We start from the raw sequence: 54,854 nt of genomic DNA, 5'->3' as shown, positions 1-54,854 counted from the left end.
GGGCAACCTGGACGCGCCGCTGGAGGTGGGCACGACCTGGGGAGTCGGCCGGAACGTGCTCAACGCCGAGGACGCCACGGTCGCGTTCTTCCAGGACGTGCTGGACGAGGTGCTGGAGCTGTTCCCGAGCCCGTACGTGTGCGTCGGCGGTGACGAGGTGCGCAAGGACCAGTGGCGGGCCAGCCCGGCCGTCCGGCGGCGCCGCGCCGAGCTGGGGCTGCGTGACGAGGAGGAGCTGCAGAGCTGGTTCATCCACCAGTTCGACGCCTATCTCGCGGCGCGCGGCCGGCGGCTCGTCGGCTGGGACGAGATCCTCGAAGGCGGGCTCGCGCCCGGCGCGGTGGTCGCCTCCTGGCGGGGCGAGCTGGGCGCGGTGGCCGCCGCCAGGCGCGGCCACGACGTGATCAACTGCTCGAACACCAGCCTCTACCTGGACTACCGGCAGGGGCCGGGGGAGCAGGAGCCGGTGCCGTTCGGCACGGTGCTGACGCTGGAAGACGTCTACGCCTTCGAGCCGATTCCGGCCGACCTGCGCGGCGAACCCGCGGCGGCCCGCGTCCTGGGCGCCCAGTGCGGGGTCTGGACCGAGCTGATCGACTCCAGCCGGCACGTGGACTACATGGCCTTCCCCCGGCTGGCCGCGTTCGCCGAGACGGTGTGGAGCAGCGCCCGCCGTGACCTGGTGGACTTCCGCGAGCGGCTGGCCGCGCACCTGCCCCGGCTGGACGCGATCGGCGTGGAGTACAGGCGCGCGGAGGGGCCGCTGCCCTGGCAGACCAGGCCGGGGGTGCCGGGACGCCCGGAGGACCCCGAGCGCTGGCAGGCCAAGCTCGACGCCTGGACCAGCAACCTCCGCGCGACCTAGACCCCCGGGGACTCCGCCCTCATGGGCGGGTCCCCTCGCTCAAGGGCCCCTCGCTGAAGGACCCCTTGGCTAGACCTCGACGGGGCCGCCGCTGCGCCAGTAGACGTTGTCCTTCCTGGACAGCAGGCCCTCGTCGACCAGGTAGCGGCGCAGCGCCGCGTAGTCGTCGTGGAAGGCGCGCAGCGCCACGTTCACGTCCTTCTCCGGGTAACGCACCCCGGGCTCGAAGACCAGCACGATGTAGCGCAGCACCACCAGCCGCTTGTCGCGCCGCATCGCCATGGTCGTCAGCCGCCCGTCCACCAGGAACGTGCGCAGCACCCGCTCCTCCGCGCTCAGCTCCGCGGCCGGCTCGGCGCTCGCCCGCAGCAGCTCGCGGAAGCGCTCAGGGGTGGCCCGCCACTTGCCGTCCTCGTCGCAGGCCGCCAGGCCGCCGCTGGCCAGCCGCCGCAGCACCTTGGGGGAGAAGTCGCCGGTCTCGCCGAGCACCAGGCGGGCCAGCGTACGCAGCGTGTCCTCCTGGGAGAGCAGGCCGAGGACACGCCGGATTTCATCGTCGCTCACCCCCACCATTTTGTCCCATGATCGCCACACTGTTGCGCGTAGCCTCCTGGGAGCCCGGTGAGGACCGCACAGGCGCCGATCGCCGAATTCAGGAAATGTCTCGATCTTGGGACGTGATCATGACGGGAACCTGACGTAGTCCGGCCGACACTTAATCGACAGGCGTGTGCCGGGACGCCCTTGCCAGTCCGTTCCGGCACACGGCTTGTCGCCCCGGTCAGAGCCGGTTGAGGCCGATCACGTGCAGCACCGCGCGGCCCTCCTCGTCGGAGGCGGCCAGGTCCACCTGGGCGTCGATGCCCCAGTCGCCGTCACCGGCCGGATCCCGGACGGTCTGCCGCACCTTCCACAGCTCGCTCTCCTCCTCGATCCGCAGCAGCGCGGGCCCGCGCGCGTCTGCGTCGGTGAGGATCTCCTCGTGGTCGGCGTAGTAGGCGTCCAGCGCCGCGCCCCAGTCGACGTCGGGGGCGAGCTCCTCCAGCTCGTCCTCCTTCTCGATGGCGCACAGCTCGACCAGCCGGAACATCGCGTTGCGCACCAGCACCCGGAAGGCCCGCCGGTTGGCCGTGACCGGGCGCACCTTGGCCTCGAGCTGCTCCTGCTGCTCCAGCGCCGCGGCCGGGTTGGTCAGCTTTTCCCACTCGTCGATCAGCGAGGAGTCCACCTGCCGGACCAGCTCCCCGAGCCACTCGATCAGGTCGACCAGGTCGTCGGTCTTGAGGTGCTCCGGCACCGTACGCGACAGCGTGCGGTAGGCGTCGGCCAGGTAACGCAGCACCGTGCCCTCGGAGCGGGCCAGCTCGTAGAACTGGATGTACTCGCTGAACGTCATGGCCCGCTCGTACATGTCGCGCACCACCGACTTCGGGCTCACCGTGTAGTCGCCCACCCACGGGTGCCCGCGCCGGTAGGTCTCGTAGGCCCCGAGCAGCAGGTCCTCCAGCGGCATCGGGTACATCACCTCGGCGAGCTGCTCCATCCGCTCCTCGTACTCGATGCCGTCGGCCTTCATCTGCGCGACGGCCTCGCCCCTGACCTTCTTGAGCTGGGCCGACAGGATCTGGCGGGGGTCGTCGAGAATGGACTCCACGATGGAGACCATGTCCAGGGAGTAGGACGGGGACTCCCGGTCGAGCAGGTCGAACGCGGCCAGCGCGAACGTCGACAGCGCCTGGTTGAGCGCGAAGTCCTCCTGCAGATCGATCGTCAGCCGGGCCCGCCGGCCCTGCTCGTCGGGCTCGGCGAACTGCTCCACGATGCCCCCGGCCAGCAGGGACCGGTAGATCGCGATGGCCTGGCTGATGTGCCGCCGCTGCCACTTGCGGTCCTCGTGGTTGTCGGTCAGCAGGTGCTTCATCGCCTGGAAGCAGTCGCCGGGCCGGTTGATCACCGCGAGCAGCATGGCGTTGCTGACCTTGAAGCGCGAGTTGAGCGGCTCGGGCTCGGCCTCCTGCAGTTTCTGGAACGTGTCCTCGCTCCAGCCCACGAACCCCTCCGGCGGCTTCTTGCGCGCGTAGCCGCGCCGCCGCTTGGGGTCGTCGCCGATCTTGGCCAGCGCCTTGGCGTTCTCGATGTCGTGCTCGGGGGCCTGGCAGGCGACGTAGCCGATGGTGTCGAAGCCCGCCCGCCCGGCCCGGCCGGCGATCTGGTGGAACTCGCGGGCCCGCAGCCGCCGTACCTTGTTGCCGTCGTATTTGGACAGGGCCGTGAACAGCACCGTCCTGATCGGCACGTTGACGCCGACGCCGAGCGTGTCGGTGCCGCAGATGACCTTCAGCAGGCCCGCCTGGGCCAGCCGCTCCACCAGCCGCCGGTATTTCGGCAGCATCCCGGCGTGGTGCACGCCGATGCCGTGCCGGACGAGCCGGGACAGCGCCCGCCCGAACCTGGTGGTGAAGCGGAAACCGCCGATCATGGCGGCGATGGCCTCCTTCTCGGCCTTCGTCGCCATGTTGATGGACATCAGCGCCTGGGCCCGCTCCATAGCGGCGGCCTGCGTGAAGTGCACCACGTAGACCGGCGCCTGCCCGGTGCTGAGCATCTCCTCCAGCGTCTCGTGCAGCGGGGTCATCCGGTAGGAGTAGACCAGCGGCACGGGCCGCTCGGCGTGCTTGACCACGGACGTCGGCCGGCCGGTGCGCCTGGTCAGGTCGCGCTCGAACATCGACACGTCGCCGAGCGTGGCCGACATCAGCACGAACTGCACGTTGGGCAGCTCCAGCAGCGGCACCTGCCAGGCCCAGCCCCGGTCGGGCTCGGCGTAGAAGTGGAACTCGTCCATCACGACCTGGCCGATGTCGGCCGCCGCGCCGTCGCGCAGCGCCACGTTGGCCAGGATCTCGGCGGTGCAGCAGATGATCGGCGCACCGGGGTTGACGCTGGCGTCGCCGGTCATCATGCCGACGTTGTCGGTGCCGAAGACGGCGCACAGGTCGAAGAACTTCTCCGACACCAGCGCCTTGATCGGCGCGGTGTAGAACGTGCGCACGTCCCTGGTCAGGGCCGTGAAGTGGGCGCCGGCGGCCACCAGCGACTTGCCCGAGCCGGTCGGCGTGGCCAGGATCAGGTTGCTGCCGGAGACCACCTCGATGAGGGCCTCCTCCTGCGCCGGATAGAGGGTGAGCCCCCGCTCGGCGTTCCATGCGACGAACGCGTCGAAGATGGCGTCGGGATCAGCGTCGATCTCTTCGGGCAAACGGTCAACGAGTAGGCTCACGACATCTATCCTGCCGAAGTTTGCCGCGTGGTCGAACCGGATGCGGCCATCTCAGGTCAACCCGGCAGATCCCGTTGCAGCAGCAAGGTGTCGATCCAGCGCCCGTGCTTGAACCCGACGCCCCTCAGCCTGCCCGCCTCCTCGAACCCGCAGGCCCGGTGCAGCCGCGCCGAGGCCGGGTCGCCCGAGTCGGCGATCACCGCGACCAGCCGCCGGGCCGGCGTCCGGCCCGCCTGCGCGATCAGCTCGCCGAGCAGCAGCCGTCCGAGCCCGCGCCCGGTGAACGCGGGGGACAGGTAGATGGTGTCCTCCAGGGTGTGCCGGTAGGCCGGCTTGGGGCGGTACGGGGCGACGTAGGCGTACCCGGCGACCTCACCGTCCACCTCGGCCACCAGGAACGGCAGGCCCGCCCCGACGATGCCGTCCGCCTTGGCCCGCCACGTGCCGAGGTCCGGCGGCGTCTCGTCGAACGTGGCCAGGCTGGCGACGACGTAGTGGGCGTAGATCGCGGTCACGGCGGGCAGATCGGATTCGGACAGGGTGCGCAACTTCGTCATACTTCCGCATTCTCCGCAACCGCTGATGACAGCCGGGTTTCCGGCTCCTCACACCCGGGCCCGCGGAGCCGTCATGAGCAGCCCGCCGAGCAGCGCGACCAGCGCCAGGAACGGTCCGGCGCCGGGCGCGAACCCGCCCACGGTCAGGGTCAGCACCCCGCCGCCGACCAGCGCCGTCGCGCAGAGCATCGACCCCCAGCCGAGCTCACCGTACGGCAGCGCGGGCGGCGCCTCGAACCTGGCGAACACCTTCACCAGCGGCCACAGCACCAGGCACAGCAGCCCGAACCAGACCGGCCACCCGGCGAACCAGAACGCGCTGCCCGGCGCCGGCGTGTCGATCCCCAGCAGGACCACCGCCACGCCGGACACCACGATCAGGGCCGGCATGTGCCACAGGTACACCGTCATGATCCGCGGTCCGGCCCACGCCAGCAGCCGGTCCAGGGGCAGCCGCACCAGCCACGGCCGCAGCAGCATGGCCAGGCCCACCTGCCCGGCGCCGACGGCCAGCATGGCGAGGGTGGGCGGGGCCATGTTCGACACCTCGGCGCCCGGCAGGCCGATCATGCTGCCCGGGTAGGGGCCGAACGCCACTAGCAGCGCCGCCGTCCCGAACCCGCCCAGCGCCAGCAGCCAGGAACGCCTCATCCGGCCCTCGGCGTAGAAGAAGCCGAGCTGGTGCACGGCCAGCCAGACGAACACGACGTTCAGGTAGCCCGCGGCCTCGAACCCGGTAGAGAAGCGGACCACGTCCGTCAGCACCGCCCCGGCCGCCAGCGCGACGGGGACCAGGGCGCCGTACCGCTCGTGCAGGCGCAGCGCGTACGGGGTGACCGTGACGGCGATCAGGTAGACGGCGAGGAACCACAGGAGCTGGCCCGTCAGGCGGGCCCCGACCGTCAGCGGCTGCTCGGGCACTCCCAGCGTGAGCAGCAGTTGGGGGAGCGGGATCCACACCACGGCCAGCGGCAGCAGCGGCCAGGCCAGCCGCCGCAGCCTGGCCGCCAGCCAGCCCTGCGGCGACCCGCCCCGGCGGCCGAAGCTGATCGCGTTCGCCGCGCCGCCCGCGAAGAACACCAGCGGCATCACCTGGCTGATCCACGTCACCACCCACACGCCGGGCGTGGACAGCGCGTTGCCGGTGGTCAGCCGAGCGCCGTCGTAGGAGATGACCGGGATCGTCCAGTGCTGGAACACGATGAGCGCCATGCCGAACACGCGCAGCAGGTCGATGAACGGGTCCCGGGTCGCCGGGCGCGTACCGGCCGGGCGGCGCGGCTCCGCGGCTGGGGCGGTGGGACGGTCCAGCAGGACGGTCATGGAGGGCCTCGATTCACTGGGAACGGATGGCTCCCAGGGTTCCGCCCAGCGGATTCGCGCACATTGCCGTGAGCCGCCCTCTTGGGGGCTAGATCACACCACCGGCCCTGGTAGGGCTGGCCCTACCCCCGGACACCTGCGCACCCCGCTCGTCAGGCGCGGCTCGAGGCCCTAGCGTGATGGCCATGCGCTCCCTGACAAGGCGTGTCCTCCTCGACACCCGCTACACGCTGGTCGGCTTTCCCACGGCGGTCATCGGCTTCGTGCTCCTGGTCGCGGGCTTCGCCGCGGGCCTGGGCACCGCGGTCGTGTGGGTGGGCATACCGCTGCTGGCCGGCACGCTGATGATCGCGCGGGGGTTCGCGGACGCCGAACGGGGCTGGCTGTCCGACGTGCTGCAGCGCCCGCCGGTCCGCCCCCGGTACAAGCCCGCCCCGCCGGGAGCGGGCAGGTTCCGGCGGCTCGTCAACCCGATGACGAGCGGGCAGTCCTGGCTGGACCTGCTGCACGGCATCCTGGTCTTCCCGTTCGCCATTCTGTCGTTCGTGATCACCGTCGTGTTCTGGGCCATCCCCTTCCTCGGGCTGACCTATCCGCTCTACGGCCTGATCACCTCGCAGATCGAGGAGAACGGGCTGCCCGCGCTGCTCGGCCTCGGCAACGGTTATCTCGTCAACACGCTCTTCTACTTCTCCGTCGGCGTGCTCTTCACGGTGCTCATGCCGTTCATGGTGCGCGGGGGCGCGCTGCTCAGGGCCGGACTCGGCCGGGCGCTGCTGACCGGCGTGGCGGAGCTGCAGGAGCGCATCGACGACCTGGCCCAGGGCCGGGCCGCGGCCGTGTCCGCCGAGGCCAACGCGCTGCGCAAGCTGGAGCGCGACATCCACGACGGGCCGCAGCAGCGGCTGGTCTCGCTGGCCATGGAGCTGTCCAGGGCGCAGCGGCAGCTGGCCAAGGACCCCGAGGCGGCGCAGGCCACCATCAAGTCCGCGATCGACGCCACCCGCGAGACGCTCGACGAGCTGCGCGCGCTGTCGCGCGGCATCGCGCCGCCGATCCTGTCCGACCGCGGCCTCGCGCCCGCGCTCGCCGCGCTCGCCGGGCGCTGCACCGTCCCGGTGGACCTCGACGTGCAGACGGTCGACCGCTACCAGGCCGCCGTCGAGAACGCGATCTATTTCGTCTGCGCCGAGACCCTCACCAACGTGGCCAAGCACAGCCGCGCCACCGTCTGCACGATCCAGCTCGTCCGCATCGGAGATGTCCTCATGCTCACGATCGGGGATGATGGGGTCGGCGGCGCACACGTCGCCAAGGGACATGGTCTTGCCGGACTGGCCGACCGGCTCCGCGCCGTGGACGGGGAGCTGACCGTGCAGTCGCCGGACGGCGGGCCGACGATCATTGTGGCGGAGGTGCCGTGCGGGTAGTCGTGGCCGATGACGCGGTTCTGATCAGGGAGGGCCTGGTCAGGCTGCTTGAGGAGTTCGGCTGCGAGGTGGTCGCGACCGTCGGTGACGGTGACGGCCTCGTCAAGGCGATAGCCGAGCACAAGCCCGACGTGTCGGTGGTCGACGTGCGCATGCCGCCGTCGTTCACCGACGAGGGGCTCAGGGCGGCCGTGGAGGCGCGCCGCCGGGTGCCGGGGGCGCCCGTGCTCATCCTGTCGCAGTACGTCGAGGTCTCCTACGCCGACGACCTGCTCGCCGACGCCCGTGGCGCGGTGGGCTACCTGCTGAAGGACCGGGTGGTCGACGTGGAGGAGTTCCTGGAGGGCCTGCGGCGGGTGGCCGCGGGCGGCACCGTGTTCGATCCACAGGTGGTGTCCCAGTTGATGGTGCGCAGACGCAAGGACGACCCGCTGGCGCAGCTGACGCCGCGGGAGCGCGAGGTGCTCGGGCTGATGGCCGAGGGGAAGTCCAATCCGGCCATCGGGCGGCAGCTCGTGATCAGTGACGGGGCCGTGGAGAAGCACATCAGGAGCATCTTCAGCAAGCTCGGCCTCTACGCCGACGACGGCGACCAGCATCGCCGGGTGCTCGCCGTGCTGACCTACCTGCGTTCCTGACCCTGCTGCTCACCTACGTTTTCAACCCACTGCCTGCCCCGTCCCGCCTCGTCCGCCGGGCCCTCTCGACGGGCCTCGTTCACCGGTGAGAGCGGGGGCGGCTCCGCTCTCCGGTCCCTCGTCGGCCTGCTGAGGGTCGCTGGCCGGTCCGCGCGCCGTGCGCGCGGACCTGGCCGCTCGGGTCTAACCGAGCGCGTCGACCAGCTTCTTGCGCTGCTGGGCGCCCAGGCCGCCGAGACGGCGCTTCTCGTCGACGCCCGCCTCCTCCATCAGCGCGGTGGCCTTGGCCGGACCCACGCCCTTGACGGCGCGGAGCGCCTGGGAGACCTTGATCTTCTTCGCGATGTCGTCGTCGCGCTCAAGCAGCTGCGCGAACGTCAGCTCGCCGGCCTTGACCTTGGCCAGCAGGGCCGTGCGGGCGGCACGGGCCTCGGCTGCCTTGGCCAGAGCGGCTTGACGCTGCTCGGGGGTGAGAGTGGGAAGTGCCATTTCGGTTCTCTCCTCGGGGAGTTTACGTTCGGGTTCTGTACCCGTGGTGCAGTGGCTAATCATGGCGGATAGCAGCGGTACGTGTTGCGGAAAGCGCCCGCTCAACGTGTACGCCACACCGATGCGGCCGCTTCGGCGCACCTGACGTCCTGCCTGATCGTGCCTCCGCTGACCCCCACGCCCCCGACCACCCGCTCGCCCTCGCCGTAGCCGGCCCAGAGCGGGACACCCCCGCCGACGCTCAGGAATCGATCATCGGTCAGCCCGAACAGCTCCCCTCCCGGAGCGGTCAGCTCGGCCAGGTCCTCGGTGGTCCTGCGCAGGGCCACCGAGGTGTACGCCTTGCGCTGCGCGAGCACCGGCCCGGCGATCTCCGCACCCTCCATACGCTGGAAGGACACCAGATGCCCGCCCTCGTCCACGACCGCGACAGAGATCATCGCACCTTCGCGGGCCGCCTGCTTGAGGGCCGCCTCCGTCATGCGGAGCGCCAGCTCGAGATTCACGGGCCTTCCCTCGGCTTCAAGATTCTTTCGCCCCTTGGACCCTTCCATGCGTACAGGGCCTCGCGGGAGCCCGCAAGATCGCTTGCATGGCCGGGAAAGGATGTGGGTTATATCGGGTTTCGTCCCTTGAGCGTGGAATGCGTCACATTTTGCGGTTCGGGCGTGTCGGGGGCCTGGTCAGGGTGGCTTTCGCGCCACCGGTCGAGGCCCTCAGGAGTGAGGAACTCGTCGAAGACCGACTCCATGGCGCCGAGGAGCGAGCCGCGCCAGCCGAGGGCCGAGCCGGCGATCCGAGGCGGGCGGTCGCGGCGGATCGCCATGAGGCCGGGCTCGCAGGCGGCCAGCAGTTGCCCGCTCGCCCGCTCGTACAGCTCCACGCCGTGGCCCGACAGCGTCACGACCTCCGGGTCGAGGGCGTTCACCAGGGCGGCTATGCCACGGCCGAGGGCGGTGGCGTTGGCCGCGACCGCCTCCTCGCTGGTCGCCAGCACGTGCTCGGCCTGCTCGCGGCCCCGGCCGCCGCCGTAGGCGAGGCCGACCCGGCGCAGCAGGGCGTTCGCGCCGACGTCCATGCTCCAGCAGCCGGTGGCCCCGCACGGGCAGGGCCGGTCGCCGCCGGTGAGGGGCATGTGGCCGAACTCGGCGCCGGAGCCGCCCGCGCCGTCCAGCGGCCTGCCGTCCACCACCAGGACACCGCCCAGGTCGAAGTCCACGTGCAGGTGCAGGCCCACCCGTACGCCCCGCAGCCGCCCCCGCCGGGCCTCGGCCAGTGCCGCGAGCGCGGTGTCGTTCCCGACGAGCGGCCCGCCCGGCACCGGCGCGCCGGCCCCGCCCCGGTCCGGGGCGAGGAGGGCGGGGACGTCCACCGAGCGCCAGCCCAGGTGGGGGATGTCCACCAGGCCGCCGTGCCGTACCGGCCCCGGCAGGGCGACCCCGACGCCGACGGCGCGGGGGCCGAGGCGGGCCTGGTGCGCCCTGACGGCCTCGCCCAGGGGGCCGAGCGCGCCTTCGGGGGTGCCGTCGTGCGGGCGCACGTCGAGCACGGTGACCCGGCCGCCCAGCTCGCAGGCCGCCAGCTCCCAGGCGTCCTCGCGGACGTCCACGGCCAGCGCCAGCGGGCCGCGCGGGTGCGGCCCCGGCACGTGCGTGGGGCGGCCCCGGGCGGCTCCCGGGGCGGGCTCCTCGTGCAGCAGCCCGTCCTCGGCCAGGCCCGCGACGAGCACCGACGCGGTGCCCCTGGCCAGGTGCAGGTCGCGGGTCAGCTGCGACCTGGTACGGGTGGCCCCGCAGTCATGCACGGCCCGCAGCAGGCGGACCCGGTTGTGCGCCCGAAGCTCGACGCTGGTTGTGGCTCCATTCACGAATCACAGTTTATGCTCTGACCGTGAACAAAAGCCTCACAGATGCCAGACGTGCTCGTGTCGGAGTTTTCGGATTCTTCTTCCTTGCCGGATTCGTCATGGGTCTCTGGGCGGCCGGCCTGCCCTCGCTCAACGACCGGCTCGACCTCGGACCCGCCCGGCTGGGCAGCGTGCTGCTGCTGATCTCCGGCGGGGCGCTGGTGTCGATGACGGCGGCCGGGCCCCTGGTGGACCGGTTCTCCAGCCGGCGGGTGAGCTGGATCGCCGGGCCCGTGTCCGGGCTGGTGCTGCTCGGGCCCGCGCTCGCGCCCTCGTACTGGGCGCTGGCGGTCCTGGCGGTGGTGTTCGGGATGGGGCTGGGGGTGACCGAGATCGCCATGAACGCCCACTCCGTCGAGGTCGAGCGCCGCTACGGGCGGCCGATCATCTCGGCCTTCCACGGGACGTGGAGCCTGGGCGGGGCGGCCGGGGGCGGGCTCACCTCCCTCGTCCTGCAGACCGGGCTGGATCCCCAGGCGCTGCTGGTCGTGGCGGCGCTGGTGGTGCCGCTCCTGTACGTGCCGGCCGCGCGCCTGCTGCTGCCAGACCCGCCGGGGCACGACCCGGCCGCGTCGCCGGGCGGCGCGGCGGGGGGCTCGCTGGGGTGGTGGCTGATCGCGTTGCTCGGGGTGGCGGCGTTCGCCGGGCACCTGAGCGAGGGAGCGGCCATCGACTGGGCCGCGCTGCACGCCCGGTGGGTGCTGGCGACCGATCCGGCCGTGGCGCCGCTGGCGTACACGATCTTCTCGGTGGCGATGACGACCGTGCGGCTGCTCGGGGACCCGATCAGGGCCCGGCTCGGGTCGGTGCTCACCATCCGGCTGGCCGGGCTGTTCGCCACGGCCGGGTACGCGCTGGTGCTGCTCTCGCCGCTGGCCGGGGAGCCGCTGCGGGTGGTGTGCGCGTGGACGGGATGGGCGCTGGCGGGCGTGGGGCTGGCCACGGTGGTGCCGGTCCTGTTCAGCGCGGTGGGGGCGGCCGGCGGGCGGGTGGGGCGCGCGCTGGCCATGGTGACGGCGTTCGGCTACAGCGGGCTGCTGCTCGGCCCCGCCGTGCTGGGGTACGTCGCCGAGGCGTCCTCGCTCCCGGTGGCCCTGATCATCCCCGCGGTGCTGGCCGCCGTGGTGGCCCTGGCCGGTTCCCCGGCCATCCGCTCCCTCGGCCGGCACTCGGCCGCGCCGGCCACCTCCCTGCCCGAGCCCGCGCAGGCGCCCACCGCCCACGGCCCCGAGCCCGAACCGGCCCGCGACTGATCTCTGCGCCCCCTCCTGTCCCAGATGTTCACGCGCGGGCGGGAGGGGGTGCGTTACGGGATCGTGACTTGACCCGGAAGTTACGGGAGAGTTTCATGTCCCAAACAACGGTAAACGTTTACAGCTTCTTGACAGTAAACGTTTACGCTTCTGGAAGGACGACCTTGGCCGACGGACCCACGATCAACACGATCGCCGAGCGCGCCGGTGTCTCGATCGCCTCCGTGTCGCGGGTGCTGAACGGCCTGCCGACCAGGCAGGAGACCGTGCGCAAGGTGATGGCCGCCGCCGACGAGCTCGGCTACGTGCGCAACGCCGTGGCCAGGTCGCTCAAGTCGCGCCGCACCAACCAGGTGGCCTTCGCCATGGCCGACATCGGCAACCCCGCCTACCTGGCGATGCTGCGCCAGATCCAGCCGGTGCTCAAGGCCGCCGGATACCGGCTCGTGCTGCACTCCACCGACGCCGTCGTGGCCGACGAGATCGACGTCCTGCACGGCCTCGGCGAGCGATACGTGGACGGGCTGATCATGAGCCCGCTGCGGGTCACCGACGCCCATCTGGAGCTGCTGGCCGCCGCCCGCGCCCCGGTCGTGATCATCGGCTCGGTTCCCGAGGGCACGCGGGTGGACAACGTACGGGCCGACTCGCGCACGGGTGTCCGGCTGGCCGTCGATCACCTCTACTCGCTCGGCCGCCGCAGGATCGCCCTGGTCAACGGCCCGCTGGACACGGTGCCCGGCGCCGCGCGCGGGGCGGCGTACCGGGAGGCGCTGGAGGACCTCGGCCTGCCCTACGACGAGAACCTGGTGCAGGTCGGCGACTTCTACCGCCCGGAGGGCGGCCGGGCGGTGGCCGAGCTGCTCGCCCGCGTCCCCGACGTGGACGCGCTGATGTGCGCCAACGACCTGATCGCGCTCGGCGCGCTGGACGTGCTGCGGGCGGCCGGGCGGCGGGTGCCGGACGACGTGGCGGTGGTCGGCATGGACGACACCGACCTGGCCGCGGCCTCGTGGCCGTCGCTGTCCAGCGTCTCGCTCGGGTCGGCCGAGCGTGGCAAGGTCGCCGCCGAACTGCTGCTGGAACGGCTGAAGGGCGGCGAGCACGAGCCGCGGCGCGTCACCGTGCCGCCCCACCTGGTGGTGCGCGCCTCCACCGCGGGCGCCGGACCCGACGAGCGCGCGGCGCGGGGCGGAAGCCGGGAGGCCGGGGGAGCCGGGGAGAGGGGGGCCGGGTCGTGACGGCGACCGTGACGAGGGCGGCGCCGCCGGGGCGGCCGGGGACCAGGAGCCGCGGGATCTCCAGGCAGACGCGCGAGACCTGGCTGCTCATGCTGCCCGCGCTGGTCCCGGTGCTGCTGTTCAGCGTCGGACCCCTGCTGTACGGCATCGGCCTGGCGTTCACGGACGCCCGCAACACCCGCGTGCACGAGACGAGCTTCGTCGGCCTGGAGAACTTCACCCGGTTGCTGGGCGACGACGAGTTCTGGGCGTCGTTCAAGATCGGCGCGATCTGGTCCGTCTCGGTGACCGTGCTGCAGTTCCTGGCCGCGCTCGGCCTCGCGCTGCTGCTCAACGAGCGCCTGCGGTTCCGGGGCGTGGCCAGGGTGCTGGCGGTGGTGCCGTGGGCGATGCCGCCGGTGGTCATCGGGCTCATGTGGAAGCTCGTCTACCACCCCGACGCGGGCATCCTGAACGACCTGCTCGGCACGGACGTCAACTGGCTGGCCGACTTCTCCCTCGCGCTGCCCGCGATCATCGTGGTCGGCATCTGGACCGGCATGCCGCAGACCACGGTGGTGCTGCTGGCGGGCCTGCAGGGCGTGCCCAAGGAGCTCTACGAGGCCGGTCACATGGACGGCGCGGGAAGCTGGCGGCGGTTCTGGAACATCACGCTGCCTCAGCTCCGGCCGGTGATCGTGGCCATCACCTCGCTCGACTTCGTGTGGAACATCAACCAGTTCGGCCTGGTCTACGTGCTCACCCAGGGCGGTCCCGGCGGGCAGACGCGGCTGCCGATGCTGTTCGCCTACGAGGAGGCGTTCCGCTACCGGTTCGCCGGTTACGCCTCGATGCTCGGGCTGGCCATGGCGATCGTCGTGCTCGCCGTGCTCGGGCTCTACCTGTGGCGGCAGATGAGGGAGACCCGATGAGACGTGTCCCGCAGTACGTCGCGCTGGCCGCGTACGTCGTCTTCCTGGCCTTCCCGCTGGTGTGGCTGCTGTCCACGGCGCTGAAGACGCCACGGGAGATGGCGCTGGCGGATCCGACCTGGATCCCGCGCGAGCCGACGCTGGCCAACTTCGCCGACGCGTTCGGCGAGCAGGACCTGGTGGGCGCGGCGGTGAGGAGCCTGGTGGTGGCGCTGGCGAGCAGCGTGATCACGGTGCTGGTCTCGCTGCCCGCCTCCTACGCCATGGCCCGCTACCGCAGCCTGCTCAACCGGGTGGCGATCGGGTGGGTGCTGGTGAGCCAGGTGTTCCCGTTCATCCTGATCATCATCCCGCTGTTCATGATCCTGCGCGATCTGGATCTGGTGAACACGCTGCCGGGGCTGGTGGCGGTGCACGTGACGTTCACTCTGCCGTTCGCGCTGTGGATGTTGCAGGGCTACGTACGCGCCGTGCCGCGCGAGCTGGAGGAGGCCGCGGCGGTGGACGGGGCGGGCCGGTTGCGGTCGATCGTCAGCGTCGTCGCCCCGCTGCTGACACCGGGTGTGGTGGCCACGTTGCTGTTCTCGTTCATCTCGTCCTGGAACGAGTTCATGTTCGCGCTCGTGATCCTCCAGGACCCCGACGTCATGACACTCCCGCTGACGCTGGTGAGGTTCACCGGCCCCGAGGGGGTGGCCAGGCTCGGCCCGCTGGCCGCGGCGTCGCTCATGGCGACGATCCCGAGCCTGATCTTCTTCGCAATCATCCAGCGGCGACTGAAGTCCGGCCTGATGGCCGGCGCCGTCAAGGGCTAGGAGGCTCATATGCGTATCAGGTCAGCTCTGGCGGCTGCGGCGGTTCTCACGCTGGCCGCCGCGTGCGGCGGGGGCGGCGGGGGAGGCGGCGGGTCCTCCTCCGCCCCCGACGAGCCGGTCAAGCTCAACTTCCTCAGCCTGGCCTGGCAGAAGGAGTCCGTCGCCGCCAACAAGCAGATCGTCGAGGAGTGGAACAAGGCCAACCCGAACATCCAGGTCACCTACGTCCAGGGGAGCTGGGACAACGTCAACGACCAGCTCGTCACGCAGTTCGCCGGCGGCACCGCGCCCGACGTCATCCACAACGACTCGCCCGCGCTGTCCGGTTTCGCCAGCGACGGCTACCTGCTCGACCTGTCCGCCAAGCTGCCCGCCGAGCTGAAGAACGACATCCCGCAGGCCGCGTGGGACACCGTCACCTTCGACGGGGGGCAGGGCGAGCAGGGTATTTACGGGGTGCCGTTCCTGCAGGAGTCGCAGGTCATCATCGCCAACAAGAAGCTGCTCGACGCCGCCAAGGTGCGCGTGCCGACGGCGGACAAGCCGTGGACGTGGGACGAGTTCTCCGAGGCGGCCAAGAAGATGACCAAGGACGGCACGTACGGGGTGGCCTGGCCGATGAAGTCGCCGGTCAACAAGATCCTCAACCTGTCGCTCACCTACGGCGGCACCTTCTTCCAGACGGCCGGCGGCAAGACCACGGTCAAGGTCGGCCCGGAGGAGCGCGAGGTGCTCCAGCGCATCCACGACCAGCTCTACAAGGACAAGTCGGCCGACCCGGCCGCGCTCGGACAGGGCACCGCGGATCCGCTGCCCGCCTTCTACCAGGGCAAGTTCGCGCTCCTGCCGGCGGGCGTCTACCTGCGGCAGCAGGTCGTCGAGCAGGCTCCGGAGGGCTTCGAGTGGGTCACGCTGCCCGGGCCCGTGGGCACCAGCGCCCAGCAGGGCGCCGTCTCCCAGACGCTGTCGATCGCGCAGGACAGCGAGCACCCGGACGAGGCCCTGAAGTTCATCGCGTTCTTCCTGAACGGCGCCAACCAGGCCAAGCTCGCCAAGGGCGACTGGCTGCTGCCGACGTCGCGCACGGCCGCCGCCGATCCGTCGATGACCACCGGGGAGAACGGCTGGGACGTGGCCACCGCCTCCGCCAAGAACCTGGTCGTCGCGCCGTTCCTCAAGGTGAACGGGTTCGACGAGTGGGAGACCAAGGTCGCCGCGCCGGTCCTGCAGGAGTACCTGGCCAATAAGATCACCATCGACGAGGCCGCCACCAGGCTCGTCGAGGACGGGAACAAGGTGTTGGAGCGGTACCAGCGTTGACGAATCAGGACAGCGCGCATCGGGACAGCGCTCATCGGGACAGGGCCCGGGGGTGTCTGCTCGGCCTCGCGGCCGGCGACGCCCTGGGCGCCCCGGCCGAGAACCTGCCGCCGTCGGAGATCCGGCGGCGGTGGGGGCGGCTCACCGAGATCGAGGGCGGGGGCACCGACGACACGGAGTACGCCATCTTCGCGGCGTCCCTGCTGGTGCGGCACGGGCACGCGCTGACCCCCGCCGACGTGGCGGCCGCCTACCGCGAGCAGGTCATCCCGAAGGTGACAGGTCCGATGCGCGGGGCCGGGTTCTCCGAGCTGGGCACCGTCGAGGCGCTTCGCCGCGGGCTCGAACCGCCGCTGACCGGGCTGGCGCATTCGCACGGCTGGTCCGACGGGCTGGCCATGCGGGCCGCGCCCTACGGCGTCTTCTGCCCCGGGGACCCCGTCGAGGCGGCCCGGCTGGTGGAGCAGGACGGGCTGGTGAGCGCGTCAGGGGAGGGCATACTCGGCGGGCGGGCGGTCGCCGGTGCGGTGGCCGCCGCGATGGGCGGGGCGGCGGTGGGCGACGTGGTGTCGGCCGCGCTGTCGGTGATCCCCGCGGACTCGTGGACGGCCCGCAACATCGCCAGGGCCCGCGCGGTCGTCACGGGCGCCGCGGCCGAACCGGCGGCGGGCGAGTCCGGAGTGGTCGAGGCCCTGCAAGAGGCCCTGCAAGAGGCTTTGCACGAGGCCGTGGTCGTCAGGCACTACCCGTGGACCGACCTGGCTCCCGAGGCGGTGGCGCTGGCGCTGGCCGCGTTCCTGGTGGGCGAGGGTGACGTGGAGGCGGCGGTGACGTTCGGGGTGAGCCTGGGCAGGGACGCCGACACGATCGGGGCCATCGCAGGAGCCGTGGCCGGCGCCATGCGCGGGGAGGCCGGCGTGCCCGGCCGCTGGGTCGCGAGAATCGGACCGGTGAGCGGGAAGTGCCTGCCCGTCGTCGCCGGGAGACACGTACGGGACGTCGCCGACGAGTTGGCGGGAGGACGGTAGAACACGATGTCGGGGGACAGGATCAGGGGGGCCTTCGCCGGGCTCGCCGTCGGCGACGCCGCGGGCTGGCCCGCCGCCCGCCACCGGGCGGCCCTGCACGCGCCCTGGAGCAGACGCCTGCACCGGGAGCTGGACGCCTTCGCCGAGGAGCACGGGGTCACCACGTTGCCGGTGCCGTTCGCGCTCAACCAGCCCACGGCGCCGCTGCGGGTCGGCCCGTCCGACGACGCCGAATGGCTCGCCTGGACGGCGCTCACCATCGACCGCCCACGCGCCGAGGCGTTCGGGGAGCTCGTCGGCGGGCCCGTCCGGGCGCGTATCTCGGTGGCCACCGCGCTGGACAATCTGGCCAAGGGGGTCGAGCCGCCCGCGTCCGGGCACGACAATCCCCACCATTTCGATGACGCCGCCGCGGTCCGGGCGGTCGCGTTCGGCGCGCTGGGGCGCGACCCCACGCGGGACGCCCAGGTCACGAACGCCTACGACGGCCTGCTGGGCGCCCGCGCGATGGCCGCCGCCGTGGCCGAGGCCGTCGCCTCGGGCTCCGTGGCCGGGGCCGTCGAGGCGGCGCTGGCCGTACTGCCCGAGGACACCGCGATCGGGCACAACGCCCGGCGGGCACTGGCCGTCACCAGGCGGGCGGGAGACCCGTTCGCGGCCGTGCCCGCGCTGGACGGCGTGCTGGTCGACCACGTCTACAGCTACGGCGTGGGCGCCGCGCAGACCGTGCCCGCGGCGCTGGCGCTGGCCGAGGCGTCCGGCGGCGACCTCGGCCGGGCCGTGCCCGCGGCGGCGTGCCTGGCCGCGCTGGCCGACTCGGCGCCCGCGCTGGCCGGCGCGCTGGCGGGGGCGTGCGGCGGCTACGGGGCGATCCCGGAGGCGTGGATCGCGTCGAGCCGCACACTGGCCGGATGCTGCCTGCCCGACCTGGCGGGCCGGGACCTGATGGAAATCGTGAGCAATCTGACGGAGGAATCGCATGACGCCGCTTGAGGACCCGCTTGAGGACAAGGCCACTGGCTGCGTGGCGGGGGCGGCGGTCGGTGACGCCCTCGGCGGCGCCACCGAGGGCTGGACCCCCGAGCAGATCGTCGAGAGGTACGGCGGCCGCGTCGAGGGGATCGTCCCGCCGTTCAACGAGGACTGGCGCAACGCCCGGCCGATCGCCCCGTACCACAAGGGCGACGGCCACATCACCGACGACACGCTGATGACGCACGCCCTGATCCGGGTGTACGAGAAGGTGGGCGGGCACCTCGGCGCGTACGCGATGGCCGAGCACCTGGTGCCCGAGCTGATGGGCGAGCGGCGGTGGATCCCCGAGCTGGAGGCCGAGGCGCTGCCCCTGCACCGGATCTTCCTGGCCGAGAAGTGGATCGTGACCAGGCTGCACTACGCCCACGCGGACCCGCGCGAGGCCGGCGTCGGGAACATCGTGAACTGCGGCGCGGCCATGTACGTCGCCCCCGTCGGCATCGTGAACGCCGCCGACCCCGACGCCGCCTACGCCGAGGCCGTCGACCTGGCCGGGGCCCATCAGTCGAGCTACGGCCGCGAGGCCGCCGGGGTCATGGCCGCCGCCGTCGCCGAGGCCATGCGCGCGGAGGCCACCGCCGACTCCGTGGTCGCCACCTGCCTGCGCCTGGCCAAAGACGGCACCAGGGCCGCGATCGAGGCGGTCTGCGAGGCCGCGGCCGGGCTGGGGCACTGGGAGGGCTCGTTCGAGGCGCTGCGGGCGGCCGTACGGCCCTACGACACGGTCGCCGACACCTACCGCGACCAGGGCCTCGGAGCGCGGCGGCCGAGCCGGGTGCACAGCATCGAGGAGCTGCCGCTGGCGCTGGCGTTCCTGCTGATCGCCAAGGGCGACTACCGCGAGACGGTGCTGGGCGGGGTCAACTACGGGCGCGACGCCGACTCGATCGCCTCCATGGGCGGGGCCATCGCGGGCGCGCTCGGCGGGCTGGCGTCCGTGCCGGGGGAGTGGACCGAGCAGGTGGCCGCGGCCAGCCGTACGGACGTGGTGGCGCCCGGGATCGCCATCGCCGACGTGGCCCGCCGGGTGCACGCCGACGACGTGGCCCGGCGGCGCGCCCACGAGGCCGCCTTCGCCGAGCTCGCCCGCCGATGATTCGGCTCACCTGGGTCCAGCCCGAGGACCTCGTCGGCCACGAGCTGCGCCAGGCCATGGAGGACGGCCGGGGCGAGGGGGAGGGCGGCGCCCGCGTACGGGAGATCGCCGCCCGGTGGCACGCCGCCGGAGGGCACGACGCGCCGCCCCGGGCCGGGGCCTCCGCGCCGGAGGCCGCGCGGCTGCGCGGGCCGGCCGAGGAGTTGCTGGACGAGCTGGCCGCGATCCCGTCCCCGTGGGACGAGCCGTCGGACCTGGCCGGCATCATCGCGGCCTGCCCGTCCTGGCCCGGCTCGGTTCCCGCTGCCGGGCAGGTGGATCCGGCCCGGGTGCTCGGGGCGTGGCTGGGACGGGCGGCCGGGTGCGTGCTGGGCAAGCCCGTCGAGAAGATCCCCCGCGCGGGCATCAGGGAGATCGCCGAGGCCACCGGCAACTGGCCGATCCGCGGCTGGTTCACCGCGAACGGCCTGTCCGCTGACGTCGCGGCCCGCTGGCCGTGGAACCGCCGCAGCGCCGTCAACTCCCTGGCCGAGAACATCGACCGCGTGCCCGAGGACGACGACCTCAACTACCCGCTGCTCGCCCTGTCCGTGCTGGAGCGCCACGGCCGCGGCTTCACCACCGACGACGTGGCCCGGTTGTGGCTGGACGAGCTGCCCGCCGGCCGGACGTTCACCGCCGAGCGCGTGGCGTACCGCAACCTCCTGGACGGCGTCGAGCCCCCGGCGACGGCCACGTACCGCAACCCGTTCCGGGAGTGGATCGGCGCGATGATCAGGACGGACGTGTACGGCTGGGTCAACCCGGGCGATCCGGCCACGGCGGCGGAGTTCGCCTGGCGGGACGCCCGGCTCACGCACACCGCGAACGGGATCTACGGGGCGATGTTCGCGGCGGCGATGTGCGCCGCGTCACTGGTGACGACCTCGGCGGAGGAGGTCGTGCGGGCGGGGCTGTCCGTGGTGCCCGAGGGGTCCCGGCTGCACGAGGCGGTACGCCTGGCCGTCGCGGACGCCACCCGCGAGCACGACTTCGAGCGTGTCATCGACCACCTGCACGAACGCCATGGCAACCTGCACTGGGTGCACACCATCAACAACGCCGCCCTCGTCGCCGCCACGCTGGTGCACGGCCGGGGCGACTTCACCGCCACGATCGCGGGCGCCGTCGCCGGGGGCTGGGACACCGACTCGGCGGGCGCCACGGCCGGTTCGGTCGCGGGCGCGCTGAACGGCGGCGTTCCGGACCGCTGGCGCATGCGCGACAGCCTGGCCAGCAGCCTCACCGGGTTCGACGGGGTGGGCCTGGGCGAGCTCGCGGCACGTACACAGGAGATGATGAGGTCATGATCTCGGTTTTCGGCAGCGCCAACATGGATCTCGTCGCGTACGTGCCGGAAGCCCCGCGGCGGGGCGAGACCGTGACGGGCCACCGGTTCCGCACCGTGCCCGGCGGCAAGGGGGCCAACCAGGCGATCGCCGCCGCGCGGGCCGGGGCCGACGTGGCCTTCCTCGGGGCGGTGGGCGACGACGGGTTCGGCGCCGAGCTGCGCGCCACGCTGTCGGAGGCCGGGGTCGACGTACGCTGCCTGCGCCAGGTGCCTGGTCCCACCGGCATCGCGCACATCGTCGTGGACGACACCGGCGGCAACTCGATCATCGTGGTCCCCGGCGCGAACGGCACCGTCACCGGCCCCTCGGGCGACGACCTGGCCGCCATCGCCGCCTCGCAGGTGCTGCTGCTCCAGCTCGAACTGCCGATGGCGGCGGTCATGGCGGCGGCGCAGGCGGCCCGGGTCTCCGGCGTGCCCGTCATCCTCACCCCCGCCCCCGCCCAGCCGCTGCCGGACGAGCTGCTCGACACGGTCGCCCTGATCGTCCCGAACGAGCACGAGGCCGCCGCCATCACCGGCGTCACCGGCGCGGAGGCCGCCATGGACGCGCTGCTCGAACGCGTCGAGGAGGCCGTGATCACGCTGGGCTCCGCGGGCGCCCTGTACGGGTCCCGGCCGGGGGAGCGGCTGCTGGTGCCCGCCCCGAAGGTGAACGCGGTGGACACGACGGCGGCCGGCGACACGTTCGTGGGGGCGCTGGCCGTGGCGCGGTCGGAGGGGTACGGGGTCGAGGAGGCGCTGCGCTTCGCCTCGGCGGCGGCCGGGCTGTCGGTGCAGCGCGAGGGCGCCAGCACCTCGATGCCCACCCGCCTGGAGATCGAGGCCACGCTCAGCGACTGACAGTTCTCCGCGTCGCCCGGGAGAGCCTTCTTCTCAGGCCGCCGGGAACCAGGCGGCCAGTGCCTCCTCCAGGGAGGGGCCGCCGGTGCCCGCCCAGGCCACTACACCGTCCGGCCTGACCAGGAGCCCGCCGAGGTCCGGCCGGTCGGGGCAGGTGGTGGTGACCCGCCGTACCCTGCCGTCGCCGGCGCCGGCGGGCACCGCCCCCAGGTCGAGCAGCAGTCCCCGGCCGTCGTGCAGGTAGTCCGCCGGCCGCGAGCCGTCGGCGAGAGCGAGCTCCGGCACGGTCGTGCCCACCAGGGGATGCTCGCCCGGCAGGTCGTAGCGCTGCCAGAGACCCGAGATGCGCTTGACGAAGTAGGTGGTGCCCGCGGAGGTGTCGATCAGGTCGGACACGATCCCGCGCAGGGCCCGGGCCCGTGGCTCGGGCCGCATGAGCAGCACCTGGGCGCGCGTCCAGTCGAGCACCCAGGCGCCGATCGGGTGCCGTTCGGCGGTGTAGGTGTCGAGCAGCGACTCCGGAGCCCGCCCGCGCGCCACCGCCGCGAGCTTCCAGCCGAGGTTCACCGCGTCGCCGATGCCGAGGTTGAGTCCCTGCCCGCCGAAGGGGGAATGGACGTGGGCGGCGTCGCCGGCCAGCAGGACCCGGCCCAGGCGGTATGTCGTGGCCTGGCGGGCGTGGTCGGTGAACCGGGTGGCGGACACGACGCCGGTGATCGTGACGTCGACGCCCGAGACGTGGCGCAGGCTGGCCTGCAGCTCCGCAGCCGTGACGGGGGTGTCGCGGTCGTCCGGCGGGCCGCCGTACTCGACGGTCAGGATGCGCCCGGGGATCGGGCCGTTCACGTAGACGCCGGTGTCGGTGCGGGTCCAGCCGAAGGCGAGCCCCTCGGCGTCCTCCATCTCGACCATGGCCTGGTGGCCGGTGATCTCCGGCGGGGTGCCGGGGAATTCGAAGCCGGACAGCCGCCGTACGAGGCTGCGCCCGCCGTCGCAGCCCACCAGCCAGCCGCACTCGAACCGCCGCTCGCCGGCCAGCACGGTGACGCCGTCGGCGCGGGCCTCCAGCCCGGTCACCTCGACCCCGCGCATGACCTTGACGCCGAGCGCGGTCACCCGCTCCTCCAGCAGGGCCTCGATGTCCTGCTGCCGGACCCCGCCGAGCACGCCCTCGCCGCGCCCCGCGAAGTCCGGGTCGGACGCGTCGATCCGGTCGGCGAGCAGCCAGATGCCGGCGAAGTGCCCGGCGAACCTGGCCGCCGCGGGCGGCGGCGCGACGGCCCCGCCGGACCGCCGGCGCATGATCTCCAGGAACGCCTCCCGGTTGCGCTCCATCGCGGCCCGCAGGTCGGGAATCAGGCCGCGGCGGTCCAGCGCCTCGGCCGTCGGCACGTTGATCGCGCCGGCCTTGATCGTTTCGTCCACCTCGGTGAGCCGCTCCAGCACGGCCACGCTCACGCCGTGCAGGCCGAGCTCGTACGCGAGCATCAGGCCGACCGGCCCTCCACCGGAAATGATCACTTCGTAGTCCATGACTTCACTTTACTCGACTCAACTTTGAGTGCGATAAAGTGACCTTGTGGAGTCCTCATCACGGCGCGAGCGCAAGAAGGCCGAGACCCGCCGCCGCATCTCCGATCTCGGAACGCTGCTGTTCATGGAGCGCGGCTTCGACAACGTGACGATCGGCGAGATCGCCGAGGCCGCCGACGTGTCCAAGGTCACGGTGTTCAACCACTTCCCCCGCAAGGAGGACATCTTCTTCGACCGGCTGCCCGAGCTGGCCGAGCTGCTCACCGTGACCGTCCGGGACCGGCCCGGCGGGACGTCCGTGCTCGGGGCGCTGCGCGCGACGCTCCTGCGGCACATCGCCGAAGGGCACCCGCTGGGCGGGATGGACGACAGATTCCGGCTGTTCTGGGGGGTCATCCTCGACTCCCCGGCGCTGCGGGCGCGGCTGCGCGAGACGGTCGAGGAGGCGGAGGACCTGCTGGCGTCGTTGATCGCCGAGTGGGGCGACGATCCCGACCCGTGGCTGAGCGCGGCGTTGATCGTGGCCGGGTGCCGGGCGGCGTACGGGTCGATCGCGGCGCGGGTGCTGGCCGGGGAGGCGGCGGCCGGCCTTCAGGAGGAGTACGTCGCCCGGGTCAACCTGACGTTCGACGCCTTGGAACGCGCCCTCGCCCGCTGACCGGCCGCCTGCCGCATCGGACCCGTGACAAGCGGTTCGGATGGTGGCGTCGGGGCAGGTGCGTGAGTATGACCAGAAAGCCCGAAGAGCTGCCAGCGGCGGTAGGGCGGGTCAACGGGGAGAGCGACGTCGTCGCGGAACGTGCGGGTGTCGTGACACCGCGAACCCGCCGCCCGATCCCGGCCGACCCGCCGGAGGCCCTGGACGAGCCACAGCCGGAGGAAGAGCCCGAGGACGAGGAGGAGGACGTCATCCGCATCGACGCCGGGCCCACCGGCTGACCTCGTCCCACAGGCGCACCGCCGTCTGCCCGGCAGACCTGTGCCCGGTGGCCGGCGTGCGCCCGGGAGCACCCGCCGGCGGAACGCCTCAGGTGTCGGCGGACTGCAAGGTGAGAAGCGGGTTGTACGGCGCGCCCTTGCGCCGTTCGAGACGCACCTCGAAGCGGCTCAGATCGCCTCGGTGCGAGGCGACGAAGTATTCGACCGGCCGGCCGTCCGGCGCGTACGACGTGCTGGACAGCAGGAGGATCGGGCTGCCGCGGCGGATCTCCAGCGCCCGTGCCACCGCCGCGGGAGCGGGCACGGCCTCCACGCGCCGCCGGCCCCAGGAGATCTCGACCCCGTAACCGTCCTCCAGCAGCGCGTACAGCGACTGCTGGGTCAGATCCTCCTCCAGCAGCCGGGGGCACAACGCGTACGGCAGGTACGTCACCACCGTCACCCACGGGACCTCGTTCACGAACCTCAACCGGTCGAGGACGATGACCGGGTCGCCCGGGGCGATCCCCAGTTCGGCGGCGACCTCCGGCGTGGCGGGGACCCGCTCAAGGCGGCGCACGTCGCTGCGCATGGTGCCGCCGCGCGAGGTGACGTCCTCGTGGAGGCCGGTGAGCGACTGGACCAGGAGCTCGGAGGTCTTGGGCAGCGCCACGAACGACCCCTGCCCCTTCCTGCGCACGATGCGCCCGCTGATCTCCAGCTCGCGCAGCGCCTGCCTGACCACGGTCCTCGACACGCCGTACGAGTCGCAGAGCTCGCTCTCGCTGGGCAGGCGGTCGCCCGGGCGGTGCATTCCCGCGTCCATGTCCTGGATGAGGGCCTGCTGAAGCTGGTAGTACATCGGGACGAACGACTCCCGATCCAGTCGTTGTCGCGTCATGACTCCCCTGATGTGTGAGTGATCATGTCAAGCCGGGCGAACGACTCCTCGCCGATCGGGTTCCCGTGGACGCCGCACGACGGTCTCCCGGGGGAACGCGCGGTGTCGCCGACCGGCGAGCCCGGCCGATCGGGGGAGCGTTCCATCGCCGGCCCGGCGCCGCCGGCGGAGGCGGTGCTCCTGCGCAATGTAGCCGCGGCGCGGCGAGGACGTCGAACAGGGGCGTGGCCGCGTCGGAAAGGTCGGCCGTAAGGCGCCCGGTCGGCCCGTGCGCGGTGGGATGGCGCGCGGTGACCGCCGCTCGCGAGGGAACCGTCGTCGCCGAACATCGCCGCCCCGACTCCAGACATCGCGAGCCGCTGCCTCTTGCCTAACATCCTAGCATCCTGTAATTACAAGTTGCGTCCATGTTGTTGTAACAGGGGGCACCTACATGATCGAAGTCCGTAACCCCGGCACCGGCGAGTTACTCGGCGAGGCCGAGTCGTTCACCGAGGAACGCGTGGCGAGCGTGGTGGAGACCGCGCAGGCCGGCCAGCGGGAGATGGCCCGTTTACCCGCGTACGAACGCGAGTCCTTGCTGCGGCGGGTGGCGGACCTCGTGGATGCGGAGTCGGAGAGCCTGGCGCGGCTGCTGGCCGCCGAGAACGGCAAGCCCATCCTGCAGACGCGGGGGGAGGTGGCGGCCGCCGTGCGCATCTTCCGCGGCTACGCGGGCGAGGCGACCCGGTTGTTCGGCAGGCAGATCCCGCTGGACGCGGTGCCGGGGCTGGAGCGGCACCTCGCGGTGACCATGCGCGAGCCACTCGGTGTCGTGGCGGCCATCGTGCCCTTCAACTATCCCGTGGAACTCTACGCGCACAAGGCCGCCGCCGCGCTGGCCGCGGGCAACGCCGTGGTCGTGCAGCCGCCCTCGCGCTGCCCGCTCGCCGTGCTCCGCGTGGCCGAGCTGGTCGCGAAGGCGGGCGCGCCGCAGAACGCCCACCAGGTGGTCACCGGCGGCGTACGCGTGTCGCAGCTGCTCGCCGAGCTGCCCGGGATCGCGGCCGTGTCGCTGACCGGCAGCACGGTGGCCGGCAGGGAGCTGGCCAGGCGCGGCGCGGACACGCTGAAGAAGGTCTTCCTGGAGCTCGGCGGCAATGACGCCCTGATCGTCTGCGCCGACGCCGACCTGGCCCAGGCCGCCCGCGCCGTCGTGCTGGGCCGCCTGGCCAGGGGCAACGGGCAGATCTGCTGCGCCGTCAAGCGCGTCTACGCCGATCGGGCCGTCCACGGGGAGTTCGTGGCGGCGCTGCTGGAGGAGACCCGCAATCTCACCGTCGGCGACCAGCTGCTGGAAACGACCGACGTCGGCCCGCTGATCTCGGAGGAGGCGGCCGAGCGGGTCGAGACGGCCGTGCGCCAGCTTGTCTCCGACGGGGCCAGGCTGGTCACCGGCGGGGGCAGGAGGGGGGCGTTCTACGACCCGGTCGTGCTGTCCGACGTGCCGGTCTCCAGCGCGGCGTTCGGCGAGGAGATCTTCGGGCCGGTCGCCCCCGTGGCCTCGTTCACCGACCCGATGGAGGCGGTGCGGCTGGCCAACGCCTCGCCGTACGGGCTGCAGGCGGCGGTCTTCACCCGCGACATCTCCCGCGCGTTCACGATCGCGAGCAAGCTCGACGTCGGCGGCGTGGTGATCAACGGGTCCACCGCGCTGCGGGCCGAGAACCTGCCGTTCGGCGGCACGAAGGACACCGGGGGCCATCGGGAGGGCGTGCACGACACGGCGCTGGAGTTCACCCGCCAGAAGACGGTCATCGTCATGGAGGCGTTCCAATGAGCCTCGTGCTGCGCGGCGTCACCAAGGACTACGCGGGCGTCGGGGTGCTCCACGGGATCGACCTGGAGGGGCGCTTCGGCGAGGTGCTGGCCGTGGTGGGGGCCAACGGGGCGGGCAAGTCGACACTGATCAAGATCCTGGCCGGGGCCCAGCCGATGAGCGCGGGGGAGATGTGGATCGACGGCGAGCGCGTCGGGCTGCGCTCCCCGCACGACGCGCACGAGCGGGGCATCAGGACCGTCTACCAGGAGCTGACGCTGGTGCCCGGACTGTCGGTCACCGAGAACCTGCTGATGGGGGACTTCCCCCGGCGGCGCGGCCTCATCGACTGGCCCGCCGCGCACGCCAGGGCCGCCGAGCTGCTGGAGTCGATCGGGTTCGGCGCGATCGACCCGCGCACGTCCGCGGAACGGCTCACCGTGGCCCGCCAGCAGATGGTCGAGATAGCCAAGGCGCTGGTGACCGAGCCGCGCGTGCTGATACTCGACGAACCATCGGCCGTGCTCGCGGGCAGCGACCTCGACTCGCTGTTCGCGCTGATCAGGCGGCTGCGGGAGCGCGGCGTCCTGGTGATCTACGTCTCGCACCGGCTGGCCGAGGTGCTCGACCTGGCCGACTCCATCGTGGTGATCAAGGACGGCCGGGTCATCGAGACCACCGAGCCGGCGCGTACGAGCGAGGACGAGCTCATCAGGCTCATGGCGGGCAGGCGGCTGGAGCAGATCTACCCCGACCGCCGCCCGGAGCCGGGCGATCTCCGGCTTGAGGTCTCCGGGCTCACCAGGGACGGCGAGTTCGAGGACGTGTCGTTCACGCTGCGCGCGGGCGAGGTCGTGGGCATGTTCGGGCTCGTCGGGTCGGGCCGCAGCGAACTGGCCCGCTGCGTGTTCGGCGCCGAGCCGGCCAGTGCGGGCAGCGGCGCGTACGGCTCCCCGGCCGAGGCCATCGCCGCCGGGCTGGCGCTGGTCACCGAGGACCGCAAGCGCAGCGGACTCGTGCTCGGCATGTCCGTGCGCGACAACATCGCGCTCACCACGCTCAAGGGGCCGCTCATCGACCTGGCCAGGCAGCGCGACCAGATCGGCGGCATGATCGACCGGCTGGGCATCCAGCCGGAGGGCTGCGCGCCCATGGTGGTGGAGCATCTGAGCGGCGGGAACCAGCAGAAGGCCGTGCTGGCCAAGTGGCTGCTCAAGAGCCCGCGCGTGCTGCTGCTGGACGAGCCCACCCGCGGCGTGGACATGGCGACCCGGGTGGAGATCTACCGCATGATCGACGCTCTCGCCCGCGACGGCGTGGCCGTACTGCTCATCTCCTCCGACCTCACCGAGGTGATCGGAGCGAGCGACCGCGTGCTCGTGATGGCGCACGGGCGGATCGTCGGCGAGTTGCGTTCGGAGCAGACCAGCGAGGACCAGGTCCTCGCCTATTCGATGGGAACCCTCACATGATCGCCGCCACCCCCCGCCTCGTCCTGAGAGGGCGGGACTTCACAGCCGAGGCGATCTCGGCGGCCGTCGTCGTCCTGCTCGTCGTGGTGGCCGCCACGACCTCCGACACCTTCCTCACCCCGGCCAACCTCACCAACCTGCTCAAGCAGATGGTCACGACGGGCCTGCTGGCCTTCGGCATGCTGGTGGTGATCCTCACCGGCGGCATCGACCTGTCCGTCGGCTCCGTGGTGGCCTTCACCGGCATCCTCGCCGCCGGCCTGTCCGCGGGGCTGCCCATCCCGGTCGCGATGACCGTCGGCGTGCTGGCCGGCATCGCGTTCGGGCTGGTCAACGGCGCGCTGGTGGCGCGGTTCGGGCTCGCGCCGTTCGTGGTGACGCTGGCCTCGCTCACCACGATCCGCGGCCTGGCGTTCGTCTACTCCGAGGTGCCCATCACCCCGACCGACCCGGCCTTCCTCGGGCTCGGCTCCGCCATGCTCGGTCCCGTCCCGCTCATCACCCTGATCATGGCGGTGGTCTTCCTCGCGGGAGGCGTGTTCCTGTCCCGCACGCCCGCCGGCCGGTCGATCATCGCGATCGGCGGCAACGCCGAGACCGTGCGCCTGGCCGGCATCAACGTCCGCAAGCACGTGATCCTCGCGTACGCGATCAGCGGCGCCTGCGCCGGGCTGGCCGGGGTGGTCCTGGCCAGCCGCGTCGGCATCGCGCAGCCCAGCGTCGGCGTGGCCTTCGAGCTCGACGCGATCGCCGCGTGCGTCATCGGCGGCGCCGCCCTGTCGGGCGGCCGCGGCTCGGCGCGGGCGACGTTCGGCGGCGTGCTCGTCCTGGTTCTCATCAACAACCTGCTCAACCTGTACGGAGTGCAGAGCTTCTGGCAGCAGGTGCTCAAGGGCCTGATCATCATCGTCGTCATCCTCGTCCGGAGAAAATGATGAAATTACGAATCCTCCTCCTCGCCTGCTGCCTCGGCCTCACCGCGTGCTCGTCCGGAGGTGGGCAGGACGACGGCACGCAGACCATCGGCGTCGCCAACTTCCTGCTCAGCGGCCCCTACTTCAGCGGCATGGACAAGGCCATCGCCGCCCAGGCGAAGAAGAAGGGGAAGATCCAGATCATCAGCACCGACGCCAACGGCGACGCGGCCAAGCTGGCCGCCAACATCGAGGATCTGCTCAGCAAGAACGTCGACGCGATCATCATCTCCGGGGGCCCGCTGGAGTCGGCGCCCGCCGCCCTGAACGCCATCAAGCAGGCCGGCAAGCCCGTCGTCCTGGTCGACCGCAAGTTCGCCGTCGGCGAGTACACGAGCTGGATCGGCCCCGACAACAAGGCGATCGGCGTGCAGGACGGCCAGTTCCTCGCCAAGCGGCTGACCGACGGCGGCAAGGTCGGCATCATCAAGGGCGGGCCGGCGGACAACTCGATCGGCCTGGCCCGCACCGAAGGGCTGAAGTCGGTGCTCGGCACCACCCAGGGCATCACGCTCGTCGAGGCCCCGGACTTCGGCAACTGGAGCTCGGACGGCGGCCTGTCGGTGATGGAGAGCCTGCTGGCCCAGCACGGCGACCTCAAGGCGGTCTTCTGCGAGAACGACGCCATGTGCCTGGGCGCGCAGCGGGCCATCGCCGACGCGGGCAAGGCCGAGCAGATCGTCCTCGCCGGCGTCGACGGCCAGAACGAGGCGCTCAAGGCGATCCAGGACGGTACGAACTACGTCGTCACCGGGCTCAACGACGCCGACCAGATCGGCAGCATGGGCCTCGACCGGGCCGTCGAGATCCTCAGCGGCGCGAAGGTCGAGAAGGACACGGTCGTGCCGTCGCCCATGGTCACCAAGGACAACGCGGCCCAGTACTACGACCCCAACGGCACCTTCTGATCCCCCCTCGGAGGAGAGTTGTCCAGAAAAATCGCAACCCGTGGCTTACTTGCTCTTGTGGTGGCCCTGACCCCGCTGGCCGTCAACCCGCCGGCCGAGGCCAAAGCCGGCTGGCGGCTGCTCTACCAGGAGAACTTCGCCAAGCCGCTCGGCGACGCGCCCTGGGTCAAGGAGACGTACGCCAAGCCGTTCGACACGATCATGGATGACTCGGGTCTCTGGTACCAGAACGACTACGGGCCGGCCTGGAACGAGGCGTTCGAGTCCTTCGACACCTACCGCAAGGAGTTCAAGGTCGGCAAGGACGGCTGGCTGACAGCGTCGTTGTCGGCGCGCGACTGGAACAAGGACGGTGTGATCGAGTCGCCGCCCTCCATCAGCAGGAAGGTGATCAAGGGCGGGCCGGTCGCCGAGATCAAGGTGCCCGACCACACGGGTGGCGCGATCTTCCGCCCGACGAAGGCGCTGCCGGACAGGTACCGGGTCGAGTACAAGCTGAAGACGGTCGACTTCGGCGGCAAGCGCAACGGCACGATCGAGTACGACGGCCGGATCAACGGCTACTCGACCGAGGGCTGCAAGACCCAGCACCCCTGGGGCGAGGGGTCGCGCAGTCCGGGCTGGAACGGCGACGCGTCCTCTCCGTACTGCGAGTGGCAGGACGTACGCGCGGGCCGCTACGGCTACAACGGCTACCACTTCATGACGATCGTGGACTTCGCCGATCCCGCGCCGCGTAACAACCACTTCTGGCACTATCGCCGCAAGGTGCTGATGGACTCCTTCGCCCAGCACCCCGACCGGGTCGGCACCGGCACCGGCGGCCGCATCTGCGACTCCAACACTGGCCAGTACTACAACTACCGCGACAGCAGCTTCAACACGGTCAACATGTGGATCAGCGGCATGCCCAACTGGCGCCCCGGCAGGGGCGGCCTGGCGGGCAACTCCCAGTGGTTCATGACCACCTGCTCGGGCGGTAAGGCCGAGCAGCAGCTCTCCTCGGCCGCCGAGCTGCAGCCCGAGCTGATGCCCGATGAGTACTACACCTTCGCGATCGAGCGTGACGAGACCGGTTACACGCTGGAGGCGAGCGGCAACTTCGCCCGGGTGGGCAAGAAGACGATCCGCTTCCACCGGCCGTTCGTCGTCGACAACAACCCGATCTGGCACTACAACGTCAAACCGGAAGAGTACGACGGCCGCTTCAACGGCGACCTCGTGCAGAACGACAACAACGGCAGCACGACCTGGCCCGACCAGTGGCCGGCCGGGTCTGCCTATCCCGACTACTTCGTGATCGGCGACCTCTACACCAACGTCTACGAGGGCAGCGCGAGCCTGACCGACATCCGGCTCTACGTGCCGAAGAAGTAAGCGGCGGCAGGGGAGCTCGCGAGCCGGCGAGCTCCCTGGAACACCCGCCGGCCACGGCGCACAGGCCTGAGACGATCAGCCCCGACGCGCCGTGGCCCGCCGGCCGGACGACTCAGAAAACGCAGACCTGGCTGGGGCTGACATACTGCACGGTGTGGGAGTGGGTCGTCTCGCGTCCGGGGGCCAGGCCGTATCTGAACGGCTTCGCGTTGACGCAGTAATTAAGCTGCGTCTGATTGTCCACGCCCAGCACCGCGAGCCCGTCCGGGAAGCTTCGCCTCTCGCCTTCCGCGACGAGGACGGTCCACGGGGAACCGGAGGCGGTCAGCAGGCACAGGTAGCCACCTGGGCAGTAGGGGACGGGAGCGGTCCGTTCGGCGGCGGCGGCCGTCTCCGTCAGTGTCACGGTTGCGAAGACGATCGAGGCGGCGGCCAGAGCACGCCGCCACGTTGAGCGACTGGTCATGCTGCTTCCTTCCGTAAGGCGGTGGTCAACCCATCCGGACGGGACTCCAGAAAGCCGTGCACAGATCGTCACCCACCTGCTGCCGGTATGCGGAATTCGCCCTCATTGTGGCAACAGCGAAACGCCGATAGTTGACCAGCAATGACAACCTCTTTGCATCCCGTGCCAACCCGAGATGAGTCGGCAAGCTGGACAAGGCGCGCCGACGCGTCCCCGTACAGGCGCTCCACCTCAGGAGAGGAGCCCGCGTTCCATGGCCACGACGACCGCCGCGGCCCGGGTGTCGACGCCGAGCTTGGCGAAGACGTGCTTGAGATGCGTCTTCACCGTCGTCTCGCTGATCAGCAGGGTCCGGGCGATCTCCTTGTTCGCCGATCCGCGCGCGACCAGGCGCAGCACCTCCAGCTCGCGCGGGCTCGGGTCCTGCGCCGCCGGCCCGCGGATGAGCGCGGAGGCGATCGACGGGGCCAGCACCGCTCCTCCGGCGGCCGCCGTACGGACCGCGCGATGCAGTTCCTCCCGCGGCGCGTCCTTCAGCAGGTAACCCGCCACCCCGGCGGCCATGGCCCGCGTCACGTCCGCGTCCGTGTCATAGGTGGTGAGCACGATCACCTTGATCTCCGGATGGTCCACGCGGAGCCGCTCGATCGCGCCGACCCCGTCCAGCCCCGGCATGCGCAGGTCCATGAGGACGACGTGCGGCCGCACCCGCCGGGCCATCGCCAGCGCCTCGAACCCGTCGGCCACCGCCGCCACCACCTCGATGTCGGCCACGTGCTCGAACATGCCACGCAGCCCGTCACGGACCACCGGATGGTCGTCGACGATCATCAGACGGAGGGGATGCGCAGGCACAGTGCCGTCCCCTCTCCCGGCGCGGACTCGACCGTCAGTGTGCCGCCCACGGTGCCGGCCCGCTCGCGCATCGCGGCCAGGCCGTAGCCCGCGCGGGGCACGGCCGGGTCGAAGCCGTTCCCGTCGTCGTACACGTCGAGTGTCACTTCGTCCTCCATGTAGGTCAGCGTGATCGCCACCCTGTCCGCCGAGGCGTGCTTGGCCACGTTCGACAGGCCCTCCTGCGCCGCGCGCAGCAGCGCCGCCGCCACCTCACCGGCCAGGGGTCGCGGCGTGCCCTCCACCGCCACGGTCGCCGTCGTCCCCGACGTGCGCGACCAGCGCTCGGCCACCTCCGCGAGCGCCGCGTCGAGCCGCGCGTCGGCGAGCGGCCGCGGCCGCAGCGCGTCCACGGAGCGCCGCGCCTCCTGCAGGTTGTCCCGCGCCAGCTCCTTGGCCAGCGTGATCCTCTTCTGTACGGCTGCCAGCTCGGGCATCGCCTGCTCGGCCGCCTCCAGCTGGGTGATGATCCCGCTCAACCCCTGCGCGATGGTGTCGTGGATCTCCCTGGCCAGCCTCGCCCGCTCCTCCAGCACCCCGACCGCCCGGTTCTGCTCGCTCTGCCTGGTCAGGTAGTTCACGAACAGCCCGATCGCCAGCACCAGTCCGGAGCTCCCGGCGAGCTGCCAGATGGCGTCGGGCTTGTCCAGGTGCCCCCTGGCCACGAACGTGGTCAGCACCGTCGCCACGGCCCCCACGTAGGACCAGGGGCCGGCCAGCATGAGGTACGGCTGCGGCATCAGGCCGAAGATCACCACGTCGAAGGAGCGGTCGGTCATCACCAGGGCGGCGTACAGGCCGCAGATCACCACCAGGTGGAAGGCCATCGGGTTGGGCCGTCCGAGCAGGTGCGGCCGGCGTACCACGAAGAACCAGTGCCAGGCGGCCATCACCGCGAGGATCCCCAGCGCCGCCGGGCCGGGGCCGGACGGCTCGCCGAGCGAGAGGATCAGGCCGAGCGCCAGGCAGGCGTGGTAGAGCAGGTGGAAGGCGCGCAGCCAGCGCGCCTCCCAGACGTTCACTTCGTCACTCCCATCGGAACAGCGCGGCGGCGGTGGCCGTGCCAGCCACGATTATCCCCGCAAGGATCATGAACGGGAAGACCGCGGCGGTGCCGGCCCAGCCGTGGCCCAGGGCCTCCACGGCCGGGGTCAGCGGCAGGAAGTCGCCGATCTGGCGCAGCGAGTCGGGCAGTGCCTTCCTGGGCACGGCCGCGCCCGACAGGAAGATCATGGGGAACATGACCAGCATGCCGACCAGGTTCGCGCCCCTGGCGTTACGGACGAGGGCGGCTATCACGAAGCCGAGCGCGCAGACCATCACCGCGCAGAGCAGGTAGGCCGCGGCCAGCAGCAGGACGTTCCCGGGCGGTTCCCCGTCGAACAGCGTGATCGACACCCCGACCAGCAGCACCGAGCCCCCCAGGCCCGCCAGGATCTGCGCCACGAGCTGGGCGCCGAGCAGCATGACGGGGGTGACCGGCGTGACCGCCAGCCGCTTGAGCACCTTGCGCTCGCGGTAGGAGGCGATGACGCCCGGCAGGGCGCCCATCCCGCCGATGGCCGCGATCATCGCGAGGTAACCGGGCACGGCGCCGCTGTCGCCGCGCTTGAGCACCAGCAGCATGAGCGGGAAGGCCGTCATGAAGAACATCGAGGCGGGATCGCGGAGCAGCAGCCTGAGCTCCGTGTTCGTCAGAGCGGTGAACGCCTTCATCGGCCGGCTCCCTCAAGCGCGAAGTACGCCTCTTCCAGGGAGGCGGTTCCGGTCCGAGCGATGATCTCGCCCGGGGAGCCCATGGCCACGACGCGGCCGCGGGCGAAGACGGCGACCCGGTCGCAGAGCGCCTCCATTTCGTCGAAGTAGTGGCTGACCAGTACGACGGTGGTACCGGCCGCCTTCAGGTCGTTCACCAGCCGCCACGTCTCCCGGCGCGCGACCGGGTCCAGGCCCGTGGTCAGCTCGTCGAGCACGACCACCTCGGGGTCGCCCACCAGGGCCAGCGCGAGCATCAGCCGCTGCCGCTGCCCGCCGGACAGGTCGCCGAACGCCTTCCCGGCCAGCGACTCCAGGCCCCAGCGCGCCATCACCTCGCGCCAGCCGGCCGGCTCGCGGTAGAAGCGGCCGAACAGGCGCAGCGCCTCTGCGACCTTGAGCCGCTCCGGCAGCGAGCTGTCCTGGAGCTGCGCCCCGATCCGCTGGGCCAGGGCCCGCCGCCGCTGCGCCGGGTCCTCGCCGAGCACCCGCACCGTGCCCGCGTCGGGCCGCTTGAGCCCGATCAGGCACTCCACGGTCGTGGTCTTGCCCGCGCCGTTGTGGCCGACGATCCCGAACGTCTCGCCGGAGTGGACCGTGAACGTCACACCGTCCACGGCGTGCGTGTCGCCGTACGTCTTGCGGAGGTCTCTCACCTCGATGGTTTCCATGCCTTTGAGCCTCCCGCCGGGGCCGGTCGCGCGGCATCGTCCATCGCGTCGTCCCGGCATCCTCCATTCGGAGGACCCCGTGCCGGCGTGCGGGGGGCGTCACGTCCGGCGGTCGCGGAGGAGGGTGAGGGTCTGGCTCATCTCCGCCTGGAGGATGTCGCCGGCCGCCGTCGCGTCGCCGCCGCCCGGGCCGTCAGGGCGGACTCCAGGGCCGCCACGTCCCCCTCCGTACGCCGCTCCGCCGCCAGCCGGGCGGCCTGGATCTCGACCATCATGCGGACCGGCAACGTGGACCTGGTGACCCTCGCCCTCAACCTGTACTCCCAGGGCGTCGACCCGATGCTCGACCTCTCCGACATCGACGGGATCCGCCGCACCGTCGAGCACCGCAACCGCCTGCCGGTGCCCGACCGCCACCCGTACGCCGGGGACCTCGTCTACACCGCCTTCTCCGGCACCCACCAGGACGCCATCTCCAAGGGCCTGGCCCACCACGCCAAGCGGGCCGCCGATCTCGGCGTGCCGCCTGAGCAGGCGCCGTGGGACGTGCCGTACCCGCTGACCGCGGCCCTGGCCGCCGCCGGGATCGACGTCGACATCCTGCACTACGCCGAGCACGCCCTGGGTCCGGGGCAGGGTAGCCAGGCCATCGCCTACGTGGAGGCGCGTGCCGGCGGCCACACCCGGTGGGGCGCGGCCCTGGACACCTCCGTTCTGACGGCCTCGGTGCGCGGTGCTCGCCGCCGTGAACCGCGAGCCCGGCACGCCGTAAGATCCGTACCTCGTAGGATCGGCAGGGTGTTCGCTGCGGAGACGGTCCTGCACGTGCTGGAAGTGCTGCGGGCGGCGGGGTGCGAGGTCTGGACGGCCGGCGGCTGGGGGATCGACGCGCTCGTCGGCCGCGTCACCCGCGAGCACGCCGACCTCGACCTCCTGCATCGTGTCGAGCAGGAGCCCACGGTGATCGCCACGCTGGCGGCCGCCGGCTACGCCGAGCGCGAAGGCGTCGTGCCGGGCCGCCCCGCCCGCTTCGTCATGGCCGACGCCCACGGCCACGAGCTCGACCTGCACCCGCTGCTGTTCGCCGCCGACGGGTCCGCGATCCAGCGCCTCGACGACGCGGGCGGCGCGTTCACCTACCCGGCGCACGCCTTCGTCACCGGCGTGATCGAGGGCGTGCCGGTGCCCTGCCTGTCGGTGGCCCAGCAGGTGGACTTCCATCGGGGCTACCGGCCCAGGGCACGCGACCTGCACGACATGGCGCGGCTACGCGAGGCGTTCGGGATCGCCACTCACTTCTGAGCGGCGGCCCTGGGCGCCAGGAGGGCGGCGCACTCGTCGCGGTAGGTCAGGGCACGGGCGCGCAGGCGCACGGGATCGGCCAGCACCTCCCTGGACACCGAGGGGAGGACCAGGTGCCGTACGGACCCGAACAGCCGCGCCACGTCGGCCGGCGAGGCGCCCTGGGCGCCCATCCCCGGCGCCAGGACGGGCCCGTTGAGGTCGGCCAGCGAGTGCTCCAGCGCGGGCAGCGTGGCACCCATGACCACCCCGACCGGCCCGAACGGCGTGTGGCCCGCGTTCGCCGCGCCGGCCCCGGCCAGCACCTGGTCGGCGACCAGCCGCTGCAACGGCGCCGCCTCCGGGTTGGAGGTGCGGGCCAGCACGAACACGCCCGCGTCGTTGACCATGGCCGAGGTGATCGCCCCTTCCAGCGACCCGAACCCGAGGTACGGGCTCAGGGTCACGGCGTCCGCCGCCAGCGGGCTGCCCTTGTCGAGGTAGGCCTCGGCGTAGGCGGCCATCGTGCTGCCGATGTCACCGCGCTTGACGTCCAGCAGCACCATCGCCCCGGCCTCGCGCAGATCGGCGATGGTGCTCTCCAGGACCGCCATGCCGCGGCTGCCCCAGCGCTCGTAGAAGGCCGACTGCGGTTTGACCATGGCGGCCACGTCGTGCACCGCGTCCACGACCGTACGGCTGAAGCGTTCCAGGGCGGTGGGCGAGTCGTCCAGCCCCCAGGCGGCTAACAGCGCCGGGCTCGGATCGATGCCCACACACAGTGGTCCGCACTTGTCGAGCCTGGCTCTCAAGCGCGTCGCGAATGAGTCATTCATCTCAAGGCCCCCTTACGACCGTACGCAGACTAGCTCCCGGCGGCCCAAGACAGAAATGTTTGGTCCGTGACGATATGGGACGGAGCCCTCCACGGCCGAACCGGTGCCGGCCAGAGTCTTCCCTGAGTGGCCGGAGGGGTAGTTCAGCAGACATGTACGAGATAGCCCATCGGGTGCTGATGCTCCGCACCGATCCGCCACGTGACGTCGTGGCCACGATCGGCGTGCCTTACGAGGAGCCGACGGGCGAGTGGTCGTGCCCCTACCGGATCGACGGGCTCGACGGATGGGAGCACGAACGGAAGGTGACCGGGTTCGACTCGCTGGAGGCGATCGAGCTCGCGATGGTCATGGTGCGGGCCGCGCTGGCCGGCTCCCACGAGGCCAGGGAGGGGCTGCTGAGCTGGGACGAGCTGCCGTCGGGGCAGCGGGCGCGGACGGTGTACGTGACCGTCGACTCGGTGCGAGATATCGCCTATGTCGCGATGAAGCATGAAATGGTGCCAGGAGAGGCGATCCGGCAGGTCGAAGCGGACAACGTCCTGCTTGACTACGCGGACTCGGGAGAGCTTCTGGGCCTGGAACTACTGAACGCCTCCACCGTCCTCCCGCCGGAACTGCGCCTCTGAGGGGCGGGTGAAGAGCGGCGGTCACCCCATGGAGATAATCGGCGACTGTGACCTCTCCTCGCATCGTGGCCACCGATCTTGACGGCACCCTCCTCACCTCCACCGGCACCATCACCCCCCGCACCACGAACGCGCTCCGCAGGGCCCGCGAGGCCGGAGCCGAGATCGTCTTCGTCACCGCCAGACCCCCGCGCACCGCCCGTACGATCGCCGGGCTGGCGGGCGTCACGGGCACCGTGATCTGCAGCAACGGCGCCATCGTGTACGACCTGGCCACCGACGAGATCATCCGCAGCCTCCCGCTCGAACCGGCGGCGGCCAGGAAGGTCGCCACCCTGCTCGCCGCGGCCCTGCCCGGAATCGGCCTGGCCGCCGAGACCGGCAGGAACGTGCTCACCGAACCCGCCTACACCCGGCGGGTCACCCACGACCTGGCCTACCACCGCGAGGTGAGCTCCGTGTTCGAAGCGGGTGAGCCCATCGTCAAACTGCTCGTCCTGTCGAAGACGCACACGGCGGACGAGATGTACACGGCGGCCGTGGCGGCGATCGAGGGCCAGGCCGAGGTCACGCACTCCGGCGTGACCGGGGTGCTGGAGATCAGCGCGCCCGGGGTGACCAAGGCGGGCGCGCTCGACTGGCTCTGCCAGGAACGAGGGATCGCGCCGGAGGAGGTGGTGGCCTTCGGCGACATGCCGAACGACGTGGCCGTGCTCGCCTTCGCGGGCAGGGGGTACGCCATGGCCAACGCGCACCACCTGGTGCTGGCGGCGACCGAGCACCGAACGCTCTCCAACGACGAGGACGGCGTGGCGGCGGTGCTGGAGCGCCTCTACGGCTGATCCGTGGTGCCCGCCCGCCGGGGGAGGACGGGCACGTACGGCCTCACGCGTCGTCGTCCGACACGCGTGAAGTGTCCTTACACGTGCTGGGGGCCTTGCTGAGCAGCGGCAGCAGGCCGCCGCACGTGCTGACGGGCAGTGACACGGGCTCGACGATCTCATCGTTGAAGATGGTCACGTTGCCGATGAGCGGCGTCGGACCCTGCGCGGCGGCCGGTTCGGCGGGCTCGGCCGGTTCTGCCGGCTCGGCGGCCTCGGGGGGTTCAGGGGGCGGGTTGGCGGCGTACGCGGCGGTGCCGGGGAACAACGCCGCCGCGATCACCATCAGCACCGTGACCCCTCTCGCCCGCATCACAGGCCCCACCCCGTCGCGATGGTCCGGCGATGCGGCGAGGCTAGGCGGCGGCGCGCTCCGGGTGCAGGTTGGAGGAGTGCTCGTTGCGGCCGGTGCCCTGGAGCGGCCGGCCGCCCGCCATGATCCGGTCGATGAGCGCCAGCGCCAGCGCCGAGACCACGAAGGTCAGGTGGATGAGTGTTTTCCATATGAGCTCTCTGTCGGTGACGGCCGGTCGGGACGCGTTGATGAAGATCTGGAGCAGATGGATGGACGAGATGCCGATGATCGCCATGGCCAGCTTGACCTTGAGCACGTTGGCGTTGACGTGCGAAAGCCACTGCGGCTGGTCGGGGTGGCCCTCGATGCGCAGCCGCGACACGAACGTCTCGTAGCCGCCGATGATGACCATGATGAGCAGGTTGGAGATCATCACCACGTCCACGAGGCCGAGGACGATCAGCATGACGGTGGTCTCCGGCGGCGTGCCGCCGAACCCGAGCTGGACCAGGTGGAGCAGCTCCACCATGAACCGCCACACGTAGACCACCTGGGCGACGATCAGCCCCAGGTAGAGCGGCGCCTGGATCCACCGGCTGAGGAACATGACATAGCCGACCCGCCCTTGCATCCTCCGTGGCCTGGCCGGCTCGTCGGCCACGGACAGTTGTGCCAGCCGCACTAGGACGTCAGGACGTTGACGTGCTGGATCCAGGCTTCCACCTCCACGAGCGGCGGCTCGCTCGTGAGGCCGTCGAGGATGATCGGTGGCAGGCCGGCCAGCGCCAGAACGGCGATGGCGGTGAGAACGCGAGTCTTCAACGAAACTCCTTGCTGCTGCTCTTCGAGGGACGTTCGCTGCGCTGGGGGTGAACCGGGGGGCGGGCGGCGCGGCCACGCCGCCCGCGGGCGGGGGTGAGGGGGTCAGGTCTGCCGGTGGGGGGTGCGGGGAGTGTGGGCCCCTGGATCAGGGCTGCAGGCAACCCATGGCGGGCACCTCGGCCGGCACGCCCGGGTTGGCCGGATCGACCAGCGCGGTGACCTCGGTCGCGGAGCTCGCCAGGCAGGTGGCCACGCCGATGGGGTCCAGCACGGCGTGCGCGGCGGGGGCGGTGAGCAGGGTCAGACCACCGGCGACGACAGCGGCGGCGGCGATCCGACGGGGGATGGAACGCATGAAACCTCCTGGGTAATGGTAAAGAACAACCCACGACTAGCTACCCAGAGTAGTCAATGCGTAACACACAGTTGCTGTAAAGGATTCGCCGATCGGCGGCCGTGCCGTGGCTCAGATCTGCTGCCGGTCCTGGGCGGCCAGCACGTCGTCGGCGTGCTCGAAGGCCCACTCGCCGAAGACGCCGATCGGGTGCAGGAGGGTGCGGCCCAGGTCGGTCAGCTCGTACTCGACGCGGGGCGGCGCCTCCGCGTACGTGCTGCGCGTCACCAGGCCGTTGAACTCCAGGCGGCGCAGCGTCTCGGTGAGCACCTTGGGACTGATGCCGCCGATCTCCGCACGCAGCTGCCCTGGGCGGCGCGGGCCGTGGCGGAGCGCCCAGACGACGACCGCGTTCCAGGTGTTGGAGATCAGGTCGAAGGCGAGCCTGGCCTGGCAGTCGGCGAGGAACAACGGGGGCCTCCGATAGGCACCGAATGGTGTGCGACGGGATTTCTACCTTGTCCATGACAGTAATCGAGCTGTGCGAATACGGAGGACGCAGATGCGCATCGGGATCTTGGGCGCCGGCGGGATGGCGGACGCGCTGGGCACGCAGTGGGCGAGAGCGGGCCACGAGGTGCTGATCAGCGGCCGCGACCTGGCCAGAAGCACCGCCCAGGCGGAACGGATGACGTCCCACGCCACAGCAACGCCCACACATCCGCCCCGCTCCGCCATACGGGGTGAGGTGGCGGACGTGCGGGTGCGGGGCGCTGTGCGGGGTGAGGTGGCGGACGTGCGGGCTGTGCGGGCCGGGAGTTGGGCGGCGGCGGCCGAGTTCGGGGACGTCGTGATGGTGGCCGTTCGCCAGGCGGGGGTGACCGACGTGCTGCGGGCCGCCGGCGCGGCGATGCGCGGCAAGCCCGTCATCGACGTGAGCAACGCCGAGGGCCCCGGCGGGTACGACCCCGCCCGCCCGCTCGCCGGCCTGATCCACGAGCTCACCGGAGGTCATGTGGTGAAGGCGTTCAACCTGTGCCACGTGGACGTGTGGCGGATGACCCCACCGGTGTTCGACGGCCGTCCGCTGGCGGTGCCGCTGTGCGGTGACGACCCGGCGGCCCTGGTGGCCGTCCGCACGCTGGTCACCGACCTCGGCTGCACCCCGGTGGACGGTGGCGGCCTCGACCGGGCGGTGCTGCTGGAGGCTACGGCGGCGTTCATGATCGGCCTCTGGTTCTCCGGCGCCGACGCCCAAGCCGTCCTGCCACCCCTGGCCCACTCCGGCGCCCACCAGCCCTGAAGCGCGGCTCCCGGATCAAGTTGGCCGCTTCGGCGGTCATCGGCCGTGAGGCACCGCTCCCGGGTCGAGCTGGGAGCTTCGGCGCCCACCAGCCCTGAAGCGCGGTTTCCGGGTTGAGCTGGGCTGCTTCGGCGGTCACCGGCCGTGAGGCACAGCTCCCGGATCGAGCTGGGCGCTTCGGCGTCCACCAGTCGTGAGGCGCGGCTCCCGGATCACGTTGGGCCGCTTGGATGCGCACCGGTGCCGAGGCGCGGGTGCCGGGCCGGCTGGGCTCCGTTGGGCGCGCACTGGTTCGGTGTGCGCCCAACGGACTACGCGGGTGGTGCCGGGTTTACGACCCGTGGGGTAGCGGGGATGACGACGGCCGATGGATGCCGTGCGCGGGTCCCGGCAAGATCCTGGAGTCCTTCATCCGAGGTCGAAGGAGATGTCCAGTGGTAAGCCAGGTCGCCGGGCGCAGCGGTTACACGACCGCGTTCAAGGCCGTCACCGCGCTCAACACGGTGTCCGTGCTCGTTCAGGCCGTGACGGCCGGACAGCTGATGAGCGGGGGAGGAGCCGGGCTGCACGGCACCGGGGCGCTCGCGGTGCACGTGCTCGGCCTGGTGCAGGTCGTCGCCGCCGTGCTGATGTGGCGGCCCGGACGCGGTGCGGGCTGGCCCGCCCTGGTCAGCGTCGCGGTGCTGCTGCTCGGCTTCGTCCAGTCCGCGCTCGGCGGCTCCGGCGCGGTGGCCGTGCACGTACCGCTCGGGATGGCGATCTTCGGGCTCGGCGTATGGCTCCTCGTCTGGTCCTGGCGCCGCTGACCCCCCGAGCTGACCGCGTCGACACGTGACCGCGCTGACCCTTGTCCCGTCACGTCTGACCGTGCCGACCCTTGTCCCGTCACATTCGAGCCTCAGGGCTGCCCGTCGCGTTCGGGTGTCTGGCCAGGTGGTCGGCGTGGCGGATCGGGTCGGGGAGGCGGTAGCGGGTGGTCAGGCGCAGCACCTGCGCCGTGGCGGTGTCCAGGGAGATGCGGTGGCCCTGGGAGACGTACACGGGCTTGACGTCGCGTCGGGTGCGCAGCGCTCGTCCGACCGTGGCGCCCTCGTGCACGATCGGTGTCCAGTCCCCGCGCTCCGGGCCGGGCGTCTCATGCGTGCCCACGAAGGGTGTCTTGCCCACCCCCAGCGCCGGCAGCCCGGTCAGCACCCCGAGGTGGCAGGCCAGGCCGAACCCGCGCGGGTGCGCCAGCCCGTACCCGTCGCAGACCAGCAGGTCGGGCGTCACCGTGAGCCGTTCGAGCGCCTCCACCAGCGCGGGCAGCTCGCGGAAGGCGAACAGGCCAGGCACGTACGGGAACGCCGCCCGCCCGTGCGCCACCACCTGCTCCACCGGCTCCAGCGTGCCACCGTCGAACACCACCACGGCGGCCGTCAGCGAGTCGTCGCCGTGGTAATGCACGTCCAGGCCCGCCACCAGCGTGAAGGTGACGGGTCCTGTCAGCTCGACGCGTCCGACGAGCCGATCCTGGATGGCCTCCGCCTCGGCGACACCGGTGGGCCATGGGTGAAGTCGTTCAACATGCACCCGGCTAAGGTATGCCCCTTTCCTTCCAGGATGCCCGCCGCCGGGGACCGGCTCCGAGAGCCCGTCGGGAAGCGATTCTGTAATGTCGGGGGCCATGAGCGAGGTCATCATGGTCGCCGGTCCCGGCGTTGTCGTCGATCCCGGGCTGCTGGCCGAGGTGGCCGAGCGCGAGTTCGCCGCCTTGGGCGTACGCGGTGAGCTGGTGCACGCCCGCGACATGGCCCACCTGCGATCCCTGGTCACCGGCGGCGCGGTCGTGCTCCCCGGGCCGTCCGCCGAGGCGCGCGACCTCATCGGGCAGCCGCTCGGGCCGGTGATCTGGGTGGACATCGAGCGCGCCGACGGGGTGACGGCCGGGGAGGGGGCGACCCACCTGCACGGGCGCGGCGTCAGCGGCGTGGCCTGGGGCATCCGCCACGCCGTTCACCGGAGGCGGCACCCGTCCAGGCGCGTGGCGTACGGGCCGTCGCCGGAGCAGTGGGGCGACCTGTACGTGCCGGCGGGCGCGGCACCCGCACCCGTCGTGGCGCTGATCCACGGCGGCTACTGGCGCTCGATCTGGGCGGCCGACATCATGGAGCCGCTCTGCGCCGACCTGCTCGGCCGCGGCCTGGCGGTCTGGAACCTCGAATACCGCCGCCCCGACCTGCACGGCTGGCAAGCGACCACCACCGACGTGGCCACCGGCCTGGCCACCCTCGCCACCTTGGCCTTTACGGACCCGCCCGCCCTCGACCCCTTGACCCCTCAGGACACGCCCACCATCGACCCTTCTTCGGCCAGCGGGACCTCTCAAGATGCGCCCGCCCTCGGCCCCTTGACTCCCCGTGATCTGGCCACCGGCAGCGCCGTGCCCCCTGTCCGGGACGCGAATGCTGACGGCGCTACGGGCCTTGGCCGGGGAGAGGATGCCGGTCAAGATGCGGCTTCCGGCCTGGGAGGGGGTGCTGGTCGTGGTGCGGCCTCGGGCCGGGGAGAGGGTGCTGGTCGTGGTGCGGCTGAGGGTCGGGAGGTGGGTCGCGGCCGGGGAGCGGGTGGCGTGGCGGCCGCGGTGGTTGGGGGCTCTGTTCTGGATCTGAGCCGGGTCGCCGTTGTTGGGCACTCGGCTGGGGCGCAGCTTGCGTTGCGGGCGGTGGCTGATGGGGTGCGGGTGGCGTTGGTCGTGTCGTTGGCGGGTGTGCTCGATCTCGTCGAGGGTGACCGCCGATGGCTCAGCTCCGGGGCCGTCCCCGCCGCGCTCGGCCACCGCTCCACCCAGGAACCCGGCGTCTACGCCGATGCGTCGCCGTTGCTTCGGGTGCCGCTCGGGGCTCCGCAGCTCATCGTTCAGGGCGCCGACGACGATCTGGACCTGGTCGACTTCAGCCGCCGTTACGCGCGGGCGGCGCAGCAAGCCGGTGATAAGGCGAAATATCTGGAAATGCCGGGTGACCACTTCGCCGTCATCACCCCCGCCACCCCGATCTGGCAGGCCACGGCCCAGGCCATCGCCACCGCCCTGAGGTAGTGGACTTCGCCCCCACCCCGCCGTACGAATGGAAGGGTGGAGGTCACGATCGTCGGCGCCGGCCTGGTCGGCTGCCTGCTCGCCTGCTTCCTGGCCCGCCGGGGCCACCATGTCACCCTGTACGAACGCCGCCCCGACCCCCGGGAGCGGGGCCCCCATGGCGGCAGGTCGATCAACCTGGCCATCTCCGAGCGCGGCATCGACGCCCTGCGCCGTCTCGGCCTCGACACGAAGGTGCTGCGGGCCGCGCTCCCCATGCCGGGCCGGATGATGCACGCCCCCGACGGCACCCTGACCTTCCAGCCGTACAGCGCCGACCGCCGCCACGCGATCAACTCCATCGGCCGCGCCGAGCTCAACAAGGAGTTGCTGGACGCCGCCACCGCGCTTCCCGGCGTGCGGGTCCGGTTCGGGCACCGGCTCACCGCGCTGGACGAGCGCACCGGGCGGCTGGAGTTCGCGGGCGGGCGGGTGCATGACGCCCAGGTGGTGATCGGGGCAGACGGCGCGTACAGCGCGGTCAGGGCCCGGCTGCAGCAACTGCCCGGGGTGAGCTTCAGCCAGGACTACCTGGACTACGGTTACAAGGAGCTGTCGATCCCGCCCCGGGACGGCCGGTTCGCCATGGACCCGGCGGCGCTGCACATCTGGCCGCGCGGTCGTTCCATGATGATCGCCCTGCCGAACGCCGACCGCTCCTTCACCTGCACCCTCTTCTGGCCGCACGAGAGCCTGGCCGCGCTGGACAGCCCGCAGCGGATCAGGACCTACTTCGCCGAGCACTATCCGGACGCGCTCGGCCTGATGCCCGACCTGGTCACCGACTACCTCGACAATCCGGTCGGCCATCTGGTCACCATGCGCTGCTCGCCCTGGCACGTCACCACCGGGGCCGCCACGGTCGGGCTCGTCGGCGACGCCGCGCACGCCATCGTGCCCTTCTACGGCCAGGGCGCCAACTGCGGCTTCGAGGACTGCGTCGAGCTGGACCGCTGCCTGAACGAGGCCAAGGACGACTTCACGAAGGCGCTGGAGCTGTTCGAACGCCGCAAGGCGGACACCGACGTGATCGCCCGGCTGGCGCTGGACAACTTCGTGGAGATGCGGGACAAGGTCGGCTCCAGGATGTTCCTGGCGGGCAAGCGCGTCGAGCACGCGCTGGAGCGGGTGGTGCCCGGCTACGTCTCCCGCTACGAGCTGATCTCCTTCTCGACCACCCCGTACGCCGAGGTCGAGCGCCGCGTCGCCCGCCAGCGCCGGGCCACGGCGGGCACCGGCGCGGCACTGCTCGCCCTCCTGTACGCGCTACGCCGCGCGAGCCGGCCACGCCCACGCGACTGACGCCTCAAGGCGCTAAAACCCCTGGGCGGAACCGGGAGGTCTGCCCGCGACGACCTTGGCGAAGCGGGTGGCCACCTCGCGCCAGATCGGCGTCGAGACCGGCTCGTCGGCCACCGCCCGCGCGTACACCTCGTCGGGATCGAACCCGTCGGCCCGCCACCCGCGGATCCGCTCCGGCCCCACCTCGGGGTGGAACTGCACGCCCCACGCCCGCTCACCCACCCGGAACGCCTGGTAAGGGCACTTCTCGGTCTCCGCCAGGTGGACGGCCCCGGCGGGCAGCCTGGTGATCGCGTCCTTGTGGTGCTCGACGGCCGGCACCACCCGGGGCAGGCCCCGGAAGAGCAGGTCGCGGGCCGCCTCGGGCCGGATCGTGACCGGGAGGCTGCCGTTCTCCGGCGCGCCCACGTCGCCGGTCACCTCGCCCCCGGCGACCTCGGCCAGCAACTGCCCGCCCAGGCAGATCCCGAAATAGGGCACCCCGTCCGCCAGCGCCTGCCCGGCCAACCGCCGTACGTCACGCAACCACGGCGCCCGGTCGTCCTCGCTCGGCAGGTAACCGCCGCCCAGCATGATCAGGCCCCGGTGCGCCAGCCGGTCGGGCAGCGGCGCGCCGTCGTGGGCGAGCACCACGTCCAGCTCCAGCCCGGCCGCCGCCAGCCAGTCACCCAGCCGACCGGGACCGCCGCTCTTGCTGTTCTGCACGACCAGGACGTCACCCATCGCAACCCTCCACCAGCCGGGAACACCCCGTCCCCAGCGGAACGCCTCCCGGCGCGGTGCCGCGGGCAGGTCCGTTCTGGCCCGGCCTCCGTCGCCACCGGGACGGACGCGGAAACCGCCGATACGACCGGGTCACGGAAGGTTCGCCGCCCTGGCGGTGTGGCGCAGCAGCAGCGCGGTCGTCACCGGCCCGACCCCGCCGGGCACGGGGGTGAGCGCCCCCGCCACGCCCGCGACCGCGTCGAAGTCGACGTCGCCGGTCAGCCCGCCGTCGTCGGTGGGATTGGTGCCGACGTCGATCACCACGGCCCCCGGCGCCACGTGCTCGGCGCCGATCAGCCCCGCCCTGCCCACCGCCGCGACCAGCACCTCGGCCCCGGCGGTCACCGAGGCCAGGTCGCGGGTGCGCGAGTGGCAGACGGTGACCGTGGCGTGCCGGTCGAGTAGCAGGTGCGCCACCGGCTTGCCGACCACGGTCGAGCGGCCGACCACCACGGCCCGCCGGCCGGCCAGCTCCACCTCGTAGTGGTCGAGCAGCGCCAGCACGGCCGCCGCCGTCGCGGGCGGGAACGCGGGCAGCCCGGCCGCCAGCCGGCCGAGCGACAGCGGGTTGGCGCCGTCGACGTCCTTGCGCGGGTCGATGGCCGCGGCCAGCCGCTGCGCCGAGGCGCCCTCGGGCAGCGGGGTCTGCAGCATCACGCCGTGCACCTGGGGGTCGCCGCTGAGCCTGGTCAGCGTCTCGCCGATCTGCTCGGCGCCGGCTCGCGGGCCGAGGTCGACCACGTCGCAGGCGATGCCCACGCCGGCCGCGGCCTTGGCGATCGAGCGTACGTACCACAGGCTCGCCTCGTCGGCGGTGGCCACCACCACGGCGAGCCGTGGCTGCGGGCCCGCCGCCGCCTCGGCCTCGGTCTGCGCCCTGATGGCGACGGCCAGGTCTTTCCCGGTCAGGGTCCTCACGGGTTGATCTCCTCGCGTACTTCGGCGGTGATCCAGTCTGCCCTGGCGACGGCCGCGTCCACGCCCATGGTGCGGAGGTGCAGCTTCTCGCGTACCAGCTCGCTCCTGATGCCGGCCAGGTTGACCTCGACGTTCACCCTGGCCGTGGTGAGGGCCGCGCGGGCGGCGTCCGCGGCGGCGGCCACGTCGGTGACGACGTTGCGGTTGGCGACCGGCAGCAGCAGCTCGCACAGCTCGATCACCCGCGTGGCGGACTCGATCACCCGGGCGGGCGGCTCGGCCGCACCGGCCAGCGCCTCGGCGATGGCGGCGCTGCGCTGCTCGCCCTTGGGCAGCCGGTAGGCGTCGGTGACCGCGGTGAAGGCGGCCGCGTCCTCCTCGGCCAGCCGCAGCGCCCGCGCCCGCAGCGTGTCGGTCTCGCCGATCACCGCGACGACGGTCTCCGCGTGCGCGGCGTACTTCTCCCCGGTGGTGTAGCGGGCGACCATGCCGAGCAGCGCGGCGGCCTGAGCCGCGTGCAGGGCTGCCGTCGCGCCGCCCCCCGGCGCGGGCACCTTGTCGGCCAGTGCGGCCAGGAAATCGACGATCCTCGAGTCGCGCATGCCCGCATTCTGCCAGGCCAGGCGGCTCTCATTCGCGACGCATCGGCCGGGTGGCGTCCTCGGGGTCGCTGAACGGCATGAACGGCGCCGGCTCGGAACCGTACGAAGGCCCCAGGTCGTAGGACGGCGAGTAGACCACGCGATCGCCCCTGCCCCGCCATCGGGACGGGAACATCGAGACCATCAGCAGCGCCACCCCGATGAACAGCAGCCAGCCCGAGTAGGCCACCGTCTGGAAGCCGATCAGCACGGGGGCGGGCATCCACCCGTTGTCCGGCAGCAGTTGCGTGCCGAGGATCTCCAGCAGCGGCAGGATGCCGAGCGCGGTGAAGGCGAGCCCGCCGAGGAGGGAGGCGATGGGCGACAGGCGCGAGCCGGCCAGGAAGGCCAGCACGATCGCCGTCACCACGATCACACCCAGCCCGAGCCAGGAGAACTGGAACGCCGCACTCCGCTGGGACTGGTATTCGCCGACTCCGTAGCACAGTCCGGCGAGGACCAGGGGAGGGATCAGCAGTCCCGCGACCACTCCCAGAACGTGACGGGCAGCATTTGACATGGCACATCCCCGTTTGTTCGATTGATCCCCAACCTACCCCAGCGGAATCCGCCCCGGGGAATCCGGCCAGATGTCGCCTGAGCTTGGTGAACTCCCGGCCGGTGCGCTCGTCGAGCCACATGACGAACGCCGCCCGGTCCTGGGTGGCGCCGCGGGGATCACGCCGATACCGGCCCGGCGGTCAGCCCTCCGCCGCGCAGTTCCGGGGCTTTCGGCCCTTCCTGCAAACTCGCTGTGAAGCCCATTCTGGGTCTTTGCGGCACTCCGGACCGCGGGCATCGTGGGCCGCATGAGATCCGCGATCCTGAAGACCGCACTCAGCGCCTTGCTCGTGGTCCTGCTCGGCAGCATGCCTGCCCAGGCGGCCGCCTCGAAGCCCGACACGTTCCCGCTGCCCAACGGGTTCCAGCCGGAGGGGATAGCGATCGGGCCGGGGCCGTTCGCCTACTTCGGTTCCCGGCTGACCGGTGACATCTACCGGGCCGACCTGCGTACCGGGAAGGGGGCCGTCTTCAGCAAGGGGCCCGGCACGCCCTCGCTCGGGCTCAAGACCGACGGGCGGCGGCTGTTCGTGGCCGGGGGCACGGGGGGCAACGCCCGGGTGATCGACCTGCGTACCGGCGCGGTGCTGCGGACGTACACGCTTGCCACCGGCACCTCGTTCGTCAACGACGTCATCCTCGTCGGCGACGCCGCCTACTTCACCGACTCCGCCAACCCCGTCCTGTACAAGCTGGAGCTCGGCCGCAAGGGCTCGCTGCCCGCCGAGGCCGTCAAGATCCCGCTCAGCGGCGCCATCCAGTACACCACCGGCAACAACGCCAACGGCATCGCGCCCAGCCCCGACCGCCGCTCGCTGCTGGTCGTCCAGTCCAACACCGGCAAGCTGTTCGAGGTCGACCCGTCCTCCGGCGTCGCCACCGAGGTGGACCTGGGCGGCGAGCTGCTGACCAACGGCGACGGCCTGCTGCTGTCCGGCCGCACCCTGTACGCCGTGCAGAACCGGCTCAACACGATCGCCGTGATCGAGCTGGCCCGCGACGGCGAGTCAGGGACGATCGTACGGCGCCTGACCGACCCCCGGTTCGACGTCCCCACGACCGTCGCCGCCTACGGCCACCGCCTCTACCTGCCGAACGCCCGCTTCACCACCACCCCGACCCCGGACACCCCCTACTCCGTGGTCGCGATCACATCCTGATCCAGGCTTCACCGCCCCGGCGCCCGCGCCGGGGCGGCCCTCGACGGACCTGCGGAGCCCAGGTCAGCGGGCCGGGCGCAGTGCCGCGAGCTGCTCCTCGAACGGAACGAGCCTCTCCCCGGCCTCGTCACCCGGCCGGCGGTCGGTCTCCTCGCCCGGCCGGCGGTCGGCTTCGTTGCCCGGCTTGCGGTCGCGCAGCAGCGCGGCCAGCTCCTCGGCGGCGCGGGCGATGCGCTCGCCCAGGCCGTCGGTGAAGGCATCGCCCCCGCCGCCCCAGTCCTCCGCCGCCGCGTAGACGGCGGTCGGCACCACCACGGCACGCAGGTACGCGAACAGCGGGCGCAGGGCGTGCTCCAGGGCCAGGGAGTGCCGGGGGGTGCCGCCGGTGGCGGCCACGAGCACGGGCTTGCCCGCCAGCGCGGTGTTGTCGATCACGTCGAAGAACGACTTGAACAGGCCGCTGTAGGAGCCGCTGAAGATCGGCGTGACCGCGATGAGGCCATCGGCCGCCGTCACCTCCTCGATCGCCGCGCGCAGCCTGGCGTTGGGGAAACCGGTGACGAAATGGTGGGCGATGTCCACGGCCAGCTCGCGCAGCTCGACCACGTGGACGTCCGCCTCCTCCGCCACCCGCCGGGTCACCGCCTCGGTCAGGCGGTCGGCGAGCAGGCGCGTGGCGGAGGGCTGCGTCAGACCTGCCGTGACGACGACGAGCTTCATGGGGCGGATCTCCTTCACTGTTGTCCTGCGTTGCCAGGCGCTCGCGGTCGCGGTCCTGGGGGTGGTCAGGCGTTCGCGTTCTCGTTTTCGGTCGCGGTCGCGGTCGCGGTCGCGAGCCGGGTGGCGTGGGTCGGGGCGTCGGGCACCTCGGCCGGCCGATCCTTGGCGAACTCCTTGCGCAGCACCGGAACGACCTCCTCGCCGAGCAGGTCGAGCTGCTCCAGCACGGTCTTCAGCGGCAGACCGGCATGGTCCATCAGGAAGAGCTGGCGCTGGTAGTCGCCGAAGTACTCGCGGAACTCGAGGGTCCGGTCGATGACCTGCTGCGGGCTGCCCACGGTGAGCGGGGTCTGCTCGGTGAACTCCTCCAGCGACGGCCCGTGGCCGTACACGGGGGCGTTGTCGAAGTACGGGCGGAACTCGCGTACCGCGTCCTGGGAGTTCTTGCGCATGAACACCTGGCCGCCGAGGCCCACGATCGCCTGCTCGGGCGTGCCGTGGCCGTAGTGCGCGTAGCGCTGGCGGTAGAGGCTGATCAGGCGCATGAAGTGCTCCTTCGGCCAGAAGATGTTGTTGGCGAAGAAGCCGTCACCGTAGTAGGCGGCCTGCTCGGCGATCTCCGGGCTGCGGATCGAGCCGTGCCAGACGAACGGCGGCACCCCGTCCAGCGGGCGCGGCGTCGAGGTGAAGCCCTGCAGCGGTGTGCGGAAGCGGCCCTCCCAGTCGACGACGTCCTCGCGCCACAGCCGGTGCAGCAGCGCGTAGTTCTCGATGGCGAGCGGGATGCCCTGCCTGATGTCCTGGCCGAACCACGGATAGACGGGCCCGGTGTTGCCCCGGCCCAGCATGAGGTCCACCCGGCCGTCCGCCAGATGCTGCAGCATGGCGAAGTCCTCGGCGATCTTCACCGGGTCGCTGGTCGTGATGAGCGTGGTGGCGGTGGACAGGACAAGCCGCTCCGTCCTGGCCGCGATGTAGCCGAGCATGGTGGTCGGCGAGGAGGGCACGAACGGCGGGTTGTGGTGCTCGCCGGTGGCGAACACGTCCAGTCCGACCTCTTCGGCCTTGAGCGCGATGGCCACCATCGCCTTGATCCGCTCGTGCTCGGTCGGCGTCCTGCCCGTGGTGGGGTCCGTGGTGACGTCGCCCACACTGAAGATCCCGAACTGCACTTTAGTCACCATCCAGGACTGTTGAATATTTAACGACTACCCTAGCGCCCGCACGTACCCGGTTATTCCATCATCGGCCGTACCGTCGCCGGGTAGGGGCCCGCGCTCTCAGATGCCGCTCGCTCCGATCGTCTCCAGGAGCTCCTCGTTCAGCGGATAGGGCCGTTCTGCGGGCAGCAACGCGCTCACGTCCGCCCGGCTCCGCACCGCCGTGTGGAGCTCGCGTACCTGGTCCGTGAGGTCGGTGATCCCGAGCGTCCACTCGTCGACGTAACGCGAGACCGCCTCCCCGGACAGCCCGATCTGGATCGACCGGTACGGCAGCGCCTCGTGCCGCAGCCCGCGCTCCGGATCCCACTGGATGCGCACCGGGCTGCGGCGCACCCGCTCGGCCCAGCCCGGGCGCCGGTCGTCATGGCTCAGGCAGGAGTGCGCGAGCGCCCACGCGAACCCCTCCCGGCTCAGCTCGATCGCCAGGACCCGGCCCTGCCCCGGCTTGGTCGCGTAGCCGCACCGGTACATCATCCACAGGAACGACGGCTTGATCCACGTCATCCGCTCCCGCTTGAACGGTGACACGAAACGCTGGGCGGCGACGGCGGGCTCGGCGATGGCGGCGTCGTAAGCCTGGTAGACGGTGATCGACTGCTCGGTGTAGGCGGCACGGATCTGCCGGTAGGGCACGTTCATGCCGCCCAGCCTGGCGAGCCGCCGGACCAGGCGGCAACCGAATTCCCGCCAGGCCCCGGCGGCTCAGGTTCGGGCCAGGTCCCGGATGGCGGCGGCCAGGCGGGTGGCGGCGGGCCGCGGGATCGACAGGCCGCGGGTGGAGATGCCGACGGCCCACTGCGTGCCGGGCACGACGGCGCCCGCGCATGCCACCTCCTCCCTGAACTGCCCGTGCTCCTCCACCATCTGCCCCGGCCGCAGGTTCGACAGTTCCCGCTCCACGTCCTCGACGCTCGCCGGGGTGGAGGAGGTGAAGCGGCGCAGCCCGTACCCGGTCAGGACGCAGCGCCGGGCGCGGGACGGAAGCGACAGCAGCAGCGCCTTGCCCAGCGCGGTGGCGTGCGGCGCCGTCTCCAGGCCCGCCTGCAGGTCCTCCAGCCACGGCGAGCGCGGCCCCTCGGCCACGTCCACCACGACCAGCCGCCCGTCGGCGAGTTGCGCCAGGTACGCGGTGTGCCCGGAGGCTTCGGCCAGGTGCCGCAGCACCGTGGCGGCGCGCGGCGGGCGCTGGAACGCCTTCAGCATCTCGTGGTACCGCTCGGCCACCTGCGAGCCGAGCAGATAGTCGCCGTCGGGCCGCCGGTGCAGGTAGCCCTCGTAACACAGGGTGCGGACCAGGTGGTAGGAGGTGGACAGGTTGAGGCCGCATCGGCGGGCGATGACCTTGACCGGCAGCGGCCGGTCGGCCCGCGCGACCTCCTCCAGCACGCGAAGCGCACGGGAGACGCTGCGGATCAGATCGCTGGGTGGTTCGCCGGTCATCATCCAAGCATGTACGTGAGGTCAGCGTTCGTGACCTTACGTGAAGGGCGGTTCATGATGTGAAATCCACCCCGCCGACGTGATCTGTTCAAGGCGGCACCCCCGGCCGACGATGAGGTCATGCCGGAGATACCGCAGTGGGCCAGTCAGGCACTGTCCGGGGTCTATGACCCGTGCTGCCGGGAGAAGGGCATCTCGGTCGTCGAGATGGGGCTGATCAGATCGGTGGAGGTGACCGGGGAGAAGGCCCGGGTGGAGGTGCTGCTGACGTCGGGCTGGTGCCCGTTCGCCGCCAGGGTGCTCACCGAGGTACGCGACCGCATCGAGGAGCAGCCGGGCGTCCGCGAGGCGGAGGTCGAGGTCGTGTGGGACGAGGCGTGGACGGTGGACCGCCTCTCCCCGAGGGCGGCCCGCATGCTGCGCTTCCTGCCCGCCCCCGCGCAGGTGCCCGACCGGGAGGCCTACATCAGGAAGGAACTTCGATGATCGACGACATGTTCGTGTTCGACAGCGTGGCCCACGTCTTCAACTTCGAGGCCAAGAACGCCTACGGGTCGGCGGGCCAGATGTTCTCCAACCACCTGTACGCCTTCCACGCCACCCTCACCCCGGAGAACCAACCCAGGCTGGCGCCGGAGGAGTTTCTGCGGCAGTGGACGATCGACGACATCCGCCGCATGGTCTTCGACGAGTCCGACACCGACATGCTGGTCGCGATGCCGCTGCCGCTCACCGACCTCTACCACGACGGCCTGTCACCGTGGACGGAGTGCGCAGAACTGGCCGCCCGCGACCCCGACCGCACGGTCTTCTGGGGCACCGTGAACCCGCTCGAAGGCCGTAAAGCGCTCGACCTCATGGAACGCCAGGTGGGTGAGTTCAACGCGCGCGCGTTCAAGCTGTACAACGTGCGCTACGACTACGGCTCGCCCTACCCGTGGCGCATGGACGACCCGAGGGTGGCCTTCCCCATCTTCGAGAAGGCCCGCGACCTCGGCATCAACCTGATCGGCGTGCACAAAGGGGTGCCGCTCGGGCCGCAGCCGATCGAGCACACGCAGACGTGGGACATGGACGGGGCCGCCGCCAACTTCCCCGACATCAACTTCGTCATCTTCCACGTCGGCCTGCCGTTCCTGGACGAGACCTGCTGGCAGCTCATCCGCTATCCCAACCTGTACGCCGACCTCGCCGCCACGATCAACTTCATCGTCCGGGCGCCCCGGATGTTCGCCGAGATCATCGGCAAGCTGCTCTTCTGGTGCGGCGAGGACAAGATCATCTATGGCTCGGAGGCGCCCATCTTCCATCCGCAGTGGGCGCTGCGGGCGTTCAGGGACTTCCAGATCCCCCAGGACCTGTGCGACGGCTACGGCTACCCGCAGCTCACCGACCAGGCCAAGCGCAAGATCCTGGGCGAAAACCTCCTACGGCTGCACGGCCTCACTCCACTGCACACCCGATAACAGCCCCCAACCCCAACCCCGACCCCCAACCCCGGCCCCCGACCCCGGCCCCCGACCCCGGCCCCCGACCCC

The 54,854-nt window shown here is 71.7% G+C and carries 59 protein-coding genes and 1 pseudogene (1 of these 60 running past the window's edge); 31 read left to right on the top strand and 29 right to left on the bottom strand.

Annotation, left to right across the window (positions count from 1 at the left end; all coding sequences use genetic code 11):
* Positions 1-865, top strand: partial view of a beta-N-acetylhexosaminidase gene (locus BLS95_RS48170; protein ID WP_090946344.1) — the 3' portion only. It extends 749 nt beyond the left edge of the window; only the last 865 of its 1,614 coding nucleotides appear in the window; the start codon falls outside the window, past its left edge; its stop codon occupies positions 863-865.
* Between the two features lie 69 nt (positions 866-934).
* Here BLS95_RS48170 and BLS95_RS48165 read toward each other — a convergent pair whose 3' ends face one another.
* From BLS95_RS48165 to BLS95_RS48150, 4 genes are all read right to left on the bottom strand, one after another.
* Positions 935-1,438 carry a DUF2087 domain-containing protein gene (locus BLS95_RS48165; RefSeq protein WP_090946343.1) on the bottom strand — a complete coding sequence of 168 codons (504 nt, stop codon included), beginning with the start codon at positions 1,436-1,438 and terminating at the stop codon, positions 935-937.
* Positions 1,439-1,646: 208 nt separating this feature from the next.
* Positions 1,647-4,154, bottom strand: coding sequence for a DEAD/DEAH box helicase (locus BLS95_RS48160; protein WP_090946342.1), 2,508 nt, complete (start codon positions 4,152-4,154; stop codon positions 1,647-1,649).
* A gap of 47 nt (positions 4,155-4,201) precedes the next feature.
* Positions 4,202-4,702 (bottom strand): GNAT family N-acetyltransferase, encoded by a 501-nt coding sequence (locus BLS95_RS48155; protein ID WP_090946341.1) that lies wholly within the window; start codon positions 4,700-4,702, stop codon positions 4,202-4,204.
* A gap of 48 nt (positions 4,703-4,750) precedes the next feature.
* Positions 4,751-6,025 (bottom strand): acyltransferase family protein, encoded by a 1,275-nt coding sequence (locus BLS95_RS48150; RefSeq protein WP_090946340.1) that lies wholly within the window; start codon positions 6,023-6,025, stop codon positions 4,751-4,753.
* 185 nt (positions 6,026-6,210) lie between these two features.
* Between BLS95_RS48150 and BLS95_RS48145 the strand changes: the two genes are divergently transcribed.
* The gene (locus BLS95_RS48145; RefSeq protein WP_090946385.1) at positions 6,211-7,455 is read left to right on the top strand and encodes a sensor histidine kinase; all 1,245 of its coding nucleotides are present in this window, start codon (positions 6,211-6,213) and stop codon (positions 7,453-7,455) included.
* Positions 7,446-8,093: a response regulator transcription factor gene (locus tag BLS95_RS48140; protein WP_090946339.1), complete on the top strand. Its 648-nt coding sequence runs from the start codon at positions 7,446-7,448 to the stop codon at positions 8,091-8,093. The genes BLS95_RS48145 and BLS95_RS48140 overlap by 10 nt, the downstream gene beginning before the upstream one ends.
* A 183-nt stretch (positions 8,094-8,276) precedes the next feature.
* Here BLS95_RS48140 and mihF read toward each other — a convergent pair whose 3' ends face one another.
* From mihF to BLS95_RS48125, 3 genes are all read right to left on the bottom strand, one after another.
* Entirely contained in the window at positions 8,277-8,582 is a 306-nt protein-coding gene (mihF, locus tag BLS95_RS48135; protein ID WP_043641121.1) for an integration host factor, actinobacterial type, read from the bottom strand.
* 101 nt (positions 8,583-8,683) lie between these two features.
* Positions 8,684-9,088, bottom strand: coding sequence for a GlcG/HbpS family heme-binding protein (locus tag BLS95_RS48130; RefSeq protein ID WP_090946338.1), 405 nt, complete (start codon positions 9,086-9,088; stop codon positions 8,684-8,686).
* A 107-nt stretch (positions 9,089-9,195) separates the two neighbouring features.
* Entirely contained in the window at positions 9,196-10,449 is a 1,254-nt protein-coding gene (locus BLS95_RS48125; RefSeq protein ID WP_090946337.1) for an ROK family protein, read from the bottom strand.
* Positions 10,450-10,472: 23 nt separating this feature from the next.
* Between BLS95_RS48125 and BLS95_RS48120 the strand changes: the two genes are divergently transcribed.
* The 10 genes from BLS95_RS48120 to rbsK all read left to right on the top strand — a co-directional run bounded on the left by BLS95_RS48120 (position 10,473) and on the right by rbsK (position 21,420).
* Positions 10,473-11,741 (top strand): MFS transporter, encoded by a 1,269-nt coding sequence (locus BLS95_RS48120; RefSeq protein ID WP_281250131.1) that lies wholly within the window; start codon positions 10,473-10,475, stop codon positions 11,739-11,741.
* A 164-nt stretch (positions 11,742-11,905) separates the two neighbouring features.
* On the top strand, positions 11,906-12,982 hold the full coding sequence (locus BLS95_RS48115) for a LacI family DNA-binding transcriptional regulator (RefSeq protein ID WP_245765728.1): 1,077 nt from the start codon (positions 11,906-11,908) through the stop codon (positions 12,980-12,982).
* Entirely contained in the window at positions 12,979-13,893 is a 915-nt protein-coding gene (locus BLS95_RS48110) for a carbohydrate ABC transporter permease (RefSeq protein WP_218136354.1), read from the top strand. Before BLS95_RS48115 ends, BLS95_RS48110 begins: the two co-directional genes overlap by 4 nt.
* The gene (locus BLS95_RS48105) at positions 13,890-14,708 is read left to right on the top strand and encodes a carbohydrate ABC transporter permease (RefSeq protein WP_090946335.1); all 819 of its coding nucleotides are present in this window, start codon (positions 13,890-13,892) and stop codon (positions 14,706-14,708) included. The genes BLS95_RS48110 and BLS95_RS48105 overlap by 4 nt, the downstream gene beginning before the upstream one ends.
* Before the next feature lie 9 nt (positions 14,709-14,717).
* Entirely contained in the window at positions 14,718-16,028 is a 1,311-nt protein-coding gene (locus BLS95_RS48100; protein ID WP_090946334.1) for an ABC transporter substrate-binding protein, read from the top strand.
* On the top strand, positions 16,025-17,056 hold the full coding sequence (locus tag BLS95_RS48095) for an ADP-ribosylglycohydrolase family protein (protein WP_090946333.1): 1,032 nt from the start codon (positions 16,025-16,027) through the stop codon (positions 17,054-17,056). Before BLS95_RS48100 ends, BLS95_RS48095 begins: the two co-directional genes overlap by 4 nt.
* Positions 17,057-17,062: 6 nt before the next feature.
* The gene (locus BLS95_RS48090) at positions 17,063-18,049 is read left to right on the top strand and encodes an ADP-ribosylglycohydrolase family protein (RefSeq protein ID WP_090946332.1); all 987 of its coding nucleotides are present in this window, start codon (positions 17,063-17,065) and stop codon (positions 18,047-18,049) included.
* Positions 18,036-19,187: an ADP-ribosylglycohydrolase family protein gene (locus BLS95_RS48085; RefSeq protein WP_090946331.1), complete on the top strand. Its 1,152-nt coding sequence runs from the start codon at positions 18,036-18,038 to the stop codon at positions 19,185-19,187. The genes BLS95_RS48090 and BLS95_RS48085 overlap by 14 nt, the downstream gene beginning before the upstream one ends.
* Positions 19,184-20,536 (top strand): ADP-ribosylglycohydrolase family protein, encoded by a 1,353-nt coding sequence (locus BLS95_RS48080; protein ID WP_090946330.1) that lies wholly within the window; start codon positions 19,184-19,186, stop codon positions 20,534-20,536. The genes BLS95_RS48085 and BLS95_RS48080 overlap by 4 nt, the downstream gene beginning before the upstream one ends.
* On the top strand, positions 20,533-21,420 hold the full coding sequence (rbsK, locus tag BLS95_RS48075; protein WP_090946329.1) for a ribokinase: 888 nt from the start codon (positions 20,533-20,535) through the stop codon (positions 21,418-21,420). The genes BLS95_RS48080 and rbsK overlap by 4 nt, the downstream gene beginning before the upstream one ends.
* A 33-nt stretch (positions 21,421-21,453) precedes the next feature.
* Here the strand turns inward: rbsK and BLS95_RS48070 are convergent, their stop codons facing one another.
* The gene (locus BLS95_RS48070; RefSeq protein ID WP_090946328.1) at positions 21,454-22,953 is read right to left on the bottom strand and encodes an FAD-dependent oxidoreductase; all 1,500 of its coding nucleotides are present in this window, start codon (positions 22,951-22,953) and stop codon (positions 21,454-21,456) included.
* 46 nt (positions 22,954-22,999) lie between these two features.
* On the opposite strand from BLS95_RS48070, the gene BLS95_RS48065 reads away from it, so the two are divergent.
* Both BLS95_RS48065 and BLS95_RS48060 read left to right on the top strand, forming a co-directional pair.
* A complete protein-coding gene (locus BLS95_RS48065) occupies positions 23,000-23,611 on the top strand; it encodes a TetR/AcrR family transcriptional regulator (RefSeq protein ID WP_245765727.1) in 612 nt (203 codons plus the stop codon).
* A gap of 68 nt (positions 23,612-23,679) precedes the next feature.
* A complete protein-coding gene (locus BLS95_RS48060) occupies positions 23,680-23,892 on the top strand; it encodes a hypothetical protein (protein WP_090946327.1) in 213 nt (70 codons plus the stop codon).
* Positions 23,893-23,980: 88 nt separating this feature from the next.
* Here BLS95_RS48060 and BLS95_RS48055 read toward each other — a convergent pair whose 3' ends face one another.
* Positions 23,981-24,772, bottom strand: coding sequence for a GntR family transcriptional regulator (locus BLS95_RS48055; protein ID WP_090946326.1), 792 nt, complete (start codon positions 24,770-24,772; stop codon positions 23,981-23,983).
* 433 nt (positions 24,773-25,205) lie between these two features.
* Here BLS95_RS48055 and BLS95_RS48050 point away from each other — a divergent pair, with 433 nt between their 5' ends.
* Genes BLS95_RS48050 through BLS95_RS48030 form a run of 5 tightly spaced genes read left to right on the top strand, consistent with a single transcriptional unit; the run spans position 25,206 to position 31,301 of the window.
* Positions 25,206-26,591: an aldehyde dehydrogenase family protein gene (locus BLS95_RS48050; RefSeq protein ID WP_090946325.1), complete on the top strand. Its 1,386-nt coding sequence runs from the start codon at positions 25,206-25,208 to the stop codon at positions 26,589-26,591.
* Positions 26,588-28,042 carry a sugar ABC transporter ATP-binding protein gene (locus tag BLS95_RS48045; protein ID WP_090946324.1) on the top strand — a complete coding sequence of 485 codons (1,455 nt, stop codon included), beginning with the start codon at positions 26,588-26,590 and terminating at the stop codon, positions 28,040-28,042. The genes BLS95_RS48050 and BLS95_RS48045 overlap by 4 nt, the downstream gene beginning before the upstream one ends.
* Complete coding sequence (locus tag BLS95_RS48040) at positions 28,039-28,977, top strand: ABC transporter permease (RefSeq protein WP_090946323.1); 939 nt, start codon at positions 28,039-28,041, stop codon at positions 28,975-28,977. The genes BLS95_RS48045 and BLS95_RS48040 overlap by 4 nt, the downstream gene beginning before the upstream one ends.
* A complete protein-coding gene (locus BLS95_RS48035; RefSeq protein ID WP_218136353.1) occupies positions 28,977-29,924 on the top strand; it encodes a substrate-binding domain-containing protein in 948 nt (315 codons plus the stop codon). The genes BLS95_RS48040 and BLS95_RS48035 overlap by 1 nt, the downstream gene beginning before the upstream one ends.
* Positions 29,925-29,981: 57 nt before the next feature.
* On the top strand, positions 29,982-31,301 hold the full coding sequence (locus BLS95_RS48030; RefSeq protein WP_218136352.1) for a hypothetical protein: 1,320 nt from the start codon (positions 29,982-29,984) through the stop codon (positions 31,299-31,301).
* A gap of 112 nt (positions 31,302-31,413) precedes the next feature.
* Here the strand turns inward: BLS95_RS48030 and BLS95_RS48025 are convergent, their stop codons facing one another.
* The 5 genes from BLS95_RS48025 to BLS95_RS48005 form a co-directional block, all read right to left on the bottom strand.
* On the bottom strand, positions 31,414-31,767 hold the full coding sequence (locus BLS95_RS48025; protein ID WP_090946320.1) for a hypothetical protein: 354 nt from the start codon (positions 31,765-31,767) through the stop codon (positions 31,414-31,416).
* Between the two features lie 231 nt (positions 31,768-31,998).
* Entirely contained in the window at positions 31,999-32,598 is a 600-nt protein-coding gene (locus tag BLS95_RS48020) for a response regulator (RefSeq protein WP_090946319.1), read from the bottom strand.
* On the bottom strand, positions 32,598-33,683 hold the full coding sequence (locus tag BLS95_RS48015; RefSeq protein ID WP_090946318.1) for a sensor histidine kinase: 1,086 nt from the start codon (positions 33,681-33,683) through the stop codon (positions 32,598-32,600). The genes BLS95_RS48020 and BLS95_RS48015 overlap by 1 nt, the downstream gene beginning before the upstream one ends.
* Before the next feature lie 4 nt (positions 33,684-33,687).
* Positions 33,688-34,377 (bottom strand): ABC transporter permease, encoded by a 690-nt coding sequence (locus BLS95_RS48010; protein WP_090946317.1) that lies wholly within the window; start codon positions 34,375-34,377, stop codon positions 33,688-33,690.
* Entirely contained in the window at positions 34,374-35,087 is a 714-nt protein-coding gene (locus BLS95_RS48005) for an ABC transporter ATP-binding protein (RefSeq protein ID WP_090946316.1), read from the bottom strand. The genes BLS95_RS48010 and BLS95_RS48005 overlap by 4 nt, the downstream gene beginning before the upstream one ends.
* A 276-nt stretch (positions 35,088-35,363) precedes the next feature.
* Here BLS95_RS48005 and BLS95_RS58685 point away from each other — a divergent pair.
* A pseudogene (locus tag BLS95_RS58685) lies at positions 35,364-35,810 on the top strand (alpha-isopropylmalate synthase regulatory domain-containing protein); the annotation flags it as partial.
* Positions 35,811-35,813: 3 nt separating this feature from the next.
* On the top strand, positions 35,814-36,389 hold the full coding sequence (locus tag BLS95_RS58680) for a nucleotidyltransferase domain-containing protein (RefSeq protein WP_245765734.1): 576 nt from the start codon (positions 35,814-35,816) through the stop codon (positions 36,387-36,389).
* Here BLS95_RS58680 and pyrF read toward each other — a convergent pair.
* Positions 36,380-37,204: an orotidine-5'-phosphate decarboxylase gene (gene pyrF, locus BLS95_RS47990; protein WP_090946315.1), complete on the bottom strand. Its 825-nt coding sequence runs from the start codon at positions 37,202-37,204 to the stop codon at positions 36,380-36,382. The genes BLS95_RS58680 and pyrF overlap by 10 nt on opposite strands.
* 152 nt (positions 37,205-37,356) lie before the next feature.
* On the opposite strand from pyrF, the gene BLS95_RS47985 reads away from it, so the two are divergent.
* Both BLS95_RS47985 and BLS95_RS47980 read left to right on the top strand, forming a co-directional pair.
* Positions 37,357-37,833 (top strand): DUF6968 family protein, encoded by a 477-nt coding sequence (locus tag BLS95_RS47985; RefSeq protein WP_176993795.1) that lies wholly within the window; start codon positions 37,357-37,359, stop codon positions 37,831-37,833.
* 47 nt (positions 37,834-37,880) lie between these two features.
* Positions 37,881-38,675, top strand: a complete 795-nt coding sequence (locus BLS95_RS47980) for a Cof-type HAD-IIB family hydrolase (RefSeq protein WP_176993794.1) — start codon at positions 37,881-37,883, stop codon at positions 38,673-38,675.
* Positions 38,676-38,718: 43 nt separating this feature from the next.
* Here BLS95_RS47980 and BLS95_RS47975 read toward each other — a convergent pair whose 3' ends face one another.
* From BLS95_RS47975 to BLS95_RS47960, 5 genes are all read right to left on the bottom strand, one after another.
* Positions 38,719-39,027, bottom strand: a complete 309-nt coding sequence (locus tag BLS95_RS47975; RefSeq protein ID WP_143044216.1) for a hypothetical protein — start codon at positions 39,025-39,027, stop codon at positions 38,719-38,721.
* A 43-nt stretch (positions 39,028-39,070) separates the two neighbouring features.
* Positions 39,071-39,640: a TIGR00645 family protein gene (locus tag BLS95_RS47970; protein ID WP_090946380.1), complete on the bottom strand. Its 570-nt coding sequence runs from the start codon at positions 39,638-39,640 to the stop codon at positions 39,071-39,073.
* 50 nt (positions 39,641-39,690) lie between these two features.
* On the bottom strand, positions 39,691-39,831 hold the full coding sequence (locus BLS95_RS56420) for a hypothetical protein (protein WP_176993793.1): 141 nt from the start codon (positions 39,829-39,831) through the stop codon (positions 39,691-39,693).
* Between the two features lie 145 nt (positions 39,832-39,976).
* Positions 39,977-40,186 (bottom strand): hypothetical protein, encoded by a 210-nt coding sequence (locus BLS95_RS47965; protein ID WP_090946312.1) that lies wholly within the window; start codon positions 40,184-40,186, stop codon positions 39,977-39,979.
* 111 nt (positions 40,187-40,297) lie between these two features.
* Positions 40,298-40,636, bottom strand: coding sequence for a winged helix-turn-helix transcriptional regulator (locus tag BLS95_RS47960; protein ID WP_090946311.1), 339 nt, complete (start codon positions 40,634-40,636; stop codon positions 40,298-40,300).
* Between the two features lie 91 nt (positions 40,637-40,727).
* Here BLS95_RS47960 and BLS95_RS47955 point away from each other — a divergent pair, with 91 nt between their 5' ends.
* A complete protein-coding gene (locus BLS95_RS47955) occupies positions 40,728-41,468 on the top strand; it encodes an NADPH-dependent F420 reductase (protein ID WP_090946310.1) in 741 nt (246 codons plus the stop codon).
* A 434-nt stretch (positions 41,469-41,902) separates the two neighbouring features.
* A complete protein-coding gene (locus BLS95_RS47950; protein ID WP_090946309.1) occupies positions 41,903-42,274 on the top strand; it encodes a hypothetical protein in 372 nt (123 codons plus the stop codon).
* A gap of 79 nt (positions 42,275-42,353) precedes the next feature.
* Here BLS95_RS47950 and BLS95_RS47945 read toward each other — a convergent pair whose 3' ends face one another.
* The gene (locus BLS95_RS47945) at positions 42,354-43,040 is read right to left on the bottom strand and encodes an endonuclease V (protein ID WP_218136349.1); all 687 of its coding nucleotides are present in this window, start codon (positions 43,038-43,040) and stop codon (positions 42,354-42,356) included.
* A gap of 94 nt (positions 43,041-43,134) precedes the next feature.
* Between BLS95_RS47945 and BLS95_RS57315 the strand changes: the two genes are divergently transcribed.
* The gene (locus BLS95_RS57315; RefSeq protein ID WP_090946307.1) at positions 43,135-44,547 is read left to right on the top strand and encodes an alpha/beta hydrolase family protein; all 1,413 of its coding nucleotides are present in this window, start codon (positions 43,135-43,137) and stop codon (positions 44,545-44,547) included.
* 36 nt (positions 44,548-44,583) lie between these two features.
* A complete protein-coding gene (locus BLS95_RS47935) occupies positions 44,584-45,888 on the top strand; it encodes an FAD-dependent oxidoreductase (protein ID WP_090946306.1) in 1,305 nt (434 codons plus the stop codon).
* A gap of 12 nt (positions 45,889-45,900) precedes the next feature.
* Here BLS95_RS47935 and BLS95_RS47930 read toward each other — a convergent pair whose 3' ends face one another.
* The 4 genes from BLS95_RS47930 to BLS95_RS47915 form a co-directional block, all read right to left on the bottom strand.
* Complete coding sequence (locus BLS95_RS47930; protein ID WP_090946305.1) at positions 45,901-46,611, bottom strand: type 1 glutamine amidotransferase; 711 nt, start codon at positions 46,609-46,611, stop codon at positions 45,901-45,903.
* A 132-nt stretch (positions 46,612-46,743) separates the two neighbouring features.
* Positions 46,744-47,571, bottom strand: a complete 828-nt coding sequence (locus BLS95_RS47925; protein ID WP_090946304.1) for a bifunctional 5,10-methylenetetrahydrofolate dehydrogenase/5,10-methenyltetrahydrofolate cyclohydrolase — start codon at positions 47,569-47,571, stop codon at positions 46,744-46,746.
* Complete coding sequence (locus BLS95_RS47920) at positions 47,568-48,173, bottom strand: cyclodeaminase/cyclohydrolase family protein (RefSeq protein WP_090946303.1); 606 nt, start codon at positions 48,171-48,173, stop codon at positions 47,568-47,570. The genes BLS95_RS47925 and BLS95_RS47920 overlap by 4 nt, the downstream gene beginning before the upstream one ends.
* Before the next feature lie 28 nt (positions 48,174-48,201).
* On the bottom strand, positions 48,202-48,732 hold the full coding sequence (locus BLS95_RS47915) for a hypothetical protein (protein WP_143044215.1): 531 nt from the start codon (positions 48,730-48,732) through the stop codon (positions 48,202-48,204).
* Between the two features lie 289 nt (positions 48,733-49,021).
* On the opposite strand from BLS95_RS47915, the gene BLS95_RS47910 reads away from it, so the two are divergent.
* Positions 49,022-49,933, top strand: coding sequence for an SMP-30/gluconolactonase/LRE family protein (locus tag BLS95_RS47910; protein ID WP_176993792.1), 912 nt, complete (start codon positions 49,022-49,024; stop codon positions 49,931-49,933).
* Positions 49,934-49,996: 63 nt separating this feature from the next.
* Here the strand turns inward: BLS95_RS47910 and BLS95_RS47905 are convergent, their stop codons facing one another.
* The 4 genes from BLS95_RS47905 to BLS95_RS47890 all read right to left on the bottom strand — a co-directional run bounded on the left by BLS95_RS47905 (position 49,997) and on the right by BLS95_RS47890 (position 53,316).
* Entirely contained in the window at positions 49,997-50,653 is a 657-nt protein-coding gene (locus tag BLS95_RS47905) for an FMN reductase (RefSeq protein ID WP_176993791.1), read from the bottom strand.
* Positions 50,654-50,718: 65 nt separating this feature from the next.
* On the bottom strand, positions 50,719-51,825 hold the full coding sequence (locus tag BLS95_RS47900; protein WP_090946300.1) for an LLM class flavin-dependent oxidoreductase: 1,107 nt from the start codon (positions 51,823-51,825) through the stop codon (positions 50,719-50,721).
* 108 nt (positions 51,826-51,933) lie between these two features.
* Positions 51,934-52,515: a DUF4291 domain-containing protein gene (locus tag BLS95_RS47895; protein ID WP_090946299.1), complete on the bottom strand. Its 582-nt coding sequence runs from the start codon at positions 52,513-52,515 to the stop codon at positions 51,934-51,936.
* A gap of 63 nt (positions 52,516-52,578) precedes the next feature.
* Positions 52,579-53,316, bottom strand: a complete 738-nt coding sequence (locus BLS95_RS47890) for an IclR family transcriptional regulator (protein ID WP_176993790.1) — start codon at positions 53,314-53,316, stop codon at positions 52,579-52,581.
* A 120-nt stretch (positions 53,317-53,436) separates the two neighbouring features.
* On the opposite strand from BLS95_RS47890, the gene BLS95_RS47885 reads away from it, so the two are divergent.
* Both BLS95_RS47885 and BLS95_RS47880 read left to right on the top strand, forming a co-directional pair.
* Complete coding sequence (locus tag BLS95_RS47885; RefSeq protein ID WP_090946297.1) at positions 53,437-53,802, top strand: metal-sulfur cluster assembly factor; 366 nt, start codon at positions 53,437-53,439, stop codon at positions 53,800-53,802.
* Positions 53,799-54,782, top strand: a complete 984-nt coding sequence (locus BLS95_RS47880; protein WP_090946296.1) for an amidohydrolase family protein — start codon at positions 53,799-53,801, stop codon at positions 54,780-54,782. The genes BLS95_RS47885 and BLS95_RS47880 overlap by 4 nt, the downstream gene beginning before the upstream one ends.
* Positions 54,783-54,854 lie beyond the last annotated feature (72 nt).

Origin of the sequence: Nonomuraea jiangxiensis (assembly GCF_900099965.1) — a bacterium.
In the GTDB taxonomy this organism is placed as follows: domain Bacteria; phylum Actinomycetota; class Actinomycetes; order Streptosporangiales; family Streptosporangiaceae; genus Nonomuraea; species Nonomuraea jiangxiensis.
Note: the sequence above shows the minus strand (reverse complement) of the source record. Positions and strands in the feature narration are given on the sequence as shown.

What these genes read in the sequence shown, in the direction of transcription:
- BLS95_RS48165 (WP_090946343.1), bottom strand. Translation starts at nt 1,438, where the DNA reads ATGGTGGGGGTGAGCGACGATGAAATCCGGCGTGTCCTCGGCCTGCTC.
- BLS95_RS48155 (WP_090946341.1), bottom strand. Translation starts at nt 4,702, where the DNA reads ATGACGAAGTTGCGCACCCTGTCCGAATCCGATCTGCCCGCCGTGACC.
- BLS95_RS48150 (WP_090946340.1), bottom strand. Translation starts at nt 6,025, where the DNA reads ATGACCGTCCTGCTGGACCGTCCCACCGCCCCAGCCGCGGAGCCGCGC.
- BLS95_RS48145 (WP_090946385.1), top strand. Translation starts at nt 6,211, where the DNA reads ATGCGCTCCCTGACAAGGCGTGTCCTCCTCGACACCCGCTACACGCTG.
- mihF (WP_043641121.1), bottom strand. Translation starts at nt 8,582, where the DNA reads ATGGCACTTCCCACTCTCACCCCCGAGCAGCGTCAAGCCGCTCTGGCC.
- BLS95_RS48105 (WP_090946335.1), top strand. Translation starts at nt 13,890, where the DNA reads ATGAGACGTGTCCCGCAGTACGTCGCGCTGGCCGCGTACGTCGTCTTC.
- BLS95_RS48100 (WP_090946334.1), top strand. Translation starts at nt 14,718, where the DNA reads ATGCGTATCAGGTCAGCTCTGGCGGCTGCGGCGGTTCTCACGCTGGCC.
- BLS95_RS48090 (WP_090946332.1), top strand. Translation starts at nt 17,063, where the DNA reads ATGTCGGGGGACAGGATCAGGGGGGCCTTCGCCGGGCTCGCCGTCGGC.
- BLS95_RS48085 (WP_090946331.1), top strand. Translation starts at nt 18,036, where the DNA reads ATGACGCCGCTTGAGGACCCGCTTGAGGACAAGGCCACTGGCTGCGTG.
- BLS95_RS48080 (WP_090946330.1), top strand. Translation starts at nt 19,184, where the DNA reads ATGATTCGGCTCACCTGGGTCCAGCCCGAGGACCTCGTCGGCCACGAG.
- rbsK (WP_090946329.1), top strand. Translation starts at nt 20,533, where the DNA reads ATGATCTCGGTTTTCGGCAGCGCCAACATGGATCTCGTCGCGTACGTG.
- BLS95_RS48070 (WP_090946328.1), bottom strand. Translation starts at nt 22,953, where the DNA reads ATGGACTACGAAGTGATCATTTCCGGTGGAGGGCCGGTCGGCCTGATG.
- BLS95_RS48060 (WP_090946327.1), top strand. Translation starts at nt 23,680, where the DNA reads ATGACCAGAAAGCCCGAAGAGCTGCCAGCGGCGGTAGGGCGGGTCAAC.
- BLS95_RS48055 (WP_090946326.1), bottom strand. Translation starts at nt 24,772, where the DNA reads ATGACGCGACAACGACTGGATCGGGAGTCGTTCGTCCCGATGTACTAC.
- BLS95_RS48050 (WP_090946325.1), top strand. Translation starts at nt 25,206, where the DNA reads ATGATCGAAGTCCGTAACCCCGGCACCGGCGAGTTACTCGGCGAGGCC.
- BLS95_RS48045 (WP_090946324.1), top strand. Translation starts at nt 26,588, where the DNA reads ATGAGCCTCGTGCTGCGCGGCGTCACCAAGGACTACGCGGGCGTCGGG.
- BLS95_RS48040 (WP_090946323.1), top strand. Translation starts at nt 28,039, where the DNA reads ATGATCGCCGCCACCCCCCGCCTCGTCCTGAGAGGGCGGGACTTCACA.
- BLS95_RS48035 (WP_218136353.1), top strand. Translation starts at nt 28,977, where the DNA reads ATGAAATTACGAATCCTCCTCCTCGCCTGCTGCCTCGGCCTCACCGCG.
- BLS95_RS48025 (WP_090946320.1), bottom strand. Translation starts at nt 31,767, where the DNA reads ATGACCAGTCGCTCAACGTGGCGGCGTGCTCTGGCCGCCGCCTCGATC.
- BLS95_RS48020 (WP_090946319.1), bottom strand. Translation starts at nt 32,598, where the DNA reads ATGATCGTCGACGACCATCCGGTGGTCCGTGACGGGCTGCGTGGCATG.
- BLS95_RS48010 (WP_090946317.1), bottom strand. Translation starts at nt 34,377, where the DNA reads ATGAAGGCGTTCACCGCTCTGACGAACACGGAGCTCAGGCTGCTGCTC.
- BLS95_RS48005 (WP_090946316.1), bottom strand. Translation starts at nt 35,087, where the DNA reads ATGGAAACCATCGAGGTGAGAGACCTCCGCAAGACGTACGGCGACACG.
- pyrF (WP_090946315.1), bottom strand. Translation starts at nt 37,204, where the DNA reads ATGAATGACTCATTCGCGACGCGCTTGAGAGCCAGGCTCGACAAGTGC.
- BLS95_RS47985 (WP_176993795.1), top strand. Translation starts at nt 37,357, where the DNA reads ATGTACGAGATAGCCCATCGGGTGCTGATGCTCCGCACCGATCCGCCA.
- BLS95_RS47975 (WP_143044216.1), bottom strand. Translation starts at nt 39,027, where the DNA reads ATGCGGGCGAGAGGGGTCACGGTGCTGATGGTGATCGCGGCGGCGTTG.
- BLS95_RS47970 (WP_090946380.1), bottom strand. Translation starts at nt 39,640, where the DNA reads ATGCAAGGGCGGGTCGGCTATGTCATGTTCCTCAGCCGGTGGATCCAG.
- BLS95_RS47965 (WP_090946312.1), bottom strand. Translation starts at nt 40,186, where the DNA reads ATGCGTTCCATCCCCCGTCGGATCGCCGCCGCCGCTGTCGTCGCCGGT.
- BLS95_RS47955 (WP_090946310.1), top strand. Translation starts at nt 40,728, where the DNA reads ATGCGCATCGGGATCTTGGGCGCCGGCGGGATGGCGGACGCGCTGGGC.
- BLS95_RS57315 (WP_090946307.1), top strand. Translation starts at nt 43,135, where the DNA reads ATGAGCGAGGTCATCATGGTCGCCGGTCCCGGCGTTGTCGTCGATCCC.
- BLS95_RS47930 (WP_090946305.1), bottom strand. Translation starts at nt 46,611, where the DNA reads ATGGGTGACGTCCTGGTCGTGCAGAACAGCAAGAGCGGCGGTCCCGGT.
- BLS95_RS47920 (WP_090946303.1), bottom strand. Translation starts at nt 48,173, where the DNA reads ATGCGCGACTCGAGGATCGTCGATTTCCTGGCCGCACTGGCCGACAAG.
- BLS95_RS47915 (WP_143044215.1), bottom strand. Translation starts at nt 48,732, where the DNA reads ATGTCAAATGCTGCCCGTCACGTTCTGGGAGTGGTCGCGGGACTGCTG.
- BLS95_RS47910 (WP_176993792.1), top strand. Translation starts at nt 49,022, where the DNA reads ATGAGATCCGCGATCCTGAAGACCGCACTCAGCGCCTTGCTCGTGGTC.
- BLS95_RS47905 (WP_176993791.1), bottom strand. Translation starts at nt 50,653, where the DNA reads ATGAAGCTCGTCGTCGTCACGGCAGGTCTGACGCAGCCCTCCGCCACG.
- BLS95_RS47895 (WP_090946299.1), bottom strand. Translation starts at nt 52,515, where the DNA reads ATGAACGTGCCCTACCGGCAGATCCGTGCCGCCTACACCGAGCAGTCG.
- BLS95_RS47890 (WP_176993790.1), bottom strand. Translation starts at nt 53,316, where the DNA reads ATGACCGGCGAACCACCCAGCGATCTGATCCGCAGCGTCTCCCGTGCG.
- BLS95_RS47885 (WP_090946297.1), top strand. Translation starts at nt 53,437, where the DNA reads ATGCCGGAGATACCGCAGTGGGCCAGTCAGGCACTGTCCGGGGTCTAT.
- BLS95_RS47880 (WP_090946296.1), top strand. Translation starts at nt 53,799, where the DNA reads ATGATCGACGACATGTTCGTGTTCGACAGCGTGGCCCACGTCTTCAAC.